Source organism: Klebsiella oxytoca NBRC 105695, from assembly GCF_001598695.1.
In the GTDB taxonomy this organism is placed as follows: Bacteria; Pseudomonadota; Gammaproteobacteria; order Enterobacterales; family Enterobacteriaceae; genus Klebsiella; species Klebsiella oxytoca.
Genome location: NZ_BCZK01000006.1, coordinates 228,579 through 284,490, shown reverse-complemented (window position 1 = coordinate 284,490; position 55,912 = coordinate 228,579). Strand labels below are relative to the sequence as shown.

General features: G+C 55.3%; 56 protein-coding genes and 5 tRNA genes (2 of these 61 only partly in view). 33 read left to right on the top strand and 28 right to left on the bottom strand.

Annotation, left to right across the window (positions count from 1 at the left end):
* The 9 genes from KO1_RS13045 to glmS form a co-directional block, all read right to left on the bottom strand.
* On the bottom strand, nt 1-724 hold the 5' portion of the coding sequence (locus tag KO1_RS13045; RefSeq protein WP_032727963.1) for a class I fumarate hydratase. The gene continues 929 nt to the left of window position 1, outside the view; 724 of the gene's 1,653 nt are visible here — the first part of the coding sequence; the start codon lies at nt 722-724; the stop codon falls past the left edge of the window.
* A gap of 11 nt (nt 725-735) precedes the next feature.
* A complete protein-coding gene (glsA, locus tag KO1_RS13040) occupies nt 736-1,737 on the bottom strand; it encodes a glutaminase A (RefSeq protein ID WP_016807957.1) in 1,002 nt (333 codons plus the stop codon).
* A gap of 74 nt (nt 1,738-1,811) precedes the next feature.
* Entirely contained in the window at nt 1,812-3,119 is a 1,308-nt protein-coding gene (locus tag KO1_RS13035) for a dicarboxylate/amino acid:cation symporter (RefSeq protein WP_004100312.1), read from the bottom strand.
* Nucleotides 3,120-3,483: 364 nt separating this feature from the next.
* On the bottom strand, nt 3,484-3,801 hold the full coding sequence (locus KO1_RS13025; RefSeq protein WP_004100314.1) for a DUF4387 domain-containing protein: 318 nt from the start codon (nt 3,799-3,801) through the stop codon (nt 3,484-3,486).
* A complete protein-coding gene (locus tag KO1_RS13020) occupies nt 3,798-5,168 on the bottom strand; it encodes an acyclic terpene utilization AtuA family protein (protein WP_017146324.1) in 1,371 nt (456 codons plus the stop codon). Before KO1_RS13020 ends, KO1_RS13025 begins: the two co-directional genes overlap by 4 nt.
* Nucleotides 5,169-5,171: 3 nt before the next feature.
* Nucleotides 5,172-6,413: a methylaspartate ammonia-lyase gene (locus tag KO1_RS13015; protein WP_004100316.1), complete on the bottom strand. Its 1,242-nt coding sequence runs from the start codon at nt 6,411-6,413 to the stop codon at nt 5,172-5,174.
* Nucleotides 6,413-7,858, bottom strand: a complete 1,446-nt coding sequence (locus KO1_RS13010; protein WP_004100317.1) for a methylaspartate mutase subunit E — start codon at nt 7,856-7,858, stop codon at nt 6,413-6,415. Before KO1_RS13010 ends, KO1_RS13015 begins: the two co-directional genes overlap by 1 nt.
* A 16-nt stretch (nt 7,859-7,874) precedes the next feature.
* Complete coding sequence (gene glmL, locus KO1_RS13005) at nt 7,875-9,263, bottom strand: methylaspartate mutase accessory protein GlmL (protein ID WP_004100318.1); 1,389 nt, start codon at nt 9,261-9,263, stop codon at nt 7,875-7,877.
* A complete protein-coding gene (gene glmS, locus KO1_RS13000) occupies nt 9,263-9,712 on the bottom strand; it encodes a methylaspartate mutase subunit S (RefSeq protein WP_004100319.1) in 450 nt (149 codons plus the stop codon). Before glmS ends, glmL begins: the two co-directional genes overlap by 1 nt.
* 1,207 nt (nt 9,713-10,919) lie before the next feature.
* Between glmS and cydA the strand changes: the two genes are divergently transcribed.
* The 18 genes from cydA (at nt 10,920) to pnuC (ending at nt 23,005) form a co-directional block, all read left to right on the top strand.
* Complete coding sequence (cydA, locus tag KO1_RS12995) at nt 10,920-12,488, top strand: cytochrome ubiquinol oxidase subunit I (RefSeq protein WP_004100321.1); 1,569 nt, start codon at nt 10,920-10,922, stop codon at nt 12,486-12,488.
* Nucleotides 12,489-12,503: 15 nt separating this feature from the next.
* The gene (gene cydB / locus KO1_RS12990) at nt 12,504-13,643 is read left to right on the top strand and encodes a cytochrome d ubiquinol oxidase subunit II (protein WP_004100323.1); all 1,140 of its coding nucleotides are present in this window, start codon (nt 12,504-12,506) and stop codon (nt 13,641-13,643) included.
* A 15-nt stretch (nt 13,644-13,658) separates the two neighbouring features.
* On the top strand, nt 13,659-13,772 hold the full coding sequence (gene cydX, locus KO1_RS12985; RefSeq protein WP_004100325.1) for a cytochrome bd-I oxidase subunit CydX: 114 nt from the start codon (nt 13,659-13,661) through the stop codon (nt 13,770-13,772).
* Nucleotides 13,772-14,062, top strand: coding sequence for a cyd operon protein YbgE (gene ybgE, locus KO1_RS12980; protein ID WP_004100327.1), 291 nt, complete (start codon nt 13,772-13,774; stop codon nt 14,060-14,062). The genes cydX and ybgE overlap by 1 nt, the downstream gene beginning before the upstream one ends.
* A gap of 149 nt (nt 14,063-14,211) precedes the next feature.
* Entirely contained in the window at nt 14,212-14,616 is a 405-nt protein-coding gene (gene ybgC, locus KO1_RS12975) for a tol-pal system-associated acyl-CoA thioesterase (protein WP_004100330.1), read from the top strand.
* Nucleotides 14,613-15,305 (top strand): Tol-Pal system protein TolQ, encoded by a 693-nt coding sequence (gene tolQ / locus KO1_RS12970; protein ID WP_004100332.1) that lies wholly within the window; start codon nt 14,613-14,615, stop codon nt 15,303-15,305. The genes ybgC and tolQ overlap by 4 nt, the downstream gene beginning before the upstream one ends.
* Before the next feature lie 3 nt (nt 15,306-15,308).
* Nucleotides 15,309-15,737, top strand: coding sequence for a colicin uptake protein TolR (tolR, locus tag KO1_RS12965; RefSeq protein ID WP_004100333.1), 429 nt, complete (start codon nt 15,309-15,311; stop codon nt 15,735-15,737).
* A 105-nt stretch (nt 15,738-15,842) separates the two neighbouring features.
* The gene (tolA, locus tag KO1_RS12960) at nt 15,843-17,165 is read left to right on the top strand and encodes a cell envelope integrity protein TolA (RefSeq protein WP_017146322.1); all 1,323 of its coding nucleotides are present in this window, start codon (nt 15,843-15,845) and stop codon (nt 17,163-17,165) included.
* A 129-nt stretch (nt 17,166-17,294) separates the two neighbouring features.
* Entirely contained in the window at nt 17,295-18,587 is a 1,293-nt protein-coding gene (gene tolB, locus KO1_RS12955) for a Tol-Pal system beta propeller repeat protein TolB (RefSeq protein ID WP_004100336.1), read from the top strand.
* Between the two features lie 34 nt (nt 18,588-18,621).
* Entirely contained in the window at nt 18,622-19,146 is a 525-nt protein-coding gene (pal, locus tag KO1_RS12950) for a peptidoglycan-associated lipoprotein Pal (RefSeq protein ID WP_004100337.1), read from the top strand.
* 9 nt (nt 19,147-19,155) lie between these two features.
* Nucleotides 19,156-19,941, top strand: coding sequence for a cell division protein CpoB (gene cpoB / locus KO1_RS12945; protein WP_004111482.1), 786 nt, complete (start codon nt 19,156-19,158; stop codon nt 19,939-19,941).
* Nucleotides 19,942-20,103: 162 nt separating this feature from the next.
* Nucleotides 20,104-20,179: transfer RNA gene (locus KO1_RS12940), tRNA-Lys, on the top strand.
* Nucleotides 20,180-20,306: 127 nt separating this feature from the next.
* Nucleotides 20,307-20,382 (top strand) — tRNA-Val (locus KO1_RS12930).
* Nucleotides 20,383-20,385: 3 nt separating this feature from the next.
* Nucleotides 20,386-20,461, top strand: a tRNA-Lys gene (locus KO1_RS12925).
* Between the two features lie 144 nt (nt 20,462-20,605).
* A tRNA-Lys gene (locus tag KO1_RS12915) sits at nt 20,606-20,681 on the top strand.
* Between the two features lie 134 nt (nt 20,682-20,815).
* Nucleotides 20,816-20,891 (top strand) — tRNA-Lys (locus tag KO1_RS12905).
* Between the two features lie 315 nt (nt 20,892-21,206).
* Nucleotides 21,207-22,250, top strand: coding sequence for a quinolinate synthase NadA (nadA, locus tag KO1_RS12900; protein ID WP_004100341.1), 1,044 nt, complete (start codon nt 21,207-21,209; stop codon nt 22,248-22,250).
* Between the two features lie 35 nt (nt 22,251-22,285).
* A complete protein-coding gene (pnuC, locus tag KO1_RS12895; RefSeq protein ID WP_004100343.1) occupies nt 22,286-23,005 on the top strand; it encodes a nicotinamide riboside transporter PnuC in 720 nt (239 codons plus the stop codon).
* Here pnuC and zitB read toward each other — a convergent pair.
* Together zitB and KO1_RS12885 are read right to left on the bottom strand one after the other, a co-directional pair.
* A complete protein-coding gene (gene zitB, locus KO1_RS12890) occupies nt 23,002-23,946 on the bottom strand; it encodes a CDF family zinc transporter ZitB (RefSeq protein WP_017146320.1) in 945 nt (314 codons plus the stop codon). The genes pnuC and zitB overlap by 4 nt on opposite strands.
* Before the next feature lie 118 nt (nt 23,947-24,064).
* Nucleotides 24,065-24,436, bottom strand: a complete 372-nt coding sequence (locus KO1_RS12885) for a YbgS-like family protein (RefSeq protein ID WP_004100346.1) — start codon at nt 24,434-24,436, stop codon at nt 24,065-24,067.
* A gap of 315 nt (nt 24,437-24,751) precedes the next feature.
* Here KO1_RS12885 and aroG point away from each other — a divergent pair, with 315 nt between their 5' ends.
* Entirely contained in the window at nt 24,752-25,804 is a 1,053-nt protein-coding gene (gene aroG, locus KO1_RS12880; protein WP_004111488.1) for a 3-deoxy-7-phosphoheptulonate synthase AroG, read from the top strand.
* Nucleotides 25,805-25,869: 65 nt separating this feature from the next.
* Here the strand turns inward: aroG and gpmA are convergent, their stop codons facing one another.
* The 7 genes from gpmA to modE form a co-directional block, all read right to left on the bottom strand.
* Entirely contained in the window at nt 25,870-26,622 is a 753-nt protein-coding gene (gene gpmA, locus KO1_RS12875; protein WP_004100351.1) for a 2,3-diphosphoglycerate-dependent phosphoglycerate mutase, read from the bottom strand.
* A gap of 327 nt (nt 26,623-26,949) precedes the next feature.
* Nucleotides 26,950-27,993 carry a galactose-1-epimerase gene (galM, locus tag KO1_RS12870; protein WP_004100353.1) on the bottom strand — a complete coding sequence of 348 codons (1,044 nt, stop codon included), beginning with the start codon at nt 27,991-27,993 and terminating at the stop codon, nt 26,950-26,952.
* The gene (galK, locus tag KO1_RS12865) at nt 27,987-29,135 is read right to left on the bottom strand and encodes a galactokinase (RefSeq protein WP_017146319.1); all 1,149 of its coding nucleotides are present in this window, start codon (nt 29,133-29,135) and stop codon (nt 27,987-27,989) included. Before galK ends, galM begins: the two co-directional genes overlap by 7 nt.
* A gap of 2 nt (nt 29,136-29,137) precedes the next feature.
* A complete protein-coding gene (gene galT / locus KO1_RS12860) occupies nt 29,138-30,184 on the bottom strand; it encodes a galactose-1-phosphate uridylyltransferase (RefSeq protein WP_017146318.1) in 1,047 nt (348 codons plus the stop codon).
* A 9-nt stretch (nt 30,185-30,193) separates the two neighbouring features.
* Nucleotides 30,194-31,210: a UDP-glucose 4-epimerase GalE gene (galE, locus tag KO1_RS12855; RefSeq protein ID WP_004100360.1), complete on the bottom strand. Its 1,017-nt coding sequence runs from the start codon at nt 31,208-31,210 to the stop codon at nt 30,194-30,196.
* Nucleotides 31,211-31,415: 205 nt separating this feature from the next.
* Complete coding sequence (modF, locus tag KO1_RS12850; RefSeq protein WP_017146317.1) at nt 31,416-32,891, bottom strand: molybdate ABC transporter ATP-binding protein ModF; 1,476 nt, start codon at nt 32,889-32,891, stop codon at nt 31,416-31,418.
* Between the two features lie 67 nt (nt 32,892-32,958).
* Nucleotides 32,959-33,747: a molybdenum-dependent transcriptional regulator gene (modE, locus tag KO1_RS12845; RefSeq protein ID WP_004100364.1), complete on the bottom strand. Its 789-nt coding sequence runs from the start codon at nt 33,745-33,747 to the stop codon at nt 32,959-32,961.
* A 154-nt stretch (nt 33,748-33,901) separates the two neighbouring features.
* On the opposite strand from modE, the gene KO1_RS12840 reads away from it, so the two are divergent.
* From KO1_RS12840 to modC, 4 genes are all read left to right on the top strand, one after another.
* Nucleotides 33,902-34,051: an AcrZ family multidrug efflux pump-associated protein gene (locus tag KO1_RS12840; RefSeq protein ID WP_004848993.1), complete on the top strand. Its 150-nt coding sequence runs from the start codon at nt 33,902-33,904 to the stop codon at nt 34,049-34,051.
* A 143-nt stretch (nt 34,052-34,194) separates the two neighbouring features.
* Nucleotides 34,195-34,968, top strand: a complete 774-nt coding sequence (modA, locus tag KO1_RS12835) for a molybdate ABC transporter substrate-binding protein (protein WP_004100368.1) — start codon at nt 34,195-34,197, stop codon at nt 34,966-34,968.
* Nucleotides 34,968-35,657: a molybdate ABC transporter permease subunit gene (modB, locus tag KO1_RS12830; RefSeq protein ID WP_004100370.1), complete on the top strand. Its 690-nt coding sequence runs from the start codon at nt 34,968-34,970 to the stop codon at nt 35,655-35,657. The genes modA and modB overlap by 1 nt, the downstream gene beginning before the upstream one ends.
* A 1-nt stretch (nt 35,658) precedes the next feature.
* On the top strand, nt 35,659-36,717 hold the full coding sequence (gene modC / locus KO1_RS12825) for a molybdenum ABC transporter ATP-binding protein ModC (RefSeq protein ID WP_004100372.1): 1,059 nt from the start codon (nt 35,659-35,661) through the stop codon (nt 36,715-36,717).
* Here modC and KO1_RS12820 read toward each other — a convergent pair whose 3' ends face one another.
* On the bottom strand, nt 36,718-37,536 hold the full coding sequence (locus KO1_RS12820) for a pyridoxal phosphatase (protein WP_004100374.1): 819 nt from the start codon (nt 37,534-37,536) through the stop codon (nt 36,718-36,720). It abuts the gene before it with no gap.
* Nucleotides 37,537-37,757: 221 nt separating this feature from the next.
* Between KO1_RS12820 and pgl the strand changes: the two genes are divergently transcribed.
* A complete protein-coding gene (gene pgl, locus KO1_RS12815; protein ID WP_004100376.1) occupies nt 37,758-38,753 on the top strand; it encodes a 6-phosphogluconolactonase in 996 nt (331 codons plus the stop codon).
* 59 nt (nt 38,754-38,812) lie between these two features.
* On the opposite strand, the gene KO1_RS12810 is transcribed toward pgl, so the two are convergent.
* On the bottom strand, nt 38,813-39,289 hold the full coding sequence (locus tag KO1_RS12810; protein WP_004100378.1) for a GNAT family N-acetyltransferase: 477 nt from the start codon (nt 39,287-39,289) through the stop codon (nt 38,813-38,815).
* Nucleotides 39,290-39,416: 127 nt separating this feature from the next.
* Between KO1_RS12810 and pdxR the strand changes: the two genes are divergently transcribed.
* Nucleotides 39,417-40,886: a MocR-like pyridoxine biosynthesis transcription factor PdxR gene (gene pdxR, locus KO1_RS12805; protein ID WP_024273932.1), complete on the top strand. Its 1,470-nt coding sequence runs from the start codon at nt 39,417-39,419 to the stop codon at nt 40,884-40,886.
* A 249-nt stretch (nt 40,887-41,135) separates the two neighbouring features.
* On the opposite strand, the gene KO1_RS12800 is transcribed toward pdxR, so the two are convergent.
* The 3 genes from KO1_RS12800 to ycgZ all read right to left on the bottom strand — a co-directional run bounded on the left by KO1_RS12800 (nt 41,136) and on the right by ycgZ (nt 42,144).
* Nucleotides 41,136-41,402: a biofilm development regulator YmgB/AriR family protein gene (locus tag KO1_RS12800; RefSeq protein ID WP_004100382.1), complete on the bottom strand. Its 267-nt coding sequence runs from the start codon at nt 41,400-41,402 to the stop codon at nt 41,136-41,138.
* A 54-nt stretch (nt 41,403-41,456) separates the two neighbouring features.
* The gene (locus KO1_RS12795) at nt 41,457-41,780 is read right to left on the bottom strand and encodes a hypothetical protein (RefSeq protein WP_004111510.1); all 324 of its coding nucleotides are present in this window, start codon (nt 41,778-41,780) and stop codon (nt 41,457-41,459) included.
* A gap of 118 nt (nt 41,781-41,898) precedes the next feature.
* A complete protein-coding gene (gene ycgZ / locus KO1_RS12790) occupies nt 41,899-42,144 on the bottom strand; it encodes a regulatory protein YcgZ (RefSeq protein WP_004100386.1) in 246 nt (81 codons plus the stop codon).
* A gap of 335 nt (nt 42,145-42,479) precedes the next feature.
* On the opposite strand from ycgZ, the gene KO1_RS12785 reads away from it, so the two are divergent.
* Together KO1_RS12785 and KO1_RS12780 are read left to right on the top strand one after the other, a co-directional pair.
* A complete protein-coding gene (locus tag KO1_RS12785; protein ID WP_004100387.1) occupies nt 42,480-43,703 on the top strand; it encodes a diguanylate phosphodiesterase in 1,224 nt (407 codons plus the stop codon).
* Between the two features lie 189 nt (nt 43,704-43,892).
* Complete coding sequence (locus KO1_RS12780) at nt 43,893-44,624, top strand: MerR family transcriptional regulator (protein ID WP_004100389.1); 732 nt, start codon at nt 43,893-43,895, stop codon at nt 44,622-44,624.
* 94 nt (nt 44,625-44,718) lie between these two features.
* Here KO1_RS12780 and KO1_RS12775 read toward each other — a convergent pair whose 3' ends face one another.
* The 3 genes from KO1_RS12775 to KO1_RS12765 form a co-directional block, all read right to left on the bottom strand.
* Entirely contained in the window at nt 44,719-45,273 is a 555-nt protein-coding gene (locus tag KO1_RS12775) for a LuxR C-terminal-related transcriptional regulator (RefSeq protein ID WP_004100391.1), read from the bottom strand.
* A gap of 51 nt (nt 45,274-45,324) precedes the next feature.
* Entirely contained in the window at nt 45,325-45,537 is a 213-nt protein-coding gene (locus KO1_RS12770; protein ID WP_004100392.1) for a hypothetical protein, read from the bottom strand.
* Nucleotides 45,538-45,946: 409 nt separating this feature from the next.
* Nucleotides 45,947-47,230 carry a putative acyl-CoA thioester hydrolase gene (locus tag KO1_RS12765; protein ID WP_004111515.1) on the bottom strand — a complete coding sequence of 428 codons (1,284 nt, stop codon included), beginning with the start codon at nt 47,228-47,230 and terminating at the stop codon, nt 45,947-45,949.
* Between the two features lie 231 nt (nt 47,231-47,461).
* On the opposite strand from KO1_RS12765, the gene hutI reads away from it, so the two are divergent.
* From hutI to KO1_RS12735, 6 genes are all read left to right on the top strand, one after another.
* Nucleotides 47,462-48,679: an imidazolonepropionase gene (hutI, locus tag KO1_RS12760; protein ID WP_024273933.1), complete on the top strand. Its 1,218-nt coding sequence runs from the start codon at nt 47,462-47,464 to the stop codon at nt 48,677-48,679.
* On the top strand, nt 48,676-49,632 hold the full coding sequence (hutG, locus tag KO1_RS12755; protein ID WP_004111517.1) for a formimidoylglutamase: 957 nt from the start codon (nt 48,676-48,678) through the stop codon (nt 49,630-49,632). Before hutI ends, hutG begins: the two co-directional genes overlap by 4 nt.
* Before the next feature lie 54 nt (nt 49,633-49,686).
* Nucleotides 49,687-50,412: a histidine utilization repressor gene (locus KO1_RS12750; RefSeq protein ID WP_004100400.1), complete on the top strand. Its 726-nt coding sequence runs from the start codon at nt 49,687-49,689 to the stop codon at nt 50,410-50,412.
* Nucleotides 50,413-50,554: 142 nt separating this feature from the next.
* On the top strand, nt 50,555-52,243 hold the full coding sequence (hutU, locus tag KO1_RS28720) for a urocanate hydratase (protein ID WP_024273934.1): 1,689 nt from the start codon (nt 50,555-50,557) through the stop codon (nt 52,241-52,243).
* Nucleotides 52,240-53,775 carry a histidine ammonia-lyase gene (gene hutH / locus KO1_RS12740; protein WP_024273935.1) on the top strand — a complete coding sequence of 512 codons (1,536 nt, stop codon included), beginning with the start codon at nt 52,240-52,242 and terminating at the stop codon, nt 53,773-53,775. Before hutU ends, hutH begins: the two co-directional genes overlap by 4 nt.
* A gap of 100 nt (nt 53,776-53,875) precedes the next feature.
* Nucleotides 53,876-55,255, top strand: coding sequence for an amino acid permease (locus KO1_RS12735; RefSeq protein WP_004111531.1), 1,380 nt, complete (start codon nt 53,876-53,878; stop codon nt 55,253-55,255).
* 104 nt (nt 55,256-55,359) lie between these two features.
* Here KO1_RS12735 and KO1_RS12730 read toward each other — a convergent pair whose 3' ends face one another.
* Nucleotides 55,360-55,836, bottom strand: coding sequence for a kinase inhibitor (locus tag KO1_RS12730; protein ID WP_016808907.1), 477 nt, complete (start codon nt 55,834-55,836; stop codon nt 55,360-55,362).
* Between the two features lie 69 nt (nt 55,837-55,905).
* Nucleotides 55,906-55,912: the 3' portion of an adenosylmethionine--8-amino-7-oxononanoate transaminase gene (bioA, locus tag KO1_RS12725; RefSeq protein ID WP_024273937.1), read on the bottom strand. It continues 1,283 nt past the right edge of the window; the window shows 7 of its 1,290 coding nt (coding positions 1,284-1,290); the start codon falls outside the window, past its right edge; it ends in the stop codon at nt 55,906-55,908.

The window sequence follows — 55,912 nt, the reverse complement described above, 5'->3', positions numbered from 1 at the left end:
TCAATGCCTGATCCGCCGAGAGGCCGCCCACCACAAAGGCGATGTGGTACGGCGGACAGGCGGCGGTGCCCAGCGCTTTCATTTTTTCTATCAGGAAGGCGGTGAGTTTTTCCGGCTGCAGGATGGATTTTGTTTCCTGAAACAGCGCTGCTTTGTTCGCCGAGCCGCCGCCTTTGTTGACGAACAGGAAGCGGTATTCGCTACCCGGCACGGCGCTGATGTCGATCTGCGCCGGCAGGTTGGTCTCCGTGTTGACCTCGGTGTACATATCGAGGGGGGCATTTTGCGAATAGCGTAAATTATTTTCCTGGAAGGTGTTGTAGACGCCCTGACTCAGGGCTTCAGCATCGTTGCCGCCGGTCCAGACGTTCTGGCCTTTGTTCGCCACGATGGTTGCGGTCCCGGTATCCTGGCAGTTTGGCAGCACGCCTTTTGCCGAGACTTCGGCGTTGCGCAGCAGCTGCAGCGCAACGTATTTATCGTTACTACTGGCCTGCGGATCGTGCAGGATACTGGCGATCTGTTTTAAATGTCCGGCGCGCAGGAAAAATGAAGCCTCATAAAATGCCTGCTGAGCCAGCAACGTTAACGCTTCGGGCGCAACCTTGATGACCTCTTCACCATCTAACTCTGTCACCTTAACATGTTGATTACTGAGTAGTTCATATTCCGTATTATCTTTACTCTGCACAAAGAGTTCCTGCCAGACAAAGGGTTTAGACATGTGACATCTCACTATTTCGCGAAAAAGAGATTGGCCTGCGTCGCTTTAGCGACGTACTCGATGGTTTGCTGGGCGCGAACGCTGTTACCGGCTGCATCCAGCGGAGGGGAGTAGACGGCGATGGCGTACCGCCCCGGCACCACGGCGATCATCCCGCCGGCAACGCCGGATTTCGCCGGAATACCGACGCTATACAGCCATCTGCCGCTGCCGTCGTACAGCCCGGCTATCGCCATTTCCGCCAGTACCTGCGGCACATAGCTGGCGTTAAGCAGTTGCCTGCCGTTGAACGGCGATTTACCGCCGTTGGCCAGCACGGCTCCCATTTTGGCGAGCTGCTCAACGGTGATATCCACCGAACATTGACGGGTGTAGATTTCGACGGCTTCCTGCGGATCGCCATAAAAGCTGCGGTAGGAATGCATCAACATGGCCAGCGCCTGGTTATGCTGGTTGGTTGCCATTTCGGATTGAAATACCGGCTCGTTCACGCTCAGCGTACTGTCGGCCCAGGCGCTGAGATTGTTGAGGATTTTATTCCAGCGGTCGGTTTTGTCCTGCGCCGCAATCAGGCTCACGGTGCTCATGGCGCCGGCGTTGACTAACGGATTCTCCGGCGCGCCTTGGGTGAGTTCGACGGCTAATCCGGAATTGAAGGGCAGGCCGGTGGCGTTGGCGCCGAGTTTATCCAACACTTCCTGCGGTCCGCGTTGCTCCATTGCCAGCGCCAGGGTGAACACTTTGCTCAGGGACTCCATCGGGAACGCTTTTTTTACGTCGCCGGTCTGGTAAATTTTGCCTTCTACCGTCGCGAGCGTAATGGCGAAATTATCCGGGCTATAGGTCGCCAGAGCGGGGATGTAGTCGGCGACTTTACCCTCGTGGTTATTTTTATATTTCTGATGCGCCTGCTCGATAATGCTGGCGTAGTCCGGTGCGCCCTGAGCTGCGGCGGCGCCGCTAAACAATAAGCTGGCGGTGAACAGGCAGGTGCCGAGAAATTTAACGTTCATGGTATGTCCTGTTGAGATTATTGAGAGGAACCGGGCCGGATAGATCCGGCCTGGGGTTCGTAGCCATCTTGCCGTCAGGACATCGCCACTTCGGACGTTTCGCTGGCAGGACGCTCCTGCTCGGGTTTTTTGACCGGGGCGGTGCCGCGGCAGCCTTCTCCATAGTGCTCGCCTTCCCAGCGGCCAACGATGGCGGCGCCCATGGCGTTACTCATTACGTTGGTGGCGGAGCGACCCATATCGAGGAACGGATCGACACCCATCAACAGGATCAGGCCCGCTTCCGGAATGTTGAACTGGTTCAGCGTCGCGGCAATAACTACCATTGAGGCGCGCGGTACGCCCGCCATCCCTTTTGAGGTCAGCATCAGAATCAGCAGCATGGTGATCTGCTCGCCCATGCCGAGGTGCACGTTGCAGGCCTGGGCGATAAACACCGTGGCGAACGAGCAGTAGGCCATGGAGCCAACCAGGTTAAAGGAGTAGCCAATGGGCAGAACGAAGCTGGCGATTTTGGAAGAGACGCCAAATTTTTCCAGCTTATCGAGGGTGCCCGGGAAGGCGGCTTCAGAGCTGGACGTGGTGAAGGCCAGCAGGGCGGGCTCAAGGATCGCTTTGGTCAGACGGCCAATGCACGGACCAACAATGACCGCCGACAGGCCAATCAGCATCGCCCACAGCATGCCAAGCGTCAGGTAGAACTCACCCATAAAGATACCGGCGCTGACCATTACGCCCAGTCCGCGCTCGGCGATCAGCCCGGAGATAGCGGCAAAGACGGTTAGCGGCGCGAAGAGCATGACGTAGCCCGTCAGCTTCAACATTACGTGGACCAGCGAATCGAGCACTTTCACAATGGGTTCGGCTTTTTCGCCGATAGCCGCCAGGCTACAGCCGAGGAAAATGGAGAACACCACGATTTGCAGGATTTCGTTGCGCGCCATCGCATCAACGATGCTGGTCGGCACCGCGTGAGAGATAAATACCTTCAGTGTGAAGGGCTCAGATTGAACGGCCGCGACCGCTCCGGCATCGTGGGCGACGAAATTAATCCCCGCCCCCGGCTGGAACAGATTAACGATCACCAGCCCCAGCGCAATCGACAGCAGCGAGGCGCAAATAAACAGGAAAAAAGTTTTCGAGAATATCCGCCCGAGCGTTTTAGCATCGCCCATTTTGGCGATGCCAACTACCAGCGTGGATATTACCAGCGGAGCGATAATCATTTTTACCATGCGTAAAAATATGGTGGTGAAAATAGAAATATCCTGCGCGTATGATTTTGCTGTATCAGCCGATGCCATATTATTAATTGCCACCCCGGCAATCATGCCGAGTATCAGGCCTAATATGATCATTTTGGTTAAACTTATTTTTTTCATGTTTACTCCATCGGATCGAGGTTAGTCGGTGAAGTGTTGTAGGGCAGCGCACGCCTGAGCCTGCAAACCGCTCAGACGGGCGCCTGTGGTGACCAACCGCATAAATTGTCTGGAATACAGTGATACAGCGAAATCCTGTACACCAAGGGATGTTGTTGTATTTTTATATCCGTTGTCTTTCAGGCTGCATTTTTGTTGGCTGCCTTTGCTCACCCCCGTCATGTACGGATGTACGCTCCTGGGAATGAATGAGGGACATCCATGTCCCTCACCGAAGGCAGCCTCCGGCTGTTCAAATTCGTTCCTGACGAATTTGTCCTTCAGTTGCCGCCTCAATGCAACTCGAAATCCATTGGATATAGAATTAGAAATCGAACTCAATACTTAATAACGGCGCATGTTGCTGAGCGCCATAAACATCATTGTCGCCAACGTTGCCGGAAATAATATCCCGCGGCATGACAATTTTTACCGCGTTAGCCGGGTCAAACCAGACAATGCGATGAATAAAATCAGGTCTCACGTTATATAAGCTGGCAATAAGCTGCGGAGTTAATTGCTCAGATCGTTTTACCCGCTGATAATCCTCCCGGGTTTTAAATAAAATATCTAAAACTAATTCATACGGCCCGGCGTTTTTGGAGCGGATCACCTGCGCCAGTGAGCATAGAGATTGTTTCATGCCTGAACTCCTTCTGGCGTGACCTGCTCGATATGGAAGTCAAAGCGCAGCGCGTCGCAGGCTTCAATCAGGTGATAGATTGAAAACTCATACACCGGGCCACTCTGGATATCGGAAGGCGAGAACGGGAAGGCGAGGTTGCCCGCGGTCGCAATGCGGTTTTCATAACCGTAGTGCAGCAGGGTAGAGCGCACCAGCGAGCAGACGCTGTTGGCGGTATCCTGAGTCGGGGCGACGACGTCCAGTAAAATCCCCAGCTCGTGCCCGGCGGTTTTCATCGGTTCGTGATTGCCCATCACGCCGTTCTTTCCGTACAGATGGAAAGTCATGCGGATGCTGTCGTCACTCAGCGAGAGGTTGCGCGCCACGCTGGCCTGTACCTCTGCAAGAATCGTGTCGATCCCGGCGATCATGATCGGGTCGCGGGTTCCGGCAATGGTCAGGCAGCGAAAGCCGACCCGACGCGCGCCTTCCAGCTTCAGCGCGTAGGGCGTCTCTTCGTGGCGAGAGCCGCTAACGTACACCTCGCCTTCGTTGACCGCTTTGAAGCTGCATCCTTTGAGGTTCAGCACGCCGCCGGGCCCCGGCAGGAAGTACGGATCGGACTTCTCGTATAACGTGTGCGCCGCGGCGGACGTTTCGGTGAATTTGCGCTGTGGATTGAAGGTTTTCAGCGTAAAACCGTTGTCGTCGATGATCCCCATCGCGCAGTCGGAGCCGGACCCTGGGGTCGCCGCAATGGCCGCGCATTCAAGGATCTTGCCGCAGTGCAGGGCCAGTCCCTCATCGAAGCCCTGCATAATCGGCAGCGCCGCGAAGCAGGCTGGATCGTACGCCCGTCCGCCCAGCACCACCTGGGCGCCAGCGGCCAGCGCTCGTTGGAACGGTTCGATACCCATCTGGGCGACGATATAGGTGCTCTCTTCAATAGCTTCGTGGGTCAGCTCGGGCACAAAGTCGAGGGCGGTGATTTTGCCGTTATCCAGCGCCTGATGCACGATGGATTTCTCGACGTCAGACGGGATCAGCGCCATGGAAAACGACAGTTGCTCTTCCTGCGCAATCTCATGGATGATTTGCCGGCACCACTCCAGGTGCGGGGCCGCGCCGGAGCCGCCGGCCGTGCCGATCACCACCGGAATACTGTTTTTTACGCCGGCGACGATCATATAGCGCAGATCGCGTTTCACTCCGGCTCTGTCGGTAAAGGGTTTACCTGCTCCCAGATAATGGGGGCCGGGATCGGATGAACCGGCGTCAACGGCAATCAGATCAGGAGACTCCGCCATGGCTTTAAGAAAGCTCTCTTCCGGAAAGCCATAACCCAGAATCGCGGTCGGCGATAAGATCTTAAAGGTACGAGCCATCTCTTAATCCTTAGTCTGCAACAGCGCGATGGTGCGGTTCATTTCGTTAAACACGATGTTAAGACCTTCGTCGAAGCCCATGCCTGGCTTGATCAGCATGCGTACAGGACGCGCGGCCAGCGCGACGTGAACGCAGGTGCGGGCGCTGATCTCGGTTTCGTTACAGGTCCCGCCCTGATAGGCTTCCATCGCATGTTTGTTGCAGTACAGCACCGCGTCCACAATGTTATGGACGCCGCCGAGGTCCGGGGTTTTAATCTGTACCATGTGGCAGCTGCCGGCATCGGTGAAGTCAACGATATCCTGATAGGTGTTACACCATTCGTCGGCGACGATTTTCACCCCGGAACCCAGGCGGGTCAGCTCTTTGGTGATGGCGGTCAGCATGCGGATCTGATCCGGTTTGTTGCCGGCATCCACCGGGCCTTCTATATAGAGCGGCAGGCCCTGGGCCTCTTTCTCCAGGCTGGCGATATATTCGGCGCAGCGAAGCGGGTCCATATCGAAAATCAGGCCGATGGTGCCGTAAACATCGATATGCAGCGTCGGGCGGTAGCGGGGGCTGGTGCGCAGGCTTAAGATGCGGTCGGACAGCCAGCGGATATACTCGCGCAGTTTCTCCCCTTTCAGACCCAGCTTCTCTTCAACGTTGTTAATCAGCGCATGCGGCAGAACATCGACGCCTTTGAGGATCATCTTGTCCACGGCGATATAGCGGTCGTCTCCGCTCTGACCAAATAAAGGAATCGCTTCCGGGATGCAGGGCAGCTGCCATTCGTCGCAAACCACCTCCGCCTTCAGACGGCCGCTGGCCAGCGCCGTGGCATCGAGTAGCGCCTGGGAAAGACCATAGCGGACGGCGGTATGCAGCAGTTGGCCGTCGATGCGCAGCTTGTCGAAGAAGCGGGCGTTCGGCAGGAACGTATCGACATCCCGGCCTTCCAGCAGCGGTTTAATATGATCGTTGAGGAAGGGAATAAAATTTTCCGCGAGGAACAGCGGGTCGCGGCCGCCGGCGCCGGAATACTGTACGGCGGCACAGTCACCGACCGCTACCGCGCCGTTTTCCAGAATTAGCTGCACGGAAACGCATTCACCTGCCTGGCGCACGGAGGTAAATCCGGGGGTAACCGGCGCGCCGGTATAGATGAATCCATCGTGACCCGCGCCGTTTTTAATCGCCTGCTGGTCATCAAAGTAGAATGAGGAGTAGCCAGCGGTGAAAAGGGCCTGTTTAATTTTCATTATGGTCTTCCTATTAATTGACTGTGGGATACCGCGTTGATGTCATCAACAACCATCTGGAATGAGGGCTTGCGACCTTCAAAATGCGCACGTTCTGCGACGTAATCGTGGTGCAGGGCGAGGATGTCCTTCGGCAGCGGAACCGCGCCAGCTTCAAGCACGCGAATAGCGCCGGAATTGTCGCGAACCGGCAGAATTTTGCCCGCGTTGCAGGATGCCGGAGCAAAAGGCACGTCCAGCACGCCCGCTTCAAAGGCCAGCACCGTACCGCGGGCGATATCGCCGTTACCCAGTTCGAAGACTTTCTTCAGTACCGCGCGTACCTCGCTTTTTATCAGCTCCACTTCCTGATCTACCGCGGCGCACGGCGGGAACTTCTGATCGCTGACCATATTGAGCATCTGGCGGGAGGCCCTCAGGCCCTGCGCGTTGGCCGCTGCGGTTGGAATACCGAACGCTTCATGCGGGCTCTTGGTGATCACTTTGGTGGCGCCGGACATGCCGGCCACCGCCGCGCCCCAGGAGATAATGGCGAATGCTTTCGATTCATCTTCCGGAAAGCCGCCCATCCACTGGTGGAAGACGGTACTCAGCTCATAATCGTCGAAACCGTAATTGCCAAAATATTCGTGAGAAAGTTCGCGAAGCGACTTAATCGCTGCAATGTCCTGGGTCAGGCTGCCCACCTGGCCGTAGCCGACGGTAATTGATTTGACGCCCTGTTCCAGCGCCAGCAGCCCTTCGATAATCGCCACCGCGTGGGACATAAACGGCGGGATCAGAGTGCCGGTTAGCGGGCCGAAAGGTTCGCGGTTAATTCGAATGCCGTGTTCTTCATAAAGGCCCATCAGACGGTCGCAGTACTGCCAGTCGCGAATCGACTTCTCCAGGGTCACGCGCTTGGCGTAGGGAATGTTGTAGGAGATACCGCCGCCTTCGTAGCTGGTAAAGCCGCTGGCCATGGAAATTTCCGCCAGCAGACGCGCGTCCGGCGTACCGTGACGTACCTGCACCGGTTTTTCCAGCGCTTCGGTCATCCGGCGGCAGGCAGCGACGCCGTGGTTAACCACCGGTAAACCGTTGAGTTTGGAGGTACCCGCTTCGATAGACTTCTGAATGCCGACCGCCGCTTCTTCGTAACGGTTAAGGCGGGTGTAGGCATCGATGGTACTGGGCAGTAGATCGCACTCTTCCTGCAGCGTCTTGAGTAGCGCAATGTGTTCATCCATCAGCGCTACGCCCGCGCGCGGCTGGCTCAACGTTTTACCTTCCTGGTCGGCCTTAAGCAGGGCGTGAGAAAAGCGTTTTTTCTCTGGAATAGTTTGCTGGTACTTCACGCCATCTTCGAAGTGCTCAACGTCCTTGCCGGTATGCCAGGTCTGCAATACCTGATGCCGCTCGGTCATGAATTCGTCATGGGTTAATTTTTTATTTCGAAGTTCCATTCGTAGCTGCCTTCATTTATAGGGTTAAACAGTGAATGCTGGTGCGAGCGGCGAGTTCGGGATAAAGCCTGGCAACGTTTGCCAGCAGCGGAAGCAGGCCTTTTGCATCGCGGTAATAGTCAAACTGGGTCGGTAAGAGAATGCGTCTGCCGTCGTCATCCAGTTCGCGGTATTTCAGCCAGCGGTGGATGTCAAAGCGGCTGGCGCGGGAGAGCCATCCACCGGATCCGACGACTTTGCGCACCGGGGTCAGGTCGCGCCCCATCTGCAGGTCGACGTTGCCCACGCAGGTGCAGACCTGTTTTTTGGTTCCCGCGTGGCGTTCGCTGGCGTAGCCCACGCAGAGCCCGGCGAGAACGGTGTCGAAATACTTTTCTTCTTCACTGGCCGGCAGATAATCCGGCTGAGCGACAAGATGGCGCAGATAGCGGTAAAAAGCCTCCTGACGCTGCGGCTGGTGGGCAAAGACCACGTTCACCAGCTCCCGGGCGCTTTCACCGACAACCATCGCCGAGACGCGCATGCCGAGATCGCCTTCCACCGTGCGTTTTACATATGGCTCCGGAACGCCGTGTAGAACGGTATCCGGCGAGAGCGTGTTGGCGCTGGCGGAGTAGACATCGGTAGTCGCGCCGCCCATGTCGATCAGCATGAACTCTTTCCACGTACTGTCGTAATGACTGATGGTTTTCACCAGCTCGTAGACGGTCCACGGCGTTGGCATCGGCTCTTCGCCGGTTTCTGCGACGATAACGTCCAGTCCTTTACCTTTGACGATCCGGGATAAGAAAACATCGCATATTGCCTTGCGGGCCGCGTACGGATTCGGGTGATCAAGATCGGGCAGAATATTGTCTACCGTGGTCAGATCTTTATGGCCGAGGATGGTCTGAATCTCGTCCTGAATGTCGCGGTTGCCGGCATAGATAATGGCGCAGTCGAGCGTTGACTCCGCCAGCGCGTGGGCGTTAGCCAGGCCGTAGCTCGTTTCACCGCCGTCGGTCCCGCCGGTAAACAGCAGAATGTCCGGCGGCGAGGCTTCCAGCGCCTGAATGTCGTGGCGATTCAGTTTATAAGAGTAGTATTGGGCGATTTTGGCCCCCGCCGAGTGGGCGGTGACTTTTGCTGACTCCAGGGTGATGGACGGCACCAGCCCCATCGCGGCGACGGCAAGACCGCCTTTGGCCGATGAGGAGTATTTCAGCGTGACGTCACCGCGGTTCAGCAGCGGGCGCGCATCGGCAACGTTAAGCACCTGGTTCAGGCTGGCAAAAAAGCCTTCCGCCAGGTGATGGGTGGTTGTCGGGGTCAGAACGTGGTTTACCAGCGTCAGCTCATCCCCCTCCTGGGTGAAGAGGGCCGCCTTGGTCCACGTCGAGCCGATATCGACTGAGACGGTTTGCATCAGATGGCCTCTTCCAGACACGGGTGTTTAACGCCATGGCGCTGGTTGATGTCGTTTGCCATCAGTTGGCAGACGTCTTCCAGATCGTGGCTGGGGGCAAAAACGCGGTTGAACCCCATCTCTTTGAACTTCGCTTCAACGTCGGCAAAGTCATGCTTTCCGACCACCAGATTGCCGCCGACGTAAAGGAGAATGTCGCCGATACCGCGTTCGATGCAGCGCTCGCGCAGTCCCAGGCAATCGATATCGCCGTGGCCGTAAATCGACGACACGACGATGGCATCCGCACCAGTTTCGATGGCGGCATCAATATATTCATCCTGGCTGACCATCACGCCCAGATTGATTACGCGAAAATCATGGGCAGTAAAAACGCGGTCCAGGACTTTATTGCCTACTGCATGGCAGTCAGCACCAATGACGCCAATAACGAGTGTTGATTTCTTCATGGGTAATCCTCTGTAGGGCTGATGGTATAAAAATAAAAACGACGATCTAATATTTGGCAGCCTGGGTTATGGATGCCTGTTAATAGGGCTGGAGTGTCTTTGGTTCGTCGGGAGGAAGCAATTGATCTATTTTCAGAATATCATTCAAAAAAAGCGCATTTTTGAGTTTTCGTTAAAAATTCTTTGTTTATCATAGTGATGTACTTAATGCTTATAAATTTGATTGGTCCTTTTTGAGTTCTCGTAATAAATATATTGCGATGTTTGTGAGCGAGATCTTATTTTATTTTTGGCTGGCTTCTGTATTTCTAAATAACGGGTTAAATACAATTCTTTAAAATTTTCTGTGAGCGCGGTAACGGAATTTATGGGCTGGTTTTTATATGTGTCAAAGGCAATTTGTTAGAATAAAGCTATCAAATGATGAATTGTTCGTTTCATATTCTATTTTTGTTGATGAGGCAGACATACGTCGTCAGAGAGTAAAAATGCAGACTGCAGATGATCCTTAAGAAGAGTAGGGGGCCTGACCTGCACAAAAAAGAAATCGATGGGCGGCGGTGACGGGATAAACGATAGTCACATAGGGGTGTTAATTAAAGGTAAATGCAATGATAAATATAATCAGTAAAAAAATAAACGATAGTAACTTGATAAAAAAAATCTGTGAACTACGCAACATTATCAGTTGAGGTCGGCATTTAAGCCGCTCACGAGGGCTCATTAAGTACCGCTCCGCTGTGAAATAAATGGTCTATCATTTTCAGTAACTGATGACACTCCTGAAAAACATACCGTTAACCTTGTGTTTACTAGTGTTGTACACAGTAAACATAATTAACATTTAAAATGAAAATTGATTTAAATCAATGTTTAAAACTTGGAAAAGAACAAGAAATGGAGTTAAATTGTCGCGGATCAAATTGACCAAAATCTGATATTTTCGCTATAAATTGATCGCCGTCGAAAACTGCAAATTTATCACAATAAAAACCTATTTATTGTAAGGGTTTTGCAGCGTAATATAATCACGGGATCAATTTGGGTGTTTTGTTAACATGTTTGTAACTTTTCACCACTACCGTTTCCTTGACAGAGGAAACGGGCGTGACGAGAAGAAGCAAATAAATTTGTATTGGGGCATGCGTGTGACCCTTTCTAACGGGGTTCACTCTCGGAGTCTTCATGCGATGAGCAAGGAGTCATGATGTTAGATATAGTCGAACTGTCGCGCTTACAGTTTGCCTTGACCGCGATGTACCACTTCCTGTTTGTGCCGCTGACGCTTGGTATGGCGTTCCTGCTGGCCATCATGGAAACGGTCTACGTCCTTTCCGGCAAACAGATTTATAAAGATATGACCAAGTTCTGGGGCAAGTTGTTTGGTATCAACTTCGCTCTGGGTGTGGCAACCGGTTTGACCATGGAGTTCCAGTTCGGGACAAACTGGTCTTACTACTCTCACTACGTGGGCGATATCTTCGGTGCGCCGCTGGCCATTGAAGGTTTAATGGCCTTCTTCCTCGAATCTACCTTTGTAGGTCTGTTCTTCTTCGGTTGGGATCGTCTGGGTAAAGTGCAGCACATGGCCGTGACCTGGCTGGTAGCGCTCGGCTCCAACCTGTCGGCGCTGTGGATTCTTGTCGCTAACGGCTGGATGCAGAACCCGATTGCGTCGGACTTCAACTTTGAAACCATGCGTATGGAGATGGTCAGCTTCTCTGAGCTGGTTCTGAACCCGGTGGCTCAGGTTAAGTTCGTGCATACCGTGGCTTCCGGCTACGTGACCGGCGCGATGTTCATTCTTGCTATCAGCTCCTGGTATATGCTCAAAGGGCGCGACTTTGCTTTTGCCAAGCGCTCCTTTGCTATCGCAGCAAGCTTCGGCATGGCGGCAATCCTCTCCGTTATCGTTCTCGGTGATGAATCCGGTTACGAAATGGGCGACGTGCAGAAAACCAAGCTGGCGGCTATCGAAGCAGAATGGGAAACTCAGCCTGCTCCGGCGGCCTTTACCCTGTTTGGTATTCCTGACCAGAAAGCAGAGGAGAACCGCTTCGCGATTCAGATTCCTTACGCGCTGGGCATCATTGCGACTCGCTCCGTCGATAAACAGGTTACCGGCCTGAAGGATCTGATGGTTCAGCACGAAGAGCGTATCCGTAACGGGATGAAGGCTTACGCGCTGCTGGAACAGCTGCGTGCAGGTTCAACTGACCAGGCCGTTCGCGATCGGTTTAACGACGTGAAGAAAGATCTTGGTTATGGTCTGCTGCTGAAACGCTATACCGACAACGTCTCCGACGCGACGGAAGCGCAGATTGCGCAGGCGACCAAGGACTCCATTCCTGCCGTGGCGCCGCTCTATTTTGCCTTCCGTATCATGGTGGCGTGCGGCGTGCTGATGCTGCTGATTATTGGCGCCTCCTTCTGGACCGTGATTCGTAACCGCATTGGCGAGAAAAAATGGCTGCTGCGCGCTGCGTTCTATGGCCTGCCGCTGCCGTGGATTGCCGTAGAAGCTGGCTGGTTTGTTGCTGAGTATGGCCGTCAGCCCTGGGCTATCGGTGAAGTGCTACCAACGGCTGTAGCGAACTCGTCGCTGACTGCGGGCGACCTGATCTTCTCTATGGTGCTGATTTGTGGCCTGTACACGCTGTTCCTGGTGGCTGAACTGTTCCTCATGTTCAAGTTTGCCCGCAAAGGACCAAGCAGCCTGAAAACCGGTCGCTATCACTTTGAACAGTCCTCTGCGGCTATTCAGTCGGCACGCTAAGACAGGAGTCGTCAAATGATCGATTATGAAGTATTGCGTTTTATCTGGTGGCTGCTGATTGGCATTCTGCTCATTGGTTTTGCCGTCGCCGATGGCTTCGACATGGGGGTGGGCATGCTCACCCGTTTCCTCGGTCGTAACGACACCGAGCGTCGAATTATGATTAACTCCATTGCTCCGCACTGGGACGGAAACCAGGTGTGGCTGATCACCGCAGGCGGCGCGCTCTTTGCCGCCTGGCCGATGGTCTACGCCGCCGCGTTTTCCGGCTTCTACGTGGCAATGATCCTGGTGCTGGCATCTTTATTCTTCCGTCCGGTTGGTTTCGACTACCGCTCGAAGATTGAGGATACCCGCTGGCGTAATATGTGGGACTGGGGCATCTTCGTCGGCAGCTTCGTACCGCCGCTGGTGATTGGCGTGGCGTTCGGTAACCTGCTGCAGGGCGTTCCGTTCCACGTTGATGAATATCTGCGTCTGTACTACACCGGCAACTTCTTCCAGCTGCTGAATCCGTTTGGACTGCTGGCCGGTATTGTTAGCGTGGCGATGATCCTGACGCAGGGCGCGACCTATCTGCAGATGCGTACCGTGGGCGAACTGCACCTGCGTACCCGCACCGTCTCAACGGTAGCGGCGCTGGTGACGCTGGTCTGCTTCGCGCTGGCAGGCGTTTGGGTCTACTATGGCATCGACGGTTACGTAGTGAAATCCGTCATGGATCATACCGGCCCGTCTAACCCGCTGACCAAAGAAGTGGCTCGTGAGGCCGGCGCGTGGATGGTGAACTTTAATAATATGCCGGCGCTATGGGCGATTCCTGCTCTGGGCGTGGCGCTGCCGCTGCTGACCGTCATTTCGACCAAAGCAGATAAAGGCGCCTGGGCATTTCTGTTCTCCTCGCTGACGCTGGCGTGCATCATTCTGACTGCCGGTATCGCCATGTTCCCGTTCATTATGCCTTCAAGCACGGCGATGAACGCGAGCCTGACCATGTGGGATGCCACCTCCAGCCAGCTGACGCTGAACCTGATGACTTACGTGGCGATTGTCTTCGTACCGATTATTCTGGCCTACACCACCTGGTGTTACTGGAAAATGTTCGGTCGCATCACTCGCGAAGACATCGAAAAGAACACCCACTCGCTGTACTAAGGTAAGGAGCTATATATGTGGTATTTCGCATGGATTTTGGGAACGCTTCTTGCTTGTGCCTTTGGGGTGATTACCGCGCTGGCGCTTGAGCACGTGGAAGCCACCAAAGCAGGTAAAGAAGAACACTGATGAGTATTATCGCGACTCTTTACGCGATAATGGACAAGCGCCCGTTAAGGGCGCTTTCCTTATTGATGGCGCTGGCGCTAGCGGGCTGCATCTTCTGGGACCCGTCGCGCTTTGCGGCCAAAACCAGTGAGCTGGAAATCTGGCACGGCTTCCTGCTGATGTGGGCGGTGTGTACCGGCGTTATCCACGGCGTGGGCTTTCGCCCGCGCGCCATCCACTGGCAGGGAATTTTTTGTCCGCTTATCGCTGATATTGTGCTCGTTTTGGGCCTGTTCTTTTTCTTCTTTTGAATAAGAAATCTCTGTTAACCATATGGGCTTGCATAAGCCCATAAAAATTTACTCCTCGTTTACTTTCCCCCATTCCAAACCACGATTCCCGCGCGTATAGTAGCGAAGTTTGAAAGCACTAACCTTTTGTTGCATTACCGGGATGTAAAGTGAATACAACGCTGTTTCGATGGCCGGTTCGGGTCTACTACGAAGACACCGACGCCGGTGGTGTGGTTTACCACGCCAGCTACGTCGCTTTCTATGAAAGAGCACGCACAGAGATGCTGCGCCATCATCACTTCAGCCAACAGGTTTTGCTGGCTGAACGAGTTGCCTTTGTGGTTCGCAAAATGACGCTGGAGTATTTTGCGCCCGCCAGACTCGACGACATGCTCGAAATCCAGACGGAGATAACCTCAATGCGAGGGGCGACCCTGGTTTTCACGCAGCGAATCGTCAACGCCGAGAACGTGGTTTTGAATGAAGCTGAAGTTCTGATCGTGTGCGTTGATCCACTCTTAATGAAGCCTCGTGCGCTTCCCAAGTCTATTGTCGCGGAGTTTAAGCAGTGACTGAGATGAATATCCTTGATTTGTTCCTGAAGGCAAGCCTTCTGGTTAAACTTATCATGTTGATTTTAGTTTGTTTTTCTATCGCCTCCTGGGCCATTATTATCCAGAGAACGCGCATTCTTAACTCGGCGTCGCGTGAAGCCGAAGCGTTTGAAGATAAGTTCTGGTCAGGTATTGAGCTTTCTCGTCTGTATCAGGAAAGCCAGGGCCGTCGCGATAATCTGACCGGTTCGGAACAAATCTTCTACAGCGGTTTTAAAGAGTTTGCTCGTCTGCATCGCGCCAACAGCCATGCGCCGGAAGCAATTGTTGAAGGGGCATCGCGCGCGATGCGTATCTCGATGAATCGCGAGCTGGAATCCCTGGAGACGCACATCCCGTTCCTCGGTACGGTAGGTTCTATCAGCCCGTATATCGGTCTGTTTGGTACCGTATGGGGGATCATGCACGCCTTTATCGCGCTGGGCGCGGTAAAACAGGCGACGCTGCAAATGGTGGCACCGGGTATTGCAGAGGCGCTCATTGCGACCGCAATTGGTCTCTTTGCCGCTATCCCGGCGGTTATGGCTTATAACCGTCTGAACCAGCGCGTGAACAAACTTGAGCTGAACTACGACAACTTTATGGAAGAGTTCACCGCTATTCTGCACCGTCAGGCGTTTACCAGCAGCGAAAGCAATAAGGGGTAAGCCATGGCCAGAGCACGTGGACGCGGGCGTCGCGAACTGAAGTCCGAGATCAACATCGTTCCGCTGCTGGATGTCCTGCTGGTGCTGTTGCTGATCTTTATGGCGACAGCGCCGATCATTACGCAGAGCGTAGAGGTCGACCTGCCGGACGCAACGGAATCGCAGGCGGTAAAAAGCAACGATGAACCGCCGGTGATCGTTGAGGTTTCCGGAGTCGGGCAGTACAACGTGAAAATTGGCCCGGAAACGCTATCGCAGCTGCCGCCTGAACAGGTTATTGCCGAAGCCAGGCGTCGACTTGAGGCGAATGAGAAAACGGTGTTCCTGATCGGCGGTGCGAAAGAGGTGCCATACGATGAGATTATTAAAGCGCTTAACCTGTTGCATAGCGCAGGGGTTAAATCGGTTGGCTTGATGACTAAGCCGATCTAATCGCTCGCAATACGCACCCCCGCCAATATGGCGACGGTGGGACAAACGTGTCCCGCGGCCGACGTCATCGAACGGGAACAGGCGAACAGTTTTTGGGAACCGATAGTGTCAAAGGCAACCGAACAAAACGACAAGCTTAAACGAGCGATCATAGTTTCAGTCGCGCTGCACATCGTCTTGATAGCGCTGCTGATCTGGAGTTCGTTTGACGAGCATCTGGATGCTTCTGCCGGCGGCGGCGGGGGCTCTTCTATAGATGCGGTTATGGTCGATCCGGGGGCGGTTGTGAAGAATTATGACCGTCAACAGCAGCAGCAGGCCAGCGCCCGCCGCGCCGCCGAGCAGCGTGAAAAGCAGGCTCAGCAGCAGGCGGAAGAGTTGCGCGAAAAGCAGGCCGCCGAGCAGGAACGGCTAAAACAGCTGGAACAGGAGCGTCTGCAGGCGCAGGAAGCGGCTAAAGAGGCGAAAGAGCAGCAGAAACAGGCGGAAGAAGCCGCGGCGAAAGCCGCCGCAGCGGCCAAAGCGAAAGCGGACGCTCAGGCGAAAGAGGCGCAGGAAGCTGCCGCCAAAGCCGCCGCTGATGCAAAAGCGAAGGCCGATGCTCAGGCGAAAGCAGCCGAAGCCGCTGCGGCGAAAGCGGCGGCGGATGCGAAGAAACAGGCAGAAGCAGAAGCCGCGAAAGCGGCCGCGGACGCGCAGAAGAAAGCCGAAGCGGATGCAGCGAAGAAAGCTCAGCAGGAAGCCGAGAAGAAAGCGCAGCAGCAGGCAGAGAAAAAAGCGCAGCAAGAAGCGGCGAAACAGGCTGCGGCTGAAAAGGCTGCTGCCGAAAAAGCGGCAGAAAAAGCCGCCGCGCAGAAAGCCGCTGCTGAGAAAGCAGCAGCCGAGAAAGCCGCCGCAGCGGAAAAAGCCGCCGCTGAGAAAGCTGCGGCAGCCAAAGCCGCAGCAGCAGAGAAGGCCGCCGCAGACAAAGCAGCGAAAGCCGCAGCCGCTAAGGCAGCAGCCGCGAAGAAAGCCGCTGCGGCCAAAGAGGCCAACGGCGTGGACGATCTGCTCGGCGACCTGAGCTCCGGTAAGAATGCGCCTAAAACTGGCGGTGGGGCGAAAGGGAGCAATGCATCTGCTGCCGGGAGTGGTAATACTAAAAATAATGGCGCATCAGGAGCTGATATCAGCAATTATGCCGGGCAGATCAAATCTGCCATTGAAAGTAAGTTTTACGACGCAGCGTCTTACTCAGGCAAGACCTGTACCTTGCGTATTAAACTTGCTCCGGATGGCATGTTGCTAAATATACAGTCTGAAGGTGGGGATCCTGCGCTTTGTCAGGCCGCTCTTGCAGCAGCCCGACAGGCTAAGTTCCCAAAACCGCCTAGTCAGGCGGTATATGAAGTATTCAAAAATGCGCCGTTGGACTTCAAACCTCAGTGATATTTTTCCCCGTGCAAGCGGGGAAAAACAATCTATTGTAGTCACAGGGTTTTAGTAGTTTTGTGTATTTGGGTTTGTTAACATTCTGCTAAATTATCGTGGGCTTTCCGCCTGGATAAGGGAGATATGATGAAGCAGGCATTACGAGTAGCATTTGGTTTTTTAATGCTGTGGGCGGCAGTGCTGCACGCAGAAGTACGCATCGAGATTACCCAAGGGGTTGACTCGGCACGCCCAATCGGCGTAGTGCCGTTCCAGTGGGCGGGGCAGGGTGCTGCACCTGAAGATGTGGGCGGTATCGTGGCGGCTGACCTGCGCAACAGCGGCAAGTTTAACCCGCTCGATCGCTCTCGCCTGCCTCAGCAGCCGGGTAGCGCTCAGGAAGTACAGCCTGCGGCATGGTCTGCGCTGGGTATTGACGCCGTTGTGGTGGGTCAGGTGACGCAAAACCCTGACGGCTCCTATAACGTCGCCTACCAGCTGGTGGATACCGGCGGCGCGCCGGGTACCGTGCTTGCACAGAACTCATTTAAAGTTACTAAGCAGTATCTGCGCTATGCCGCGCACGCTGCCAGCGACGCGGTATTTGAAAAGCTGACCGGCATCAAGGGCGCCTTCCGTACCCGTATCGCCTACGTGGTGCAGAAGAACGGCGGCCAGTTCCCGTACGAACTGCGCGTATCCGACTACGATGGTTACAACCAGTTCCTCGTTCACCGTTCCACCCAGCCGCTGATGTCTCCGGCCTGGTCTCCGGATGGTGCGAAACTGGCCTATGTAACCTTTGAAAGCGGTCGTTCTGCGCTGGTGGTGCAGACTCTGGCTAACGGCTCCGTTCGTCAGATTGCTTCGTTCCCGCAGCACAACGGCGCCCCGGCGTTTTCGCCGGACGGCAGCAAACTGGCCTTCGCTCTGTCGAAAACCGGTAGCCTGAACCTGTACGTGATGGACCTCGGATCCGGTCAGATTCGCCAGGTGACCAATGGTCGTAGCAATAACACCGAACCAAGCTGGTTCCCGGATAGCCAGAATCTGGCCTTTACTTCCGACCAGGCGGGACGTCCGCAGGTATATAAAGTCAATATTAATGGCGGCACGCCGCAGCGTATTACCTGGGAAGGTTCACAAAACCAGGATGCTGACGTGAGCGCTGATGGTAAAACTATGGTAATGGTAAGCTCGGCCGGTGGTCAGCAGCACATTGCCAAACAAGATCTGGAAGCGGGTGGTGTGCAGGTTCTGTCATCAACGTTTTTAGATGAAACGCCAAGTCTGGCACCTAACGGCACTATGGTAATCTACAGCTCTTCTCAGGGGATGGGATCCGTGCTGAATCTGGTTTCTACAGATGGGCGTTTCAAAGCGCGTCTTCCGGCAACTGATGGACAGGTAAAATCGCCTGCCTGGTCGCCGTATCTGTGATAATAAATAATTGATTATTAAAGGAATCAAAGAAATGCAACTGAACAAAGTGCTGAAAGGGCTGTTGATCGCTCTGCCGGTTATGGCAATCGCGGCGTGTTCTTCTAACAAGAACGCCAGCAACGACCAGAGCGGTGAAGGCATGCTGGGTGCCGGCACTGGTATGGACGGTAACGCTAACGGCGGCAACATGTCTTCCGAAGAGCAGGCTCGTCTGCAGATGCAACAGCTGCAGCAGAACAATATCGTTTACTTCGATCTGGACAAATACGATATCCGTTCTGACTTCGCTGCAATGCTGGACGCGCACGCTAACTTCCTGCGTAGCAACCCGTCTTACAAAGTGACCGTAGAAGGTCATGCGGATGAGCGCGGTACGCCGGAATACAACATCGCTCTGGGTGAGCGTCGTGCTAATGCCGTTAAGATGTATCTGCAGGGCAAAGGTGTTTCTGCTGACCAGATCTCCATCGTTTCTTACGGTAAAGAAAAACCTGCAGTACTGGGCCACGACGAAGCGGCTTACGCCAAAAACCGTCGCGCCGTACTGGTTTACTAAGAGAATTGCATGAGCAGTAACTTCAGACATCATCTATTGAGTCTGTCGTTACTGGTTGGCATAGCGGCCCCCTGGGCCGCTTTTGCTCAGGCGCCAATCAGTAGTGTCGGCTCAGGCTCGGTCGAAGACCGTGTCACTCAACTCGAGCGTATTTCCAATGCGCACAGCCAGCTTTTAACCCAGCTCCAGCAACAACTCTCCGATAATCAGTCCGATATTGATTCCCTGCGCGGCCAAATTCAGGAAAGCCAGTATCAGCTGAATCAGGTTGTTGAACGCCAGAAGCAGATCCTGCTGCAGATCGACGGTCTGAGCAGCGGTGGCGGCGCGACGGGCGCGCAAAGCCCGTCGTCAGCCAGTGAGCAAGGCGCTGCGGCAAGCGCGCCAGCGGCTTCATCAGGCGCTCCGGCGTCGACCGGCGATGCAAACACCGATTACAACGCGGCTATCGCGCTGGTGAAGGATGCTTCCCGCCAGGACGACGCGATGGCGGCTTTCCAGAACTTCGTCAAAAAGTACCCCGATTCAACGTATCAGCCGAACGCCAACTACTGGCTCGGTCAGCTGAATTACAATAAGGGTAAAAAGGACGATGCGGCGTACTATTTCGCTTCCGTGGTGAAAAACTACCCTAAATCTCCGAAAGCGCCCGATGCGATGTTTAAAGTCGGCGTAATCATGCAGGACAAAGGCGATACCGCAAAAGCCAAAGCGGTTTATCAGCAGGTGGTCAGTAAATTTCCTGGCACCGACGGAGCCAAACAAGCGCAAAAACGCCTTAACGCGCTCGGATGATTATGGCATGACCAGAAATCGCATTATTTCTGGTCTTGTCGCATGAATCCTAAGCAGTTAAGCAATCTTTATCTAAATTGTTGTTGCGCTGAATTCTGAAATCAGTAATATATGCCGCCGTTGCCAAGGGATATCGAACAAGCCCAAAGCGACAAAAATAGTGGGTCGTTAGCTCAGTTGGTAGAGCAGTTGACTTTTAATCAATTGGTCGCAGGTTCGAATCCTGCACGACCCACCAATCGTTCTGGTGGAACGCGATAGTAAAACGTGAAGGATAACGTTGCGTCAGCAGCGGCACGTAGGGCGAGGCGAAGCCGAGTCATCCTGCACGAGCCACCGTGAAAAGATGTATCCAGCGCAGTATCGGGTGATTAGCTCAGCTGGGAGAGCACCTCCCTTACAAGGAGGGGGTCGGCGGTTCGATCCCGTCATCACCCACCACTCGGGTCGTTAGCTCAGTTGGTAGAGCAGTTGACTTTTAATCAATTGGTCGCAGGTTCGAATCCTGCACGACCCACCAATTTAACATTGAACTCAGATGTTAAACGTGAAGGATAACGTTGCGTCAGCAACGGCCCATAGGGCGAGCGAAAGCGAGTCATCCTGCACGACCCACCAATTTCGAATTGGTGACGAGTGAAGAATATTCAGGCAGTACCCGAGCGGGTCGTTAGCTCAGTTGGTAGAGCAGTTGACTTTTAATCAATTGGTCGCAGGTTCGAATCCTGCACGACCCACCAATCCTCAGCTGAGGGCGGGTAGTAAGCGTGAAGGATAACGTTGCGTCAGCAACGGCCCGTAGGGCGAGGCAAAGCCGAGTCATCCTGCACGACGCACCATCCTGAATCGTTCCAGTTAGCAGTAAACCCGCAAGGGGTCGTTAGCTCAGTTGGTAGAGCAGTTGACTTTTAATCAATTGGTCGCAGGTTCGAATCCTGCACGACCCACCAATGCAAAAAAGCGCCCTAAAGGCGCTTTTTTGCTATCTGCCATTTCCTCGAAAATCACAATAATCCGCAATACTTTAATGCTGCGTTATTCTACCGTCGCACTGTGTTTACCGTGGCTACAATTGGCACAGGCCAGTAGCCCGGACAGATGCGCAGCATCGCCTCCGGGAAATGGTCCCTGAGGGCAAAATTCCTCACGACATTTTCTGCACAATCGGCTATCTTGTTTAGCATATAAAACACCATTACCGAATAATGCCGTTTTGCGGGCGTTATTGCGGTTTTCAAGTTAAGCCAGTGAAACGAGACTGCAAGATGAGCGTAATGTTTGATCCGGAAGCGGCAATTTATCCCTTTCCCCCCAAGCCCATGCCGTTAAACCGCGATGAGAAGCACTTCTATCGTGAAAAAATTAAACGCCTGCTGCGTGAACGCGATGCGGCAATGGTGGCCCATTACTATACCGACCCCGAAATTCAACAACTGGCTGAAGAGACCGGTGGCTGCATCTCCGACTCTCTGGAAATGGCGCGCTTCGGCGCCCGACATTCCGCCTCTACGCTGCTGGTCGCCGGCGTACGGTTTATGGGAGAAACGGCGAAAATCCTCAGCCCGGAAAAAACCATCCTGATGCCCACGCTGCAGGCGGAGTGTTCATTGGATCTTGGCTGCCCGATCGAGGCGTTCAGCGCTTTTTGCGACGCTCACCCGGACCGCACCGTTGTGGTCTATGCCAATACCTCTGCGGCGGTTAAGGCTCGCGCCGACTGGGTTGTGACCTCCAGTATCGCAGTGGAACTCATTGAGCATCTGGATAGCATGGGGGAAAAAATCCTCTGGGCGCCGGACCGCCATCTGGGCAGCTACGTGCAAAAACAGACCGGCGCCGACGTGCTGTGCTGGCATGGGGCCTGTATTGTTCATGATGAATTCAAAACTCAAGCGCTGGCAAGAATGAAAGCGCTATATCCGCAGGCTGCGGTTCTGGTTCACCCGGAATCACCGCAGGCGATCGTCGATATGGCCGATGCGGTAGGTTCAACCAGCCAGTTAATCAGTGCGGCAAAAACGCTCCCGCACCAGCAGCTGATTGTCGCCACCGACCGGGGTATTTTTTACAAAATGCAGCAGGCGGTGCCGGAAAAAGAGCTGCTGGAAGCCCCTACGGCAGGCGAAGGGGCGACCTGCCGCAGCTGCGCGCACTGTCCGTGGATGGCGATGAATGGCCTGCAGGCCATTGCTGAAGCGCTGGAGAACGGGGGCGCTGAACATGAAATTCATGTTGATGAACAGCTGCGTACCGGGGCGCTGGTTCCGCTAAACAGAATGCTCGATTTTGCGGCTACACTTCGGGGATAGTTCATTACTGCGTCACAGTACGCTCTGGGGATAAGATGGATTTTTTTAGTACGCAGAATATTTTAGTTCACATACCCATTGGCGCCGGGGGCTATGATCTGTCGTGGATTGAAGCCGTCGGTACTATCGCAGGCCTGCTGTGTATCTGGCTGGCGAGCCTGGAGAAGATCGTCAACTATGCCTTTGGGTTAATCAACGTCACGCTGTTTGCCATTATCTTTTTTCAGATCCAGCTGTACGCCAGCCTTCTGCTCCAGGTCTTCTTCTTTGTTGCCAACGTCTACGGCTGGTATGCCTGGTCACGACAGACCAGCGATAACCAGGCTGAGCTGCAAATCCGCTGGCTACCGCTGCCGAAAGCGTTAGGCTGGCTGGCGGCCTGCGTGGTGGCGATTGGCCTGATGACGCTATTTATCGATCCGGTTTTTGCGTATCTGACCAGGATTGCCGTTGCGCTGATGCACGCCCTGGGCCTGCAGGTCGTTATGCCGGCGCTGCAGCCAGACGCATTCCCGTTCTGGGACTCCTGCATGATGGTACTCTCGATTGCGGCGATGATTCTGATGACCCGAAAATACGTTGAAAACTGGCTGCTGTGGGTGATCATCAACGTTATTAGCGTCGTTATTTTCGCCCTCCAGGGGGTTTATGCGATGTCGCTCGAATATTTGATTCTGACATTCATCGCCCTCAACGGCAGCCGGATGTGGATTAATAGCGCGCGTGAGCGAGGCTCTCGCGCGTTTTCCCGCTAGTGGTGATGGTGATGGCCATGCCCGGCGTGCGTCATGTTGAGACGGCACTCCGGGCCGCTGCAGGGTTGATACTCCATCTGCACCGTTACGTGTCCAATTTCGTACTTATGCTGTAAGAAATGTTGGATCCGTTCCAGCAGGCCATCGTGATCGTGCGGCGGTACCACCTGCACGTGCAGCGTCATCACCGTTTTTTCGCCGACCAGCCAGGCGTGGACGTGATGTACATCGCGCACCTCCGGTATTGAGCGACGCAGATCGCGTTTTAGTGCCTCAACATCAAGCGAGCGCGGCGCCCCCTCCAGCAGTTCGTTGACGCTCTCCTGCAGCAAACGCCAGGCGCTGCGCAAAACCAGGCACGATACCAGCACGGACAGGATGGGGTCGATAGGCGTCCAGCCGGTCGTAAGGATCACGATAGCGGCAATAATCGCCCCGACCGAGCCGAGTAAATCCCCCAGCACATGCAGAGCGGCGGCCCGCACATTGAGATTACGTTCTTCACTGCCGCGATGCAGGATCCAAAAGGCCAGAATATTGGCCAGCAGGCCGGCAACCGCAATAACCATCATCGTTTTACCGGCCACCGGCTGCGGATGATGAAAGCGCTGAATGGCCTCCCAGACGATGAGGATCGTAATGACCACTAAAGCAATGGCATTGAGAAAAGCCGCCAGCGTGGTCAGCCGCAGCCAGCCAAAGGTATGTTGCGCATTCGGCGGTCGACTGGCGAAACGCACTGCCAGAAAGGCGAACAGCAGCGCTGCTGCGTCCGTCAACATATGCCCGGCATCGGCCAGCAGCGCCAGTGAACCTGAAATGAGTCCGCCTGCGACCTCAACCACCATGAACCCGGCAGTAACGCAGAACGCCAGCAGTAGCCGACGGGCATTTTTATCTTCGGTGGGTTGCGCAGAATTATGCGAGTGTGATTGCCCCATGGTGCCTTCCCTACATTATTATTTTGATGATTACTTTATGACATGATTCCCTTTCTGGGGTAAATAAAATGAAAAAAAGGAGAGCCTTAGCTCTCCTCCCTGGTGTCCGGCACTCAGCTTACTGGGTGGTACCGTCGGTTTTCGTCGCTTCGTCCTGACCGACTTTTTTATCAGTATCCGGACAGCGGCCATCTTTGCACATTGAATTTTTGTGCACTTCGTCGCTCGACATGCCGTCATGGTTCATGGTCGAGCCGTCAGGGTGGAGCATGGTGCCGTTGGTATCGGTGGAACCGGAGTTGATTTTACCGTTGTCGACGTTGTTTGGCGCCACGTTTTCACGCGCATCGGGGGCGACCTGGCCCGCGTCGGCCGCTGCATTCGCTTGCCCATTATTCGACTGCGCCCCGGTATCGGCGGCCAGGGCCGCGCCGCTGGCCAGACCAAGGGTTGCTGCGAGGAGAAGACTGGTTAGCTTATTCATTTTCATTGGATGCTCCTGTTATGTCGATTTGTCGAATTACCTCTTCCAACAGTGCATTTGCCGGAGGTTTGACTCGTTGTGGTTAAAGCTTCGGTGATAGCGAGCGGCATTAATATATAATGCTGAATGCTAAAGAAAATTAAGTTCTAACAGTTAAAAATTATAGCTTGCGGCCACTATTCCGCGACTTTATGGCGTTTTTTAGCCTATTTCCAGGAATATTCTGCCGCTACTGTAAAATCACGTTTACACTTTTTGCATGAAGAGATAGATTGGAGGGATTGCATTTCACTGGATAAGTATGGCAACGCTGGAAATAAGATGAATTATCAGAACGACGATTTACGTATTAAAGAGATCAACGAATTATTACCTCCCGTTGCGCTCCTGGAAAAATTCCCCGCTACCGAAAATGCTGCCAATACCGTTGCGCATGCTCGTAAAGCGATCCATCAGATCCTGAAAGGGAATGACGATCGCCTGCTGGTGGTCATTGGGCCCTGCTCCATTCACGATCCGGCGGCGGCAAAAGAGTATGCTGAACGTCTGCTTAAGCTTCGTGAAGAGCTAAAAGGCGAGCTGGAAATCGTGATGCGCGTTTATTTTGAGAAACCGCGTACCACCGTCGGCTGGAAAGGGCTGATCAACGATCCGCATATGGATAACAGCTTCCGCATCAACGATGGCCTGCGTATCGCGCGCAAGCTGCTGCTTGATATCAACGACAGCGGGCTGCCCGCGGCGGGGGAATTCCTCGATATGATCACGCCGCAGTATCTTGCCGATCTGATGAGCTGGGGCGCGATTGGCGCGCGGACCACGGAGTCGCAGGTGCATCGTGAGCTCTCTTCCGGTCTGTCCTGCCCGGTCGGATTTAAAAACGGCACCGACGGAACCATCAAAGTGGCTATCGACGCCATTAACGCCGCCGGCGCGCCGCACTGCTTCCTGTCGGTGACCAAATGGGGGCATTCGGCAATTGTGAACACCAGCGGTAATAGCGATTGCCATATTATCCTGCGCGGCGGAAAAGAGCCGAACTACAGCGCGCAGCACGTTGCCGAAGTGAAGGTCGGTCTGGCGAAAGCAGGTCTGCCCGCTCAAATTATGATTGATTTCAGCCACGCCAACTCCAGCAAACAGTTTAAAAAGCAGATGGATGTCGGCGCTGACGTATGTCAGCAGGTTGCCGGCGGCGAGCGGTCGATTATGGGCGTGATGATTGAAAGCCACCTGGTGGAAGGCAATCAGAGTCTTGAAAGCGGCGAACCGCTGACCTACGGTAAAAGTATTACCGATGCCTGCATCGGCTGGGAAGATACCGATACGCTACTTCGCCAGCTGGCCGGGGCGGTAAAAGCGCGTCGCGGTTAAGTCTGCAGCGAACGGCGCAAAAAAAAGCGTGGATTGCTCCACGCTTTTTTTACATCCTGCGAGTATTACTTCGCTTTGCCCTGGTTGGCAACGGCAGCCGCTTTCGCGGCGATCTCGTCGGCGTTACCCAGATAGTAGTGTTTGATCGGCTTAAAGTTTTCGTCAAACTCATACACCAGCGGTACGCCAGTCGGGATGTTCAGTTCAAGGATCTCTGCTTCGCCCATATTGTCGAGGTATTTCACCAGCGCACGCAGGGAGTTGCCGTGAGCGGCGATAATCACGCGCTCACCGCTTTTCAGACGCGGCAGAATCGTTTCGTTCCAGTATGGCACGACGCGGTCGATGGTCAGCGCCAGACTCTCGGTCGTCGGCAGTTCTGCATCGGTCAGTTTGGCGTAGCGCGGATCGTGGCCCGGATAGCGCTCATCGTCTTTGGTCAGCTCCGGCGGCGTTACCGCAAAGCCGCGACGCCACTGTTTAACCTGTTCGTCACCGTATTTTTCAGCGGTTTCCGCTTTGTTCAGGCCCTGCAGCGCACCGTAGTGGCGTTCGTTCAGTTTCCAGGATTTCTCAACCGGCAGCCAGGCCTGATCCAGTTCGTCCAGCACGTTCCACAGGGTGTGGATGGCACGTTTCAGCACAGAGGTATAAGCAAAGTCGAAGCTGAAGCCTTCTTCTTTCAGCAGCTTACCGGCCGCTTTTGCTTCACCAACGCCTTTTTCAGACAGGTCAACGTCATACCAACCGGTGAAACGGTTTTCGTTATTCCATTGGCTTTCGCCGTGACGAACGAGTACCAGCTTAGTTACAGCCATACACTTACTCCTCAATACACGTCATCTTTCGCGCCGCCTCGTCGTTGGCTACTTTCACTCACCCTGGTCACATAGTTCACTATGTTCCCGGGGATTTGCTCATTTGCCGCCTTGATGCGACCCGAAATCTGTAGTGTGTATATTTATTGATTGATAACTATTCTCATTATATTGCCGCGATTTACCTCACGGCAATGCTTATCCCTAACCATAGCGAAAATAGTGGCTCAGTGTAAGGTGCTTGTAAAACAGAGGTTATGTTTTTGTCTGTAAGTGACGTAATTTTCAGCAAAATGATAAAAAGCCCTCCATCGGGAGGGCCAGAGGCTATCGAGCGATAAACTGATATTCCGTCAGGCTGACGTACTCTTCGCCGGGGCGCAGTACACAATCCGGCTGCGGCCATTCCGGATGATTCGGAGAATCTGGAAGGAACTCGCTCTCCAGAGCCAGGCCCTGCCAGTCATCGTACGCCTGCGCTGTGCGCGACGGCGTGCCGCCAAGATAGTTGCCGGAGTAAAACTGCAACGCGGGGGCAGATGTATAAACCGTCATCTGTAGCTTTTCGTCCTGCGACCAGACGTGAGCGGCCGGAGTATCGGCATTCCCCAGCGCCTGTAGCAGGAAGGCATGGTCATAACCTTTTACTTTTTGCTGATCTTCGTCACGCAGGAAGTCGTCCGCCAGGGTTTTCGGCGTGCGGAAATCGAAGCTGGTCAGGGTGACGTTTTGCAGATCTCCCCCCGGAATACCGTCGCTTTCGACGGGCAGATAAACATCGGCAAAAATTTGCAGCTTATGGTTGCGCACGTCGCTCTGCACGCCATCGAGGTTGAAATAGACGTGGTTTGTCAGATTCACCGGGCACGGCTGGTCCACGGTGGCGCGATACTCAATAGCGATCCGGTTATCGTCGGTCAGGCGGTAGTGCGCGGTTGCCGTCAGATTACCAGGATAGCCCTGATCGCCATCGCGGGAGGAGAGAGAAAACAGCGCGTGGCGAGCGTCAGCGCTAACAATTTGCCAGCGGCGCTTATCAAAACCTTCCGGTCCGCCGTGGAGCTGATGGCCAGCCTCGTTGGAGGGCGTCAGATTGATGAGCTGGCCATCCAGGGTAAAGCGGCTGTTGGCAATACGGTTAGCGTAACGGCCTACGGAAGCGCCAAGGTAAGCGGCCTGGCGCGTATAGTCGCCGGGGGTTGCGCAGCCGAGCAGCGCTTCTCGTTCGCTACCGTCCGCCAGGGGCACGCGCGCGGAGAGCAGCGTCGCGCCCCAGTCCATCACGGTGACCGTCATGCCTGCGTCGTTACGCAGGGTAAGAAGATTCCATGGCTGGCCGTCCGGCGCCAGCTCCGTTGTTTGCTTTAGCATTGCCCGGCTCCCTGCGACGGTTTGCAGACGTAGAAGGTCTCTTTAATGCCCGTTTTCGCTTCATACTCTCTGGCAACGGCCTGCTGCACGGTATCAACCAGCTCCTCCGGCACCAGCGCGACGATACAGCCGCCGAAGCCGCCGCCGGTCATGCGAACGCCGCCTTTGTTGCCGATGGTCGCTTTGACGATCTCTACCAGGGTATCAATCTGCGGTACGGTGATTTCAAAATCATCGCGCATGGAGGCGTGAGATTCCGCCATCAGTTCGCCCATCCGCTGCAGGTCGCCTTTTTCCAGCGCCGATGCGGCTTCTACGGTGCGGGCGTTTTCAGTCAGCACGTGGCGAACGCGTTTGGCGACCACCGGATCAAGCTCGTGAGCCACGGCGTTGAACTCTTGCAGCGTGACGTCGCGCAGAGCCGGACGCTGGAAGAAGCGCGCGCCGGTTTCGCACTGCTCGCGACGGGTGTTGTATTCGCTGCCCACCAGGGTGCGCTTAAAGTTACTGTTGATAATCACTACCGCGACGCCTTTCGGCATCGACACCGCTTTCGTCCCTAAGGAGCGGCAGTCGATCAGCAGAGCGTGATCTTTTTTACCAAGCGCGGAGATCAGCTGGTCCATAATGCCGCAGTTGCAGCCGACGAACTGATTTTCCGCTTCCTGGCCGTTCAGGGCAATTTGAGCGCCATCGAGCGGCAGGTGGTACAGCTGCTGGAACACCGTGCCGACGGCGACCTCCAGCGAAGCCGAGGAGCTTAACCCGGCGCCTTGCGGCACGTTACCGCTGATCGTCAGGTCCGCGCCGCCGAAGGCGTTATTCCGCTGCTGGAGATGCTTCACCACGCCGCGGACATAGTTTGACCACTGCTGGGTGTCGTGGCTGGTAATCGGCGAGTCGAGAGAGAATTCATCGGTCTGATTGTCGTAATCGGCGGCAATAACCCGCACGGTACGATCGTCGCGCGGCGCACAGGCGATAACCGTCTGGTAATCAATGGCGCAGGGCAGCACGAACCCATCGTTATAGTCGGTATGCTCGCCGATCAGGTTAACGCGGCCTGGGGCCTGGATAACATGGCTGGCCGGGTAGCCAAATTTCTCAGCAAACAGGGCTTGGGTTTTCTCTTTCAGACTCATGGTTATACTCCGGATTCGCGAAAATGGACGTCGCTCACAGCGCGCAGACGCTCGGCGGCCTGCTCGGCCGTCAGGTCACGCTGGGTTTCAGCCAGCATTTCATAGCCGACCATAAATTTACGCACCGTGGCGGAACGCAGCAGCGGCGGGTAAAAATGGGCGTGCAGCTGCCAGTGATTATTCTCTTCATCGTTAAACGGCGCGCCGTGCCAGCCCATGGAGTAGGGGAATGAGCACTGGAACAGGTTGTCGTAACGACTGGTCAGCTTTTTCAGCGCCAGCGCGAGATCGCTGCGCTGGTCGTCGGTTAAATCAGTCAGGCGCTGGACGTGCGCTTTTGGCAGCAGCAGCGTTTCAAAAGGCCACGCGGCCCAATAAGGAACCACGGCGAGCCAGTGGTCAGTGTCAACGATAGTACGACTACCGTCGGCTAATTCGCGCTGCACGTAATCCACCAGCATCGGCGCGCCGTGCTCGGTGAAGTACGCTTTTTGCAGACGATCTTCGCGTTCCGCCTCATTAGGCAGAAAGCTGTTGGCCCACACCTGCCCATGGGGGTGCGGGTTGGAGCAGCCCATCGCCGCCCCTTTATTTTCAAAGACCTGCACCCAGGGGTAGCTCTTTCCAAGGTCGGCGGTCTGCTCCTGCCACGTTTTAACCACGCCTTCCAGCGCCTCAACGCTCAGTTCCGGCAGCGTTTTGCTGTGATCTGGCGAGAAGCAGATGACCCGGCTGGTGCCGCGGGCGCTCTGACAGCGCATCAGCGGATCGTCGCTTTCCGGGGCATCAGGGGTATCGGTCATCAAAGCCGCAAAGTCATTGGTAAAAACAAACGTGCCGGTGTAGTTCGGGTTTTTGTCGCCGGTGACGCGGGTATTGCCCGGGCACAGGAAACAGTCCGGATCGTGCGCGGGCAAGGTCTGCTTTGCCGGCGTTTCCTGCGCCCCCTGCCAGGGGCGCTTGGCGCGATGCGGAGAAACCAGAATCCACTGCCCGGTTAACGGGTTATAACGACGATGTGGATGGTCGACGGGGTTAAATACGCTCATGAAGGTTCCTTAGTCTGGATAACCCTGCGGATGACGGGACTGCCAGTGCCAGGTGTCCTGCGCCATTTCGTCAAGGTTGCGCGTCACGCGCCAGTTCAGCTCGCGGTCGGCCTTTTCAGCGTCCGCCCAGTAGGCCGGGAGGTCGCCTTCGCGGCGCGGCGCGAAGTGGTAGTTAATCGGTTTGCCGCAGGCTTTGCTAAAGGCATTGACCACGTCGAGTACGCTACTGCCGACGCCTGCGCCAAGGTTATAGATATGCACGCCGGCTTTGTCGGCCAGTTTTTCCATCGCCGCGACGTGGCCGTCGGCAAGGTCCATGACGTGAATGTAGTCACGTACGCCGGTGCCGTCTTCGGTTGGGTAGTCGTTGCCAAATACCGCCAGCGATTCACGGCGCCCGACCGCGACCTGCGCGATATACGGCATCAGGTTGTTCGGAATGCCCTGCGGGTCTTCGCCCATATCGCCCGATGGATGGGCGCCAACCGGATTGAAGTAGCGCAGCAGTGCGATGCTCCAGTCCGGCTGCGCTTTTTGCAGGTCAGTCAGGATCTGCTCAACCATCAGCTTGCTTTTGCCGTACGGGCTCTGCGGAGTACCGGTCGGGAAGCTCTCGACATAAGGAATTTTGGGCTGGTCGCCGTAGACGGTGGCGGAGGAGCTGAAAATAAAGTTTTTCACGCCCGCAGCGCGCATAGCGGAAACGAGTTTTAGCGTTCCGGTTACGTTGTTGTCGTAATATTCAAGCGGTTTGGCGACGGATTCCCCGACGGCTTTCAGGCCGGCAAAATGGATCACCGCTTCAATGGCGTGATCGTGAAGAATTTCCGTCATCAGCGCTTCATTACGAATATCGCCTTCAACAAAGGTGGCGCTTTTGCCGCCGAGACGTTCAATGATTGGCAATACGCTGCGCTTACTGTTGCAGAGATTGTCGAGAATAATCACGTCGTGTCCCTGCAGTAGCAGTTGAACGCAGGTGTGACTTCCAATGTAACCGCTACCACCTGTAACCAGTACTTTCATGATTCGCTCCAATAGGCTTATCGTGTGAGAAGAAGATAGCATACCAAAGAAGGTAAAAGTGTGACACAGGGCAAATTGGTGGAATCGTTTACACTAAAATTTCCAGCCGTAGCTTTTAAGATTTTTTGATTATAGAACAGGGGGTTAATTTATGGTCAGGCTATTATTCTGAAAAAATAAGGGATCCGCAGACCCCTTTACAGGCTTATTTTTCCAGCGGGCCGACCCGGTAGGTGTAACCGTCTCCACTGCTCACAAATGCCAGGCGATGGGTGATGCAGTCGGGAGCGTCTTCTGCATGGTGGGAGACAAACAGCAGCTGCGTCGCCCCTTCGCTAATGAGCACATCAACAAAGCGGCGCACCAGCTGGCGGTTGAGCGGATCCAGCCCCTGCAGCGGTTCATCGAGGATCAGCAGGGTAGGGTGCTTGACCAGCGCGCGGACGATCAGCGCCAGCCGCTGCTGCCCCCAGGAGAGGCTATGGAACGGCGCATCGGCGGTGCGTTTATCAATCCCCAGAATATCCAGCCAGTTCTGCACCAGCTTATGCTGTTTGTCGGAAACGGCCTGATAGATGCCAATCGAGTCGAAATAGCCCGAGAGAATCACGTTACGTACGTTGGTGCTGACGCGGTATTCAAGGTGCAGGCTGCTGCTGACGTAACCGATATGCTTCTTAATATCCCAGATCGTTTCCCCGCTGCCGCGGCGGCGGCCAAACAGGGTCAGGTCGTTACTATAGCCCTGGGGATGGTCGCCGGTGACCAGGCTGAGTAGCGTCGATTTACCGGCGCCGTTGGGGCCAACTATCTGCCAGTGTTCGCCGGGATTTACCGTCCAGTTCAGATGATTAATGATGGGGCGGTCATTGTAGGAAACCCTGCCGTCGTTGAGCACGATGAGCGGCGCATCGTCGTCCAGCCCAAGACGCGCGGCCGGGGCATCGGGCTCCGGCAGCGTCATGCCATCAAGCCTTTCGCTGTGGGCCAGCTGGGCAATGAGCGCCTGCTGCAGCAGGGCCTGCTTTTCGCCGGTTTCGCTCAGAACACACTCCGCCAGCACGCCGGCAAACTGAACGAACTCCGGGATTTCATCGAAACGATTAAGAACCAGCACCAGGGCGATCCCTTCGCCGTTGAGCGTGGCCAGCAGCGCCGCAAGCTGCTGGCGTGAGGCGACATCAAGACCGTCGAACGGCTCATCAAGGATAAGCAGGTCGGGGTCGCCCATCAGCGCCTGGCACAGCAGGGTCTTACGCGTTTCTCCGGTAGAGAGATATTTAAAGCGGCGCTCAAGCAGGTGGCTGATAGCGAACTGTTCAGCAAGGCGGGCGCAGCGGGAGGGGTCTTTAATCTCATCCTGGATAATTTCCGCTGTCGTGCGTCCGGTATCTTCTTCTCCGGGTCTGAGCAAGTCCGTGTTGTTGCGCTGCCACTCATCGCTGACCAGCTTCTGCAGCTGTTCAAAAGAGAGGCGGGTAACGCGTGGGAACGTATTCTCGCGCTGTCCGCTGAGCAGTGTCAGCTCTCCGGATAGCGCCCGCGCAAGGGCCGACTTCCCGCTGCCGTTGCTGCCGACGAAAGCCCAGCTCTCGCCAGCCTGCACGCAGAGTTGTTCAATATTTAACGTTTTGGTGTCGCTCAGGCGAAACGTGCCTTGCGAAATTTGCAATGATGACATTGTGTATCCCACTTTTTGCAGCGATTTATTTCAGGGATACGTCTTCACGCCCACAATGTCAATGGCGTTAGCATAACGTGGCGAGAATGATGCGATCGGCATTGAAATATGCTATCGCTTCCGCGCCTTCGGCCAGATCGCGCGTCTGTTCCACCGGCAGGGTGGCGCAAAGGCTTTGACCATCCGGGAGCGCCATCAGTACTTCGCACTGCTCCGGCCCGCGTTCGATGCGGCTGATTCGGCCGGACAGCTGATTATCAGCCTGTACCGCCTGCGCGGCATCCAGGGTGATGCCAACCCACGGCGCCTTCAGCAGCACTAATACTTCCTGGCCTTCATCCAGGCCAAGACGATCGGCGCTCTGGGCGGTAATCGCGACTTTGAGACGGGTTTGCCCGTCGGCCAGCAGGACCTCTACGTGCTGCTGAACCTGCTGATGGTCGCGGCCGGTAATCGTGCCGAACCACTGGTTGCGCGCGCTGGTCTGCAGAGAGAATCGCGAAATGGCGGCCAGCAGGCTGTCGAGGGGAAGGGCGTCATCATCGCTCAGGACATCGAACGCTTTCTGCTGAATCTGCGCCAGCAGGTCGTAGAGCTGAATCAGCCGCTGCCCGTAACGGGTGAGGACCGCGCCGCCGCCGCCTTTGCCGCCGGTCGCCCGGTCAACCAGGGTCTGCTCGCTGAGCTGATTCATTTCATTAATGGCATCCCATGCGCTTTTATAGCTGATGCCGGCATTTTTGGCCCCCTGGCTAATGGAGCCGGTCAGGTCAATTTGCTTCAGCAGGGCGATACGACGGGGATCGGCGAACAGGCGCTGCTGTAATTTAAGGGTAAGGAGAATTTCGGCCTGCATAATCATGTCCTGATGAAAAAAAGGTATTGTGACCGATAGCGGTCATCTTGCAAGATGCTTCTGCGGCGGCAGTCCGTGAGGCACCGCACAAATGGGGCGTGTTTTTCCGGCGGAATTCGTTACAATAAAGTATTCGTACTTTCTGGAGCCAACCATGTTAGAGCTATTGAAAAGTCTGGTTTTTGCCGTAGTCATGGTCCCTGTGGTGATGGCTGTCATCCTGGGTTTGATTTACGGGCTGGGCGAAGTGTTTAACCTCTTCTCCGGAGCCGGCCATAAAGACAGCAGGCCGCAAAACCACTGATTTCCCCCGCGCCCGGTTTGACCGGGCGTTTTTATTTTTCCCCCTTCGTTTGATCCTCCGCTCATTACCCCTAATTTTCTCTGGGAAAGTCCTGGCTCTATCGTTATATTGTCAGCTACATAACGAACCTACGGGAGATTCAGATGGCAGGTCAATGGTTACGCTTTTTTGCCGGAACAACGTTAACGCTCTGCGTTGCCGGTCACGCGCTGGCGGATGAGGGCAAAGTGACGGTTTTTGCCGCAGCATCGCTCACTAACGCCATGCAGGATATCGCTAAAGAGTATGAGAAAGAGAAGAACGTTGAGGTTGTCTCTTCATTTGCTTCTTCATCCACGCTGGCGCGCCAGATTGAAGCGGGCGCGCCGGCGGATCTGTTTATCTCCGCCGATCAAAAATGGATGGATTACGCGGCCGGGAAAAAGAGCATTGATTCTGCTTCTCGGACGACCCTTCTCGGTAACAGCCTGGTTGTCGTGGCGCCAAAAGCCAGCGCGCAGGGCGAGATAAACATCAATGATAAAACCGACTGGACCAGCCTGCTGAAAGGCGGCCGCCTGGCCGTAGGTGACCCGGAACACGTGCCTGCTGGCATCTATGCGAAAGAGGCGCTGCAAAAGCTGGGAGCCTGGGAAACCCTGTCGCCGAAGCTGGCGCCGGCAGAGGACGTGCGCGGCGCGCTGGCCCTGGTTGAACGCAGCGAAGCGCCGCTGGGGATCGTCTACGGCTCCGATGCGGTCGCCAGCAAAGGCGTAAAAGTCGTCGGAACCTTCCCGGAAGATTCCCATAAGAAGGTGGAATATCCGCTGGCTATCGTCGACGGGCATAACAGTGCGACGGTCAGCGCGTTTTATGACTATTTAAAAGGGCCGGAAGCTTCCGCCATCTTTAAACGTTACGGATTCACTACCCACTAATGTTCTTAAGCGATCCTGAATGGCAGGCGGTACTGCTGAGCCTGAAAGTCTCCTCCCTGGCGGTGGTACTGAGCTTGCCTTTTGGCATCTTTTTCTCCTGGCTGCTGGTGCGACGAGATTTTCCCGGTAAAGCGCTGCTCGATAGCGTTATCCACCTGCCGCTGGTGCTGCCGCCGGTGGTGGTGGGCTATCTGTTGCTGATTGCGATGGGGCGCCGCGGTTTTATCGGCAGCTGGCTATATGACTGGTTTGGGCTGAGCTTTGCGTTTAGCTGGCGCGGCGCGGTGCTGGCGGCGGCGGTCATGTCCTTTCCGTTGATGGTGCGGGCCATTCGCCTCGCGCTGGAAGGGGTGGACATCAAGCTTGAGCAGGCGGCGCGTACCCTGGGCGCTGGGCGCTGGCGCGTATTTTTCACTATTACGCTACCGTTGACGCTACCCGGTATTATCGTCGGCACCGTGCTGGCTTTTGCCCGTTCGCTGGGCGAGTTTGGCGCCACTATCACTTTTGTTTCCAATATTCCCGGTGAAACGCGTACCATCCCTTCGGCAATGTATACCCTGATTCAGACTCCCGGCGGCGAGGGCGCAGCCGCGCGTTTATGCTTGATTTCGATTGTGCTGGCGCTGGTATCGCTGCTGATTTCCGAATGGCTGGCCCGCCTCAGCCGTCAGCGGATGGGGAAATAACATGCTTGAACTCGATTTTACCCAGACGCTGGGAACCCACTGTCTGCAAATCCGCGAGACGCTCCCTGCCAGCGGCATTACGGCGGTATTCGGCGTCTCTGGCGCGGGAAAAACCTCGCTGATCAACGCTATTAGCGGCCTGACCCGCCCGCAGCAGGGGCGCATTGTCCTTAACGGCAGAGTGCTAAACGATGTTGAAAAACGTATCTGCCTGGCGCCGGAAAAACGCCGCATTGGCTATGTTTTTCAGGACGCGCGCCTGTTTCCGCACTATAAAGTGCGGGGTAATCTGCAATATGGCATGGCAAAAAATATGGCCGGACAGTTCGATAAGCTGGTCGATCTGCTCGGCATTGCGCCACTGCTTGATCGGCTACCGGGAGGACTCTCCGGCGGAGAAAAACAGCGGGTCGCGATTGGCCGGGCGCTGCTTACCGCGCCGGAGCTGCTGCTGTTAGATGAACCGCTGGCATCGTTGGATATTCCGCGCAAGCGCGAGCTGTTGCCCTATCTGCAGCGGCTGGCGCGCGAAATTAACATCCCGATGCTGTACGTCAGCCACTCTCTTGATGAGATCCAGCACCTGGCGGATAACGTGCTGGTGCTGGAGGCGGGGAAGGTGAAAGCCTTTGGCTGCCTGGAAGAGGTGTGGAGTAGTAGCGTGATGCACCCCTGGCTGCCCGAGGATCAGCAAAGTACCATCCTGAGCGCGATTGTTGCCGCCCAGCATCCGCAGTATACGATGACCGCCCTGGCGATCGGCGACCAGCAGATATGGGTCAACCGGCTTGACAGGCCGCTGGGCGAAACCGCGCGCATCCGCATTCAGGCCTCGGACGTGTCTCTGGTACTGCAGCCCGCTCAGCAAACCAGTATTCGCAATATTTTGCCCGCGGAGGTTATGCAGTGTATTGAAAGCCATGGGCAGGTTGAGGTCAGGCTGGAGATAAGCGGCCGCACGCTGTGGGCGCGCATCAGCCCCTGGGCTCGCGATGATCTGGGCGTTGCCCCGGGCCAGCGGCTGTATGCGCAGATAAAAAGCGTGTCGATAGCCGCCTGATTACAGCAGGTGGCGATAGATGTAGTCGGCGATGCTGGTGGTTTCGTTTTCACCGATCACCACGTTGGCGCGTGCTTTCACTTCCTCTACCGCGTTGCCCATCGCTACGCCGGTGCCGGCGGCCTCCAGCATGCTGAGGTCGTTATAGTTGTCGCCGAAAGCGATAACATCCTGCATTGACAGTCCCCGGGACGCCACCCACTGCGCCAGGCGTTTACCTTTACTGTTGCCTTCCCGGGCAATATCCACCTGATCGTGCCACGACCATTCGCACTCCAGGCCCAGCGTCTGGCCAACGTGCAGGGCAAAACGCTGCAGTTTGGCGGTATCTTCATCGGTCAGGGCGAATTTCCACACGGCGTTAACTTCGCGCGCCGCCTGCGCCAGAGAGTCGACCTGAGTAAATACCGGGCGCTGCTCGACGGGCAGAGACTGGGCCCAGTTGGCAGTGCGGATGACGTGCCCGGTCGGCTGCTCGTAGAGCATGGCGTCATCAACGTACATCAGGCCGTGAATATCATGCTGGTTCAGCAGCTCCGTCAGGCTCAGGGCTTTATCGACCGGCATCGGATCGGACTCAAGCACCTTTTTTGCATGATAATCATACAAATAAGTACCATTGCAGCAAATTGCAGGTGTATCGAGAGCCAGTGCCTGATAAAAAGGATGGATAGCGACGTGATGTCGTCCGGTGACGACAATGATCTGGTATCCAGCATCTTTGGCGCGAGCCAGCGCGTCGAGCGAGGCGGGGAGGATGGTCTTTTTGCCGGTTAAGAGCGTGCCGTCTAAATCGAGGGCAATCACGCGTGAGGTCATGTGTTGTTTCCGGTTAATGATGAAAAGTTAGCAGGCTATGATGGTACACCGCTGTGCCATTCCGGCAAACTTTTCAGCATCTACCGCTAAAGAGCCGATACACTTGATCTTTCAGGCTGCCTGGAGGCAATCTGAAAAATGTTGTGTATGCGTATTGTATTTTTCAGGGCGCCGTTAGTCTGAAAAATGAAATTTCCACGTGCAGTGAGGAAGGAGTATTCATGAAACAAACCGTTTATACCGCCAGCCCGGAAAGCCAGCAGATTCACGTCTGGGATCTGGATCCTGAGGGGAAACTGACCCTGGTGCAGGTTGTTGATGCCCCGGGGCAGGTGCAGCCGATGGTGGTGAGCCCGAACAAAGAGTATCTCTACGTCGGCGTGCGTCCGGAGTTTCGCGTACTGGCCTACCGCATTGCGCCCGATAATGGCGCCCTGACCTTCGCTGGCGAAGCCGCGCTGCCCGGTAGCCCAACGCACATCTCTACCGATCATCAGGGCCGCTTTGTGTTCAGCGCATCCTATAATGCGGGCTGCGTAAGCGTTACGCCGCTGGTGGACGGCCTGCCGCGGGAAGCGGTGGCGGTGGTGGAAGGGCTGGAAGGCTGCCACTCGGCAAATATTTCCCCGGACAATCGCACCCTGTGGGTTCCGGCGCTGAAACAGGATCGTATCTGCCTGTTTACCCTGAGCGACGACGGTTTCCTGGCTGCCCAGGAACCGGCTGAGGTGACCACCGTTGAAGGCGCTGGCCCGCGTCATATGGTCTTCCATCCGAACCAGCAATACGGCTACTGCGTTAACGAACTGAACAGCTCCGTTGACGTATGGGAGCTGAAGGATCCACACGGCAAAATCGAGTGCGTGCAGACGCTGGACATGATGCCGCCTGATTTCACCGGCGTTCGCTGGGCGGCGGATATTCACCTGACGTCCGATGGCCGTCACCTCTACGCCTGCGATCGCACCGCCAGCGTTATTACCATCTTTAGCGTTTCGGAAGACGGCAGCGTGCTGTCCATCGAGGGCTATCAAAATACCGAAACCCAGCCGCGCGGCTTTAATCTCGATCATAGCGGCAAATTCCTCATCGCTGCCGGTCAGAAATCGCATCATATTGCGGTGTATGAAATCGAAGGCAAGCAGGGGCTGCTGCAGGAAAAAGGGCGCTATGCCGTAGGCCAGGGCCCGATGTGGGTGGTGGTCAACGCTCGTTAAGCCCGCAGGTGTGACCGAAACCTCGCCGCGGCGAGGTTTTTTTACGCCTGGCGCAAGGGCTATTTCACCCGCATACGATACTCAATCATGCCGCTTTTCTCCGCGACCCAGTTGTACAAGCGCTGACCCCGCAGATTGGTTTCATGCGTGTGCCAGTACAGGCTGGCTGAGTGACGCTTCCGCGCCTGTAGCTGTACATACTCAATCAACTGTTTGCCGATATGCTGGCCCCGAACGGCCGGATCAACGAACAAATCTTCCAGATAGCAGTAGTCGCTTTCGGCCCAGGTAGAGCGGTGGAAGAGATAGTGAACGAATCCCACAATCCTGCCTTCGCATTTTGCCACCGCGCAATACATGGGTTCGACAGAATGGAAAAAACGCTTCCAGGTGAGTTGCGTGACGGTGTCCGGGATGTCGACGCGATAAAACGTCTGGTAGCTTTTCCACAGCGGCAGCCACGCGGCAAAGTCAGTTTCAGCTGCGGGTTGGAGGGTAATTTCCGCGAGGTTAACGTCGGTTTTCTGGCTCTTCATGCTTATTCCTTACTTTTAGAAACCGGATGGTTGTGCGTTATGATAGGAGGCGTTCTGGTTCCTAAAAAGTGACACTTTCTGTATATTTATAGGATCCACTTTTATTACGTTGATGCCGCTGCCGCTCATGCCAAAACCCATTGCCCCTCTGTTCCTGGAACTGTTATTAACGCGCGGCGTGATTAAAGACCAGGTCTATCACGCCCTGCGCCACGCGATTCTGGATGGCCGGTTATCGGCGGGTGCAAAAATACCCTCCAGCCGGGCGCTGGCTGAGATGATGGCGATCTCCCGCAACTCGGTCATTGCCGGGTTTGAGCGCCTGATTGATGAAGGCTATCTGCTGACGCGCAAGGGGGCAGGCACCTTTGTCTGCGACCATATTCCGGATCACGTCATTAGCGAGTACGGGTCGCCGACGGCGCCGGAAACGGCAATAGCCAGCGTTGGGCCGCTGAACCCTGATGTGTCAGCCCTGGTACCCTCATGGACGGAAAGCGAAGATAGCGGAGAGATGGGCGCGGTTTTCGCCGTCGGTATCGGCTGTACCGATCTTTTCCCTCATGCTTTGTGGGGGCGATTGCTGGGGCGCGTCTGGCGGCAATCGCGCCGTGAACTCGCATCGCACGCCTCCTCCTGGGGATTCCTGCCGCTGCGTCAGGCAATCAGCGACTATATACAGGCGACGCGCGGCGTAAATTGCCACGAAGATCGGGTGATTATTGTTAACGGCATTCAGCAAGCGTTGACGATCGCCGCGCAGGCTTTACTGGAAAAGGGCGATGAAGTCTGGCTGGACGATCCCGGATATAACGGCGCTCGCGGTGCATTCGCCGCCAGGGGAGCCGTTGTTCGGCCCGTTCGGGTTGACGATGAGGGCATGGATATTCAGGATGGAATAGACCATTATCCCGGGGCTAAGCTGGTCTATACCGCGCCGTCGCATCAGTTTCCGCTCAGCGGCACGCTGAGTCTGCCGCGGAGGCTTGCTCTGCTGGAGTGGGCGGAAGCTAACCGCGCCTGGATATTCGAAGATGATTACAATAGCGAATTTCGCTATGCCGCCCGCTCTCTGCAGGCGTTACAGGGGCTGGATAAACATCAGCGGGTCATCTATGCGGGTACATTCTCTAAGATGATGTATCCGGCATTTCGTCTGGGCTTTTTAGTTGTCCCCGAGCATTTGCGCGAACAGTTTGCCATCACCAAATATTATACTGACCTCTGTAGCGGATATCTGGAACAGGCCGTTCTGGCGCGTTTCATCCGCGAGGGGCACTATGCCAGCCACGTTCGTCGGATCCGTAAAGCCTGTTTTGAGCGAAAAAGCGCGCTGGAGGCGGCGATTAAATTCTATTTTTCCGGGCGCATGCTGGTGCATCCTACGGATTCCGGCGTGCATATAGTCTGCTGGCTGCTGGATGGCTTACGGGCACAGGAGGTGGTGCGGAAGGCGCGCCAGATAGGCTTAGGTGTACAAACTTTTGCGCGCTATTGCCAGCGGCCAATGTCACGTGAGGGAATATTGCTTGGCTTTGCAAACCATCCGCCAGAGGTTTTGGCTGAGGGGATTCGCCGTCTGGCGGCGGTCATATAACCCAATACCGCAGGCTTTATTGAAACAAAAACTATCGCGTTTATTTCTGGCGAGGGCGAGCAAAAATAAATTAAATCTTATTTATAATTAACACACACCGCTGAGCAGATGAGTCATCTGCTCAGCGGTGGCGAGTGTTAAGAACAATAATATTGCGCATGGATTGTAGATGTATCCACAGCTATATAACGAAACAACCATTCGCTTAGCGATAGGTGACATCCCTGTGAATGACTGCCGGTTAAAAAATCAGATATCATCCATGGTGTAGCTTACGACGATTTCCAGCGTTTTGCGGATAACGTCGGCGGTTACGACATCGCTGGTAGTCTCCAGCGCCGTAATTAACCACAGAATAATCGCTTTATTGTTGAGATGCCCCTCAGACTCCAGGATGCTACTGATAGCCAGTGACATCACCGCTGATTCATCGATCAGCCTGTCGCCTGCGTTGCGGAAATATTCAGAGAGTGCGGTATCGTTCAGGCCTGCGTAAATATCCGGTTGCTGATGCATAGTCTGTCTCATCATATTCTCTACGTTGTGAGTTAAACATTCGACCGTTAGAGGTCAGTGTATTTTATTAGTACCTGGCTGCTGAGGGGAGCCTAATAATGAATTCGGCTTATCCCAATTGTGTTTAGCGCCTGAAGTACCCACAGTTTTGTTGTTTCCACGGCGAGCTACCATATTACTGATTTCATCGATAATACGCCCAATTGCATTCCGCCGCTTTTTATCTTGTTCTCCGGCCTGCATGGCCTGGAGTTTACCGATCAGTGCTTGTTTACTAATAGGCCCCTTGCTTTTGAGTAGCGAGAGGACAGCCTCTCCAATCAATACATCGGTTAATGGATCATAATCATTGTGATTCATAACGGTATCTCTGATCATTGTCATCTCCTTGACTGGGAATTTAGTAGCAAGCCGGTAATCCGTGTCAGATACTGGCCCATCCCCTATATTTCCTCATTCAGTAACGACTTAAATCACCAGATAACTGAAGCTACTTTTACCCCTGATGCTCAAACAAGAGACCAATCAACGTTTGATAATGGTTTTCTTCTTCAGGTTCTGAAGCCACTTCAAGGCGACTCAGCAGTTTCGTACACAGGGATTTGCGATTCAGGTTCCGTCCTTCATTCAGGATATCCATAACAATCTGTCCCAACGTTTCCTGCTGAGAAGGCAACGAAGCTTTATTGAAGTAATGGGCAATAGCGTTAGCCGTGTCAGGAATGTAACCGTTCTGCTGCATATGTGCTCCTGTCAGTTCAATTATCAGTAAAGTTGCGATTAAAGTTATACAATGTTTGCCAACTTGTACATAGAAAATGGAAAAAATATGTTAATTTTCTTAATATTTTTTATAACATATTGATTTGTATGCTTTTTAAATTGTACAAATCTTAAGGTAAACAGCGAATGGAGATGTACGGCTTGTACAGGTGTGCAGGATGGTAAGAATGTCAGCGAAAAGAGGATGTTAATGTGATTTATTTGTTAAGGACGCGCGCTGTTTTACAGGACTTATGTGGGTAGACCTGCTACTGTAATATCTCATTAGCATTCATCTCTTCTGTCGGAAATTTCATGCTCACTACCATCATTTATCGCAGCCATATCTGCGACAACGTGTCAATTAAATCGCTCGAAAGCATGGTTGCTGCAGCAAATGTAAAAAATGGTCAGGAAGACGTGTCGGGTATTTTGCTTTTTAACGGCACCCATTTTTTTCAACTATTAGAAGGACCTGAAGAGAAGGTTGAGGAAATTTATCGCCATATCTGCGAAGACCCGCGGCACCATAACCTCGTTGAGCTCCTCAGAGACCATGGGCCAACCCGTCGCTTTGGCAAAATCGGTATGGAACTCTTTGATTTACGAGAGTTTGACCGCGATGAAGTTCTGCAGGCCGTGCTGGACAAAGGAACCTCAAAATATCAGCTCATCTATGACGACAGAGCTCTCCACTTTTTCCGTACCTTCGTCGAAGCCACGGAAAAGGAGAACTATTACGAAATTCCTGCGGCCGAAAGCTGGGACTTTGTGATAGAAGACGAGGCCTGGTATCCTGAAACCCCGCTCGAGCAGGCCGAGTGCAGCTTTGCTTTTCAGCCGGTGATCGATCCGTTTGCCAAAGAGGTCGTCTCCTATGAAGCGCTGCTGCGCACCAACTCCGGTGAATCGCCAGCGGTCTATTTTGACGGACTTTCGCGAGAGGAAATCTACTGGACGGATCTGCACAGTAAGCGCATCGCCTTCGCCATGGCGGGACGTTTGCATCTTCGTGGACGCACCTTGTCGATTAATCTGTTACCCATGACGCTGGTCAATGTTCCCAACGCTGTCGAATTTCTGTTGGCTGAAATTGAAGCCAGTGGTTTGATTCCCGAGCAAATTATTGTGGAATTTACCGAGAGCGAAGCGATTTCTCGCGTTGATGAATTTACCGATTCAGTACGAAAGCTAAAATCTGCGGGAATTCGCGTGGCTATCGATCACTTTGGCGCCGGGTTTGCCGGGCTAGTGCTGCTGGCGCAGTTTCAGCCGGACCGCATTAAGATTAATCGCCAGCTGGTCAAAGATATCCATAAGCACGGCCCGAAACAGGCAATCGTTCAGGCGATTATTAAATGTTGTAATTCCCTGGAAATTGCCATTTCAGCGGTGGGGGTTGAGCGGGCGGAAGAGTGGATGTGGCTGGAATCAGCGGGGATTACGCATTTCCAGGGAAATTTATTTGCCAGCCCGTGCTTCGGGGGCATTCCGCCGGTAGCCTGGCCGGAGAAAAAAATAGCCTGCGAGCTTCTTTAATTTTTTGAACGCTGCTCAGCGCAGCGTTTCGCTTAAAAAGCCGTGTATAACGGCAAAATAAGCCTTGTTTTTTGCTGTGTACATTGGCGTCCGACCTGTTAATTTTAGCTGTACAAGAAAAGTTAATTGTACAACTCGTCTAAATTAGTTAATTTAGTCGGTAAAGTATTATCAGGTTAGAGGGCGCTAATGGCATATTACAGCATCGGTGAAGTTGCCGAACGTTGCGGAATCAACCCTGTTACTTTGCGTGCATGGCAGCGTAGATACGGTCTGCTGAAGCCGCAGAGAAGCGAGGGGGGACACCGCCAGTTTGACGAGGAGGACGTTCAGCGGATTGAGGAAATCAAACGCTGGATCGATCGCGGCGTCTCCGTTGGCAAAGTTAAGGCGCTTCTGGAAGGCCATCAGCCTGAAACGCAAGACGCAGCCGTCCTGCTCCAGGAAGAGATGATGACGCTTCTGCGAGGTGTTCAGCCCTCAAAATTACGCACCCGCATCATGTCCCTCAGCCATGAATATCCCGTAGATAAACTTATTGACCGGCTGTTTGTCCCCGTGCGCAGCAAGCTTAATCTCGACCAGAACACTTCCCTGGCTATCATCAGTATGCTGGATGGCATTTTGATAGATTGCGTGGCGTCCATCCTTGCGGAATCGCGTAAGAAGGTGGGTAAAGAGACGCTGTTAGTAGGATGGGGTAATGAAGATCGCACTCGCCTGTGGCTGGAAGCATGGCGATTGTCCCAGCGCGCCTGGCACGTTAATGTGCTGGCGGAACCGCTCGACTCTCCTCGCCCGGAACTGTTCCCGGGTCAGCACATTTTTGTCTGGACCGGCCGCGCGCTGACCCCTTTGCAGGCAGAATTACTTAGCCACTGGCAAAGTCAGGGCTTTACCATCGAGTTTCACGGAGAGTAAGTGTCTTAGAGGGTTAGCAGCGGAACATTCTTAGAGATGTTTTTCCGCCGCTTGTCTTCCTGAAGCATGGCAACATGCGCTGGCAGGTAAACTATCAGAAATTTTGCTGAGTCCAGGCTTTAAATGTTTCGCTGCGGCTAATATTAAAAAAATCAGTGCGACCAGAACAGCCTAGTTTTTTAATTAAGGTCAGGCGAATTTGGTAAATTGTTTTAATATGTAAATTCAGTGACTTCCCAATATTAACCATCGCTTCGCCATCGTTCATCAGGCGAATCACTTCTTTTTCGCGGTTGGTAAAAACAATACTTTCAGCTTCACTGTCAGGTTTTTTACCAAACAACGTCGGGCGAAGAATAAAAGATTTTATCTCAGCGGGCGTTGAGCGCGCAGGAATTCTGTACATCGGAATTTCGCTAAGGAAGTTCAGATCGTTGCCGTCGGTGAGCAGGACAAAACGAACTCTTTTGCGGTCGTAATGATGATTGAGCACCGCATAATAGTTATCGCTGGTGAAAAAGACGTATTTTCCATGAAAACAGCCTGGTGATAATGAATCTAGTACAAGCTGTAATCCTTGACGAAGAAGGTTATTGTTAATCCAAAGATCGTAATGATTAAAAAAGAGACCTTGCTTGTCGTTATTCATTTGTCCTCCGAGGCAGAAGTGTTAATTAAAGAATACTTTAACAAATCACGCTTAGTGATGATTTTTCGCGCGTAACATATGCAGCGTCTGGGTGTATAAGTCAGCGAGTATTTCATTTTTCTCGACATTCAGACGGCGCTGAACCTCAACGATTAAACGTTCATTGCTCACGGCCTCGTTCTCCATTCGCACCATATGTTCGATGTTTTTCAACAACGCAGAGTTAAATATAAATTCTGCTGGAATGGTGTTCTTTATCTGCATGGTTAATCCCGGGTTATTTTAGCCATAATCAACTAACAAAGATGAGTGATAACATCATCTTTGTTATACGGTTTTTTCACCATTTCAGAGAAATGGTGTGCAATTTTTAATTCATAAGAATTCGTTAATGCAGAGTAATCAAAACTTACGTAATAACTATAGTCACGATTTTCAGGATGTACAATTTTTGCAGAAAAATTTTGTACATTTAGTGGGTTTTTTTAACAAATAAATTTAACTATATGATTTTACTTATCTTATGGTGTAATAAAAATGTGAAAAACTTGTACAGGATTGTCGCCTGCTCTGATGAAAGAGCGTCATGACGCCAGGTAATGATTTGCAACGGAAAGGGGGCCGCAGGAAAGAGGAGGAGAAAGGGGGAGGCGCTCCCCCTTCAAGTCAGGCGTTACTGTTTCGGTTCAGCGACGACGAAGCTCCCCACGCCGCGGTTATTGTATTCCCACATGCGATTGAAGTTAGCGTCGTTCAGATTACGCTGCGGGTTGCCTTTGGCATCCGCCGTTCCGGTATTGCCGCTGAAAGGACGATTGGAACCGACCGCATCAGCCCACGGTTTGGCAATGTTAAAACCTTCGTTAATGACGCTGTCGCGAATAACGACCTGGCCATTGGTATTGCCGTCAACGTCTAACGAGCGGCCCAGCTGCGCGACGTTATCGCCGGACGCCGTAAAGCGGCTGTTGATCGCCAGGAAGCCGTAGGTCACGCTTTTCAGGGTGGCAGGGGCGAAAACGTAAGCCTCTTTCTGGGTGCGCGAGTTGACTACGCGGAAGTCGGTATTCTCAAACACGACCGCTCCGCGACCGGAAACGATGTCCACATCGCCTTCTATATAGCTGTTGCTGACCAGCGTACGGGTCTGGCGGTTATCCTGCAGGCGATTTTGCACGCCGCTGTTGGTCACGAAAAAGGTATTCTGGCGGCCAAGGATATTAACATTGTTAATCTGTACCCGATCGCCATCGTTACGCAGCGCCACCGCCTGATGCGTCCCCGCGTCAACGCTGTCGCCAAGGTTGTTGGCGATGGTCAGATTCTGCAGCTGCAGGCCGTTGTTCTGCGACCAGAATACCGCGGAACACATAACGCCAACGGTGGCGGCACGTCGGCTCTGGCAGCTGTCGTACATATACCAGGCCGGTTTACCCGGCATATATTTACCGCCCGGATTGACCTGGTGACGCCAGGAGACCGGATCCATTTCTGAATCAAGCGCTGTGCTGATTTTGACGTCAATCGGCTTCTCGCCGGTGCCGTACAGGGTCAGCGCGCCAGGCGCCGCCGGAACGTATACGGTGCCCGCATATTCGCCCGGCATAATGGCGATAAACTGACGACGGTTGGAGTGGCGGATAATCGCCGCATCCACCGCGGCCTGAATGGTGGTATGCGTTACGCCCTGGGCGCCCGCAGGACCCACGACAAAATCCGGCTGCGCCGGCAGGCTGATGGCGGATGGGCTCCACGCCGCAGCGTTAGGATCCAAAGACTGGAAATAGCTCGCCGGTAAAAAGTTTTTTGCTTCATCGGCGGTTAAAACAGGACGAGAGGCCGTGCCCGGCGCAGTCTGCGTTGAGGGCTGTTGATCGGCAGGCGTCGAACTACAGGCGGACAACGTCACGCCAAAGGCCAGCGCCAGCGCCAGGCGGGAAACGGAATATGTGTTCATGTTGCTCCGGGCAAGAATAAATTAAGGGGATAAGTCCTTTAAAGCCTGCTGTTTTATACCAACTTAAGCGAAACGGGAAGATGTAGCGCAAAAAAGTTGCTTCCTTTACATATTCAGCGCCGGAAACGGGCCGCTTTTGATCACAAATAAATAACATTTGCCCCGGTCTGAGTTGACATTTCTCGTGGAATCAAAATAAATGTCTATACAACCCATGACAAGTTGACCGCAATGACACAGACTCTTTCCGAACGCGTAATCTGGCGAAACGTCCGCCTTGCTACCCTCGACCCTCGATACGCCCGGCCTTATGGCCTGCTGGAGGACCACGTGCTGCTGGTGCGCGATGGCCGTATTGAGGCCATTGTGCCCGAAGGCGATGCGCCAGCCGGCCGAAGTATCGACCTCGGCGGCAGGCTGCTTACGCCGGGGCTGATCGATTGCCATACGCATCTGGTTTTTGGCGGCAGCCGGGCGCAGGAGTGGGAGCAGCGCCTCAACGGCGTTTCCTACCAGACCATTAGCGCAAACGGCGGCGGCATTAACGCGACCGTGCGCGCCACCCGGGAAAGCAGCGAAGCGGAGCTGCTGGCGCTGGCCCGCCAGCGGCTGGCTCGTCTGCTGCGCGAAGGCCTCACCACCCTGGAGATTAAATCCGGCTACGGGCTGGACCTTGAAAACGAGCGCAAAATGCTGCGCGTGATACAACAGCTTGCCGCGACGCATGCCGTGGAGATTTCGCCAACGCTGCTTTCCGCCCACGCCACGCCGCCGGAGTATCAAGGCGACCCGGACGGCTATATCGATCTGGTGTGCCAGACTATTCTCCCGGCGCTGTGGGAAGAGGGGTTATTCGAAAGCGTCGATGCCTTCTGCGAAAACGTCGGCTTTACCCCCGCGCAGACTGAACGGGTTTACAGTACGGCCCAGGCATTAGGTATCCCGGTAAAAGGTCACGTTGAGCAGCTCTCTTCGCTGGGCGGCGCCGAATTAGTGAGCCGCTATAAAGGCCTGTCCGCCGACCATATCGAATACCTGACCCCAGAGGGCGTGGCGGCGATGAGCCGCAGCGGCACCGTGGCGGTGCTTCTGCCCGGCGCGTTCTATTTCCTTAACGAAACCCGCAGGCCGCCGGTTGAACTGCTGCGCGAACATCAGGTTCCGATGGCGGTGGCGACGGACTACAACCCCGGTACCAGCCCCTTTGCCAGCCTGCATCTGGCGATGAATATGGCTTGCGTGAAATTTGGCCTGACGCCGGAGGAGGCGTGGGCAGGCGTAACCCGTCATGCGGCGCAGGCGCTGGGCCGTCAGGCGAGCCACGGTCAGCTGGCGGCGGGCTTCGTTGCCGATTTTGCTATCTGGGATGCGGTGCATCCGGTTGAGATGGTTTATGAGCCGGGGCGCAGTCCGCTCTGGCAGCGCGTGGTGCGAGGAGAGATCGTATGAAGCTATGGCAACCGACGCCCGCCGAGATTTGGCAGGGACGCGACGATAGCTCGGAGGCGGCCAACGCGCTGCGTCTGTTTCAGACTATCGCCCGCGTCGAACGTTTTGAACCGCAGGCGCAGCCCGGTGACATTGCTCTGCTGGGATTCGCCTGCGACGAAGGGGTTCGGCGTAATAAAGGACGAACCGGCGCTGCTAAAGGCCCGGAAATCCTGCGCCGGGCGCTGGCGAATATGGCCAGCCACGACGGCCACGACCGCTGCGTGGATATGGGGAGCGTCAGCGTAGAGGGCGACGCGCTGGAAGCGGCGCAGCAGGCGCTGCGCGAAGCGGTTACGGCCTGCCAACGCGCGGGCAAGCGTACGCTGGTGCTGGGCGGCGGTCACGAGACGGCTTTCGGCCACGGCGCCGGCGTGCTGGACGCGTTTCCCACAGATGAGGTTGGCATTATTAACCTTGATGCGCATCTGGACTTACGTATTGCCGACCGGGCCAGCTCGGGTACGCCGTTTCGTCAGCTGGCGCTGGCCTGTGAAGCGCAGCGGCGCGCTTTTCACTACACCTGTATCGGCGTGAGTTACGCCGCTAATACCCGGGCGCTGCTGGACGAAGCTGCCCGCCGCGAGGTGACGATCATTGACGATTTAGCGGTGCTCTTCGCCTTTGAAGCGCGGGTTATCCCGCAAATCGAGCATCTTATTGCCCGCTACGATCGCCTGTATCTGACTATCGATCTCGACGTGCTGCCCGCGCGTGAAATGCCCGCAGTGTCCGCGCCGGCCGCGCTCGGCGTTCCGCTGGCGACGCTGCTGCGCATCGTCGAGCCGCTGTGCCGCAGCGGTAAGCTCCAGGCGGTTGATCTGGTCGAGTTTAACCCGCAGTACGATATTGATAGCCAGGGAGCCCGCGCGGCAGCGCGTCTGGCGTGGCAAATCGCCCATTGGTGGCAATAGCGATTCAGTATATTCTGGACGTTTCGCTGCCCATTAGCACAAGGAAGCCCGGCCATGTTCTCATCGCAACCTCGTTCCGCGCCTGCGCCATTCTATGAAAAGGTGAAACAGGCTATTAGCGAAAAGATCCACAGCGGCGTCTGGCGGCCGCACGATCGCATCCCCTCGGAGGCGGAGCTGGTGGCGCAGTTTGGCTTTAGCCGTATGACCATTAACCGGGCGCTGCGCGAGCTGACCGATGAAGGCCTGCTGGTGCGATTACAGGGAGTGGGAACGTTCGTTGCGGAGCCAAAAGGGCAGTCGGCGCTGTTTGAAGTGCGCAGCATCGCTGAAGAAATCGCCTCTCGCCATCATCAGCACCGCTGCGAGGTGCTGCTGCTGGAGGAAACTCAGGCCGACCTGATTCAGGCCGCAGCGCTGAACGTAGCCGCCGGAACGCGCATTTTCCATTCGCTGATGGTGCATTTTGAAAATGAGATCCCGGTACAGATTGAGGACCGCTGCGTTAACGCCGCCGTGGTGCCGGACTATCTGCATCAGGACTACACCGTCACCACTCCCCACGACTATCTGTCGCTGATCGCCCCCTTAACCGAGGGAGAGCACATTGTTGAGGCAGTGCAGGCTACGGCGGAGGAGTGCGCGCTGCTGCATATTCATGCCCACGACCCGTGTCTGCTGATCCGCCGCCGTACCTGGTCCACCACCCATATTGTCTCCCACGCGCGCCTGCTTTTCCCCGGCAGCCGCTACCGTCTCCAGGGCCATTTTGGCTCCTGAACGCTCTGCGCGTCGGCAAAACGTGATTGCTGACGCAATATAACAAAAATGTATCATTTCTGTTAAATCCTGTCTTGCGCATGCTTGTATAGACAAGTATATGTATTTACGTACACAACGTTAATTGTCAGGAGAACCCCCGATGTCGCAAAGCAAATACCGCCAGCAGGACGTACGTGCACCGCGTGGCACGACGTTAAATGCGAAGAGCTGGCTGACCGAAGCCCCGCTGCGTATGCTCATGAATAACCTCGACCCGGATGTCGCCGAAAACCCGCATGAGCTGGTGGTGTACGGTGGTATTGGACGCGCGGCGCGCAACTGGGAATGCTACGACGCCATCGTGAAGGCGCTGAAAAACCTCGAGAGCGACGAAACATTGCTGGTGCAGTCCGGCAAGCCGGTGGGCGTCTTCAAAACCCATGAAAACTCGCCGCGGGTGCTGATCGCTAACTCCAACCTGGTGCCGCACTGGGCAACCTGGGAACACTTTAACGAGCTGGATGCCAAAGGGCTGGCGATGTACGGCCAGATGACCGCCGGCAGCTGGATCTATATCGGCAGCCAGGGCATCGTGCAGGGCACCTATGAGACCTTTGTTGAGGCCGGTCGCCAGCACTATCAGGGTAGCCTGAAGGGCCGCTGGGTACTGACCGCTGGTCTGGGCGGCATGGGCGGCGCGCAGCCGCTGGCCGCGACCTTAGCGGGTGCCTGCTCGCTGAATATCGAATGCCAGCAGAGCCGCATCGATTTCCGCCTGCGTACCCGCTACGTTGATGAACAGGCGACGTCGCTGGATGACGCGCTGGCGCGCATTAAAAAATACACCGCCGAAGGCCGGGCGATCTCTATCGCGCTATGCGGCAACGCGGCGGAAATCGTGCCGGAAATGGTGAAGCGCGGCGTGCGTCCGGATATGGTGACCGATCAGACCAGCGCCCACGATCCGCTGCACGGCTATCTGCCGAAAGGCTGGAGCTGGGAAGAGTATCAGGCTAAAGCCGAGTCTGACCCGCAGGGCACTATCCTGGCGGCAAAACGCTCAATGGCCGACCACGTGCAGGCGATGCTGGCATTCCACGAAATGGGCGTGCCGACGTTTGACTACGGCAATAACATTCGCCAGATGGCTCAGGAGATGGGCGTTGACGACGCGTTTGCTTTCCCGGGCTTCGTTCCCGCCTATATCCGCCCGCTGTTCTGCCGCGGCATCGGTCCGTTCCGCTGGGTTGCCCTGTCCGGCGACCCGCAGGACATCTATAAAACCGACGCGAAAGTGAAAGAGATCGTTAAAGACGACAAGCACCTGCATCACTGGCTGGATATGGCCCGCGAGCGTATCAGCTTTCAGGGACTACCGGCGCGTATCTGCTGGGTAGGACTGGAGTGGCGGCAGAAGCTGGGGCTGGCGTTTAACGAAATGGTGCGCAGCGGCGAAGTCTCCGCGCCGATCGTCATCGGCCGCGACCATCTTGACTCCGGCTCGGTCGCCAGCCCGAACCGCGAAACGGAAGCGATGCGCGATGGTTCCGACGCCGTTTCCGACTGGCCGCTGCTCAACGCTTTACTGAATACCGCCAGCGGCGCGACCTGGGTGTCGCTGCATCACGGCGGTGGGGTAGGGATGGGCTTTTCGCAGCACTCCGGCATGGTTATCGTCTGCGACGGTACCGATGAAGCGGCGGCGCGTATCGCCCGCGTTCTGCACAACGACCCGGCGACCGGCGTCATGCGTCATGCCGATGCGGGTTACGACATCGCTATTGAGTGCGCGATAGAACAAGGTTTGAATCTTCCGATGGTAGCAGCAACGCAGGGGCACGCTAAATGAACGCTTTAACACTGATTCCGGGCCAACTCAGCCTGTCGCAGCTGCGCGACGTCTACAGCCAGCCGCTGAACATTACGCTAGACGAAAGCGCGTTCGCGGCGATTGATGACAGCGTTGCCTGCGTCAACGCGATTCTGGCGGAAGGCCGCACCGCCTACGGTATCAACACCGGTTTTGGCCTACTGGCGCAAACCCGTATCTCCACCGAAGACCTGGAAAATCTCCAGCGCTCACTGGTATTGTCGCATGCGGCGGGGATCGGCGAACCGCTGGATGACGATCTCGCGCGTCTGATTATGGTGCTGAAAATTAATAGCCTGTCGCGCGGCTTTTCCGGCATTCGCCTGAGCGTGATTCAGGCGCTGATCGGCCTGGTCAACGCCGGGGTAACGCCGTGGATCCCGGCGAAGGGATCGGTCGGCGCGTCCGGCGATCTCGCGCCGCTGGCGCATATGTCCTTAACCCTGCTTGGCGAGGGGAAAGCGCGGGTGCGCGGAGGGGAGTGGCTACCGGCGACGGAAGCGCTGCGTCAGGCGGGGCTTGAGCCGATTACTCTGGCGGCAAAAGAGGGGCTGGCGCTGCTCAACGGCACGCAGGCATCGACGGCGTTTGCCCTGCGCGGGCTGTTCGAAGCCGAAGACCTGTTTGCTTCCGCAGTGGTCTGCGGGGCGTTAACCACCGAGGCGGCGCTTGGATCGCGTCGTCCATTTGATCCGCGTATTCATGAAGCGCGCGGCCAGCGGGGGCAGATTGACGCCGCGGCGCTCTATCGCCACCTATTGACCGATGACAGCGCAATTTCCCAATCCCACCATAATTGCACCAAGGTGCAGGACCCGTATTCTCTGCGCTGTCAGCCGCAGGTGATGGGAGCCTGCCTGACCCAGCTTCGCCAGGCGGCGGAAGTGCTGCTGGTTGAAGCCAACGCGGTCTCCGATAACCCGCTGGTATTTGCCAGCGAGAACGACGTGATCTCCGGCGGCAACTTCCACGCCGAACCGGTGGCGATGGCGGCGGATAATATCGCGCTGGCGATTGCCGAAATTGGCTCGCTGTCCGAGCGCCGAATCGCCCTGATGATGGACAGCCATATGTCGCAGCTGCCGCCTTTCCTGGTGAAAAACGGCGGCGTCAACTCCGGCTTTATGATCGCCCAGGTGACGGCGGCGGCGCTGGCCAGCGAAAACAAAGCGCTGTCGCATCCGCACAGCGTGGACAGCCTGCCGACCTCCGCTAACCAGGAAGACCACGTCTCAATGGCGCCAGCCGCCGGTCGCCGCCTGTGGGCGATGGCGGAAAATACCCGCGGCGTGCTGGCCGTAGAGTGGCTGGCTGCCGCGCAGGGTCTGGATATGCGTGAAGGCCTGACCAGCAGTCCGCTGCTGGAAGAGGCGCGCCACCTGCTGCGCGAGCGGGTGACCCACTACACCGAAGACCGCTTCTTCGCTCCGGATATCGAAAACGCCATTGCGCTTCTGGCCGCACGTCATCTTACGCGGCTGCTGCCTGCCGTGCTCTCAGACCAACGCTAAACCATCGCTGTTCTCTGTACCTGCGCCGGGAGGATATCTTCCTTCCGGCCACCCTACACGCATATTTGTCGTCGTATAAAAACTATCAGGACACTTGCATATGCAACAACAAAACAAGCCACACCTGCTGCGCGGGCTGAATGCCCGTCACATTCGTTTTATCGCGCTCGGTTCCGCCATCGGCACCGGGCTGTTCTACGGCTCGGCATCGGCGATCAAGGCCGCAGGCCCGGCGGTACTGCTGGCCTATCTGATTGGCGGCGCGGCGGTGTTTATCGTGATGCGGGCGCTGGGGGAAATGGCGGTACGCAACCCGGTTTCCGGCTCCTTCAGCAGCTACGCGCGACAGTATCTTGGCCCGCTGGCGGGGTTTATTACCGGCTGGACCTACACCTTTGAGATGGTGATCGTCGCCCTCGCGGACGTGACCGCTTTCGGCATCTACATGGGGCTGTGGTATCCCGATGTTCCGCGCTGGATCTGGGTGCTGAGCATTATCTTTTTTATCGGCGCCATGAACCTGTGCAGCGTGCGCGTTTTCGGCGAGATGGAGTTCTGGCTGTCGCTAATCAAAGTGGTGGCGATTATTGCCATGATTGTGGCGGGCGGCAGCATTATTTTCTTCGGATTCGGTAACGCCTTCCCGGCAACCGGGCTGGATAACCTATGGAGTCACGGCGGCTTTGCCCCTAACGGCTGGGAGGGGATCGTGGCTTCGCTCGGAATCGTCATGTTTGCCTTTGGCGGCGTTGAGATCATCGGCGTCACCGCTGCGGAAGCGAAGAATCCGCACAAGGTGATCCCGCAGGCGATCAATACGATTCCGCTGCGTATCGTGCTGTTTTATGTCTGCACCCTGGCGATTCTGATGGCGATTTTCCCGTGGAACAGCTTCGGCGAGCGAGGTAGTCCTTTCGTACTGATATTCGATGGCCTGGGCATTCCGGCAGCGGCCACCATTCTGAATATCATCGTCATCAGCGCCAGCATTTCGGCGATTAACAGCGATATTTTTGGCGCGGGGCGCATGATGTACGGTATGGCGAAAGAGGGGCTGGCGCCGAAGAGCTTCCAGCGCATCGCCAGCAACGGGGTGCCGTGGATGACGGTGGTGGTCATGGGCGTGGCGCTGCTGGCAGCGGTGGTGCTGAATTATCTGATGCCGGAGCAGGTGTTTGTGCTGATTGCCTCGCTGGCGGCCTTCGCGACGGTATGGGTCTGGTTAATGATCCTGCTGGCCCACTTTGCGATGCGTCGCGGTCTGTCCGCTGAGGAGCGTAGCGCTATCGCGTTTCCGGTGCCGTTCTGGCCGGTTGCGCCGCTGCTGACGCTACTGTTTATGGGACTGGTTATTGCGGTGCTGGGGATGGTGGAAGAGACGCGGATTGCGCTGATCGCCGGTTTGGTGTGGCTCGGCCTGCTGACGGCGGTGTGGTTCGCGCGGGTCAGAAAAAACGCCGTGCTGGCGGTGACGGAGTAGTTAATCTTCCCGGAGGCGGCGCGTTACGCCTGTCCGGGCTACGGGTCCGTATGGTTTGCGGATTTTGTAGCCCGGACCGGTGCGCAGTACCGCCTCCGGGATCGTTAGCTAAACAGGGCGGTAATCGACGCGCTGCCGAGGCTGTGGAAATGGACGTTAAAGCCGACCATCGCGCCGCTTGCGCCCTCATCGACTGCAATTTTTTCGACGTCCAGCGCGTGGACGGTAAAGATATAACGATGGGTCTCGCCCTTCGGCGGCGCTGCGCCGCCGTATCCGGTCTGACCGAAATCGGTACGAGTCTGAATCGCCTCTTCGGGCAGTTCGGCCTGGCCGGAACCGGCTCCCTGCGGTAACACGCGGGTATCGGCGGGAAGGTTGGCCACCAGCCAGTGCCACCAGCCGGAACCGGTCGGCGCATCGGGATCGAAACAGGTCACCACAAAGCTTTTAGTGCCGGCCGGCACCTCATCCCACGCCAGGTGCGGTGAAATATTATCGCCATCGTAGCCCATGCCGTTGAAGACATGGCGATTAGGCAGCTTCTCGCCGTCCTGCAAATCATGACTGATTAATTTCATCGTCTCTCCTCGCATTAATTCACTGATTAGCAAAGAAGTGTAGCGCGTGCGCCGCGCCTTTACCGTCTCTTATTCG

What these genes read in the sequence shown, in the direction of transcription:
- glsA (WP_016807957.1), bottom strand. Translation starts at nt 1,737, where the DNA reads ATGAACGTTAAATTTCTCGGCACCTGCCTGTTCACCGCCAGCTTATTG.
- KO1_RS13035 (WP_004100312.1), bottom strand. Translation starts at nt 3,119, where the DNA reads ATGAAAAAAATAAGTTTAACCAAAATGATCATATTAGGCCTGATACTC.
- KO1_RS13025 (WP_004100314.1), bottom strand. Translation starts at nt 3,801, where the DNA reads ATGAAACAATCTCTATGCTCACTGGCGCAGGTGATCCGCTCCAAAAAC.
- KO1_RS13020 (WP_017146324.1), bottom strand. Translation starts at nt 5,168, where the DNA reads ATGGCTCGTACCTTTAAGATCTTATCGCCGACCGCGATTCTGGGTTAT.
- KO1_RS13015 (WP_004100316.1), bottom strand. Translation starts at nt 6,413, where the DNA reads ATGAAAATTAAACAGGCCCTTTTCACCGCTGGCTACTCCTCATTCTAC.
- KO1_RS13010 (WP_004100317.1), bottom strand. Translation starts at nt 7,858, where the DNA reads ATGGAACTTCGAAATAAAAAATTAACCCATGACGAATTCATGACCGAG.
- glmL (WP_004100318.1), bottom strand. Translation starts at nt 9,263, where the DNA reads ATGCAAACCGTCTCAGTCGATATCGGCTCGACGTGGACCAAGGCGGCC.
- glmS (WP_004100319.1), bottom strand. Translation starts at nt 9,712, where the DNA reads ATGAAGAAATCAACACTCGTTATTGGCGTCATTGGTGCTGACTGCCAT.
- cydA (WP_004100321.1), top strand. Translation starts at nt 10,920, where the DNA reads ATGTTAGATATAGTCGAACTGTCGCGCTTACAGTTTGCCTTGACCGCG.
- cydB (WP_004100323.1), top strand. Translation starts at nt 12,504, where the DNA reads ATGATCGATTATGAAGTATTGCGTTTTATCTGGTGGCTGCTGATTGGC.
- cydX (WP_004100325.1), top strand. Translation starts at nt 13,659, where the DNA reads ATGTGGTATTTCGCATGGATTTTGGGAACGCTTCTTGCTTGTGCCTTT.
- ybgE (WP_004100327.1), top strand. Translation starts at nt 13,772, where the DNA reads ATGAGTATTATCGCGACTCTTTACGCGATAATGGACAAGCGCCCGTTA.
- tolR (WP_004100333.1), top strand. Translation starts at nt 15,309, where the DNA reads ATGGCCAGAGCACGTGGACGCGGGCGTCGCGAACTGAAGTCCGAGATC.
- tolB (WP_004100336.1), top strand. Translation starts at nt 17,295, where the DNA reads ATGAAGCAGGCATTACGAGTAGCATTTGGTTTTTTAATGCTGTGGGCG.
- pal (WP_004100337.1), top strand. Translation starts at nt 18,622, where the DNA reads ATGCAACTGAACAAAGTGCTGAAAGGGCTGTTGATCGCTCTGCCGGTT.
- cpoB (WP_004111482.1), top strand. Translation starts at nt 19,156, where the DNA reads ATGAGCAGTAACTTCAGACATCATCTATTGAGTCTGTCGTTACTGGTT.
- nadA (WP_004100341.1), top strand. Translation starts at nt 21,207, where the DNA reads ATGAGCGTAATGTTTGATCCGGAAGCGGCAATTTATCCCTTTCCCCCC.
- pnuC (WP_004100343.1), top strand. Translation starts at nt 22,286, where the DNA reads ATGGATTTTTTTAGTACGCAGAATATTTTAGTTCACATACCCATTGGC.
- zitB (WP_017146320.1), bottom strand. Translation starts at nt 23,946, where the DNA reads ATGGGGCAATCACACTCGCATAATTCTGCGCAACCCACCGAAGATAAA.
- KO1_RS12885 (WP_004100346.1), bottom strand. Translation starts at nt 24,436, where the DNA reads ATGAAAATGAATAAGCTAACCAGTCTTCTCCTCGCAGCAACCCTTGGT.
- aroG (WP_004111488.1), top strand. Translation starts at nt 24,752, where the DNA reads ATGAATTATCAGAACGACGATTTACGTATTAAAGAGATCAACGAATTA.
- gpmA (WP_004100351.1), bottom strand. Translation starts at nt 26,622, where the DNA reads ATGGCTGTAACTAAGCTGGTACTCGTTCGTCACGGCGAAAGCCAATGG.
- galM (WP_004100353.1), bottom strand. Translation starts at nt 27,993, where the DNA reads ATGCTAAAGCAAACAACGGAGCTGGCGCCGGACGGCCAGCCATGGAAT.
- galK (WP_017146319.1), bottom strand. Translation starts at nt 29,135, where the DNA reads ATGAGTCTGAAAGAGAAAACCCAAGCCCTGTTTGCTGAGAAATTTGGC.
- galT (WP_017146318.1), bottom strand. Translation starts at nt 30,184, where the DNA reads ATGAGCGTATTTAACCCCGTCGACCATCCACATCGTCGTTATAACCCG.
- galE (WP_004100360.1), bottom strand. Translation starts at nt 31,210, where the DNA reads ATGAAAGTACTGGTTACAGGTGGTAGCGGTTACATTGGAAGTCACACC.
- modF (WP_017146317.1), bottom strand. Translation starts at nt 32,891, where the DNA reads ATGTCATCATTGCAAATTTCGCAAGGCACGTTTCGCCTGAGCGACACC.
- modE (WP_004100364.1), bottom strand. Translation starts at nt 33,747, where the DNA reads ATGCAGGCCGAAATTCTCCTTACCCTTAAATTACAGCAGCGCCTGTTC.
- KO1_RS12840 (WP_004848993.1), top strand. Translation starts at nt 33,902, where the DNA reads ATGTTAGAGCTATTGAAAAGTCTGGTTTTTGCCGTAGTCATGGTCCCT.
- modA (WP_004100368.1), top strand. Translation starts at nt 34,195, where the DNA reads ATGGCAGGTCAATGGTTACGCTTTTTTGCCGGAACAACGTTAACGCTC.
- modB (WP_004100370.1), top strand. Translation starts at nt 34,968, where the DNA reads ATGTTCTTAAGCGATCCTGAATGGCAGGCGGTACTGCTGAGCCTGAAA.
- modC (WP_004100372.1), top strand. Translation starts at nt 35,659, where the DNA reads ATGCTTGAACTCGATTTTACCCAGACGCTGGGAACCCACTGTCTGCAA.
- KO1_RS12820 (WP_004100374.1), bottom strand. Translation starts at nt 37,536, where the DNA reads ATGACCTCACGCGTGATTGCCCTCGATTTAGACGGCACGCTCTTAACC.
- pgl (WP_004100376.1), top strand. Translation starts at nt 37,758, where the DNA reads ATGAAACAAACCGTTTATACCGCCAGCCCGGAAAGCCAGCAGATTCAC.
- KO1_RS12810 (WP_004100378.1), bottom strand. Translation starts at nt 39,289, where the DNA reads ATGAAGAGCCAGAAAACCGACGTTAACCTCGCGGAAATTACCCTCCAA.
- pdxR (WP_024273932.1), top strand. Translation starts at nt 39,417, where the DNA reads ATGCCAAAACCCATTGCCCCTCTGTTCCTGGAACTGTTATTAACGCGC.
- KO1_RS12800 (WP_004100382.1), bottom strand. Translation starts at nt 41,402, where the DNA reads ATGCATCAGCAACCGGATATTTACGCAGGCCTGAACGATACCGCACTC.
- KO1_RS12795 (WP_004111510.1), bottom strand. Translation starts at nt 41,780, where the DNA reads ATGATCAGAGATACCGTTATGAATCACAATGATTATGATCCATTAACC.
- ycgZ (WP_004100386.1), bottom strand. Translation starts at nt 42,144, where the DNA reads ATGCAGCAGAACGGTTACATTCCTGACACGGCTAACGCTATTGCCCAT.
- KO1_RS12785 (WP_004100387.1), top strand. Translation starts at nt 42,480, where the DNA reads ATGCTCACTACCATCATTTATCGCAGCCATATCTGCGACAACGTGTCA.
- KO1_RS12780 (WP_004100389.1), top strand. Translation starts at nt 43,893, where the DNA reads ATGGCATATTACAGCATCGGTGAAGTTGCCGAACGTTGCGGAATCAAC.
- KO1_RS12775 (WP_004100391.1), bottom strand. Translation starts at nt 45,273, where the DNA reads ATGAATAACGACAAGCAAGGTCTCTTTTTTAATCATTACGATCTTTGG.
- KO1_RS12770 (WP_004100392.1), bottom strand. Translation starts at nt 45,537, where the DNA reads ATGCAGATAAAGAACACCATTCCAGCAGAATTTATATTTAACTCTGCG.
- KO1_RS12765 (WP_004111515.1), bottom strand. Translation starts at nt 47,230, where the DNA reads ATGAACACATATTCCGTTTCCCGCCTGGCGCTGGCGCTGGCCTTTGGC.
- hutI (WP_024273933.1), top strand. Translation starts at nt 47,462, where the DNA reads ATGACACAGACTCTTTCCGAACGCGTAATCTGGCGAAACGTCCGCCTT.
- hutG (WP_004111517.1), top strand. Translation starts at nt 48,676, where the DNA reads ATGAAGCTATGGCAACCGACGCCCGCCGAGATTTGGCAGGGACGCGAC.
- KO1_RS12750 (WP_004100400.1), top strand. Translation starts at nt 49,687, where the DNA reads ATGTTCTCATCGCAACCTCGTTCCGCGCCTGCGCCATTCTATGAAAAG.
- hutU (WP_024273934.1), top strand. Translation starts at nt 50,555, where the DNA reads ATGTCGCAAAGCAAATACCGCCAGCAGGACGTACGTGCACCGCGTGGC.
- hutH (WP_024273935.1), top strand. Translation starts at nt 52,240, where the DNA reads ATGAACGCTTTAACACTGATTCCGGGCCAACTCAGCCTGTCGCAGCTG.
- KO1_RS12735 (WP_004111531.1), top strand. Translation starts at nt 53,876, where the DNA reads ATGCAACAACAAAACAAGCCACACCTGCTGCGCGGGCTGAATGCCCGT.
- KO1_RS12730 (WP_016808907.1), bottom strand. Translation starts at nt 55,836, where the DNA reads ATGAAATTAATCAGTCATGATTTGCAGGACGGCGAGAAGCTGCCTAAT.